This is a genomic window from Cellulosimicrobium funkei, from assembly GCF_001019615.1.
Taxonomy (GTDB): Bacteria; Actinomycetota; Actinomycetes; order Actinomycetales; family Cellulomonadaceae; genus Cellulosimicrobium; species Cellulosimicrobium cellulans_E.
The window spans coordinates 1-55,891 of sequence record NZ_JNBQ01000009.1; the positions used below are offsets into that span (position 1 = coordinate 1).

The 55,891-nt window shown below is 74.9% G+C and carries 54 protein-coding genes and 1 pseudogene (1 of these 55 cut by a window edge); 29 read left to right on the top strand and 26 right to left on the bottom strand.

The features are described 5' to 3' along the window. The first annotated feature begins 56 nt into the window (after positions 1-56). Positions 57-335, top strand: coding sequence for an acylphosphatase (locus FB00_RS09650; RefSeq protein ID WP_047232713.1), 279 nt, complete (start codon positions 57-59; stop codon positions 333-335). A gap of 15 nt (positions 336-350) precedes the next feature. On the opposite strand, the gene FB00_RS21060 is transcribed toward FB00_RS09650, so the two are convergent. Continuing rightward, complete coding sequence (locus FB00_RS21060) at positions 351-1,469, bottom strand: M15 family metallopeptidase (RefSeq protein ID WP_156186357.1); 1,119 nt, start codon at positions 1,467-1,469, stop codon at positions 351-353. A 147-nt stretch (positions 1,470-1,616) separates the two neighbouring features. Between FB00_RS21060 and FB00_RS09660 the strand changes: the two genes are divergently transcribed. Both FB00_RS09660 and FB00_RS09665 read left to right on the top strand, forming a co-directional pair. After that, positions 1,617-2,747 (top strand): DUF2235 domain-containing protein, encoded by a 1,131-nt coding sequence (locus FB00_RS09660; protein WP_047232714.1) that lies wholly within the window; start codon positions 1,617-1,619, stop codon positions 2,745-2,747. A 129-nt stretch (positions 2,748-2,876) separates the two neighbouring features. Further along, positions 2,877-3,425, top strand: coding sequence for a DsbA family protein (locus FB00_RS09665; protein ID WP_231581792.1), 549 nt, complete (start codon positions 2,877-2,879; stop codon positions 3,423-3,425). A 694-nt stretch (positions 3,426-4,119) separates the two neighbouring features. Here FB00_RS09665 and nhaA read toward each other — a convergent pair. Continuing rightward, positions 4,120-5,535: a Na+/H+ antiporter NhaA gene (gene nhaA / locus FB00_RS09670; RefSeq protein WP_082141178.1), complete on the bottom strand. Its 1,416-nt coding sequence runs from the start codon at positions 5,533-5,535 to the stop codon at positions 4,120-4,122. 417 nt (positions 5,536-5,952) lie between these two features. On the opposite strand from nhaA, the gene FB00_RS09675 reads away from it, so the two are divergent. The 4 genes from FB00_RS09675 (at position 5,953) to FB00_RS09690 (ending at position 9,871) form a co-directional block, all read left to right on the top strand. Then, a complete protein-coding gene (locus FB00_RS09675) occupies positions 5,953-6,432 on the top strand; it encodes a nucleoside deaminase (RefSeq protein ID WP_047232715.1) in 480 nt (159 codons plus the stop codon). A 68-nt stretch (positions 6,433-6,500) separates the two neighbouring features. Continuing rightward, entirely contained in the window at positions 6,501-7,976 is a 1,476-nt protein-coding gene (locus FB00_RS09680; RefSeq protein ID WP_047232786.1) for an NCS2 family permease, read from the top strand. 84 nt (positions 7,977-8,060) lie between these two features. Next, positions 8,061-9,407, top strand: a complete 1,347-nt coding sequence (gene glp, locus FB00_RS09685) for a gephyrin-like molybdotransferase Glp (protein ID WP_047232716.1) — start codon at positions 8,061-8,063, stop codon at positions 9,405-9,407. Positions 9,408-9,460: 53 nt separating this feature from the next. Then, positions 9,461-9,871: a molybdenum cofactor biosynthesis protein MoaE gene (locus tag FB00_RS09690; RefSeq protein WP_047232787.1), complete on the top strand. Its 411-nt coding sequence runs from the start codon at positions 9,461-9,463 to the stop codon at positions 9,869-9,871. 187 nt (positions 9,872-10,058) lie between these two features. On the opposite strand, the gene FB00_RS09695 is transcribed toward FB00_RS09690, so the two are convergent. Then, positions 10,059-10,325 (bottom strand): hypothetical protein, encoded by a 267-nt coding sequence (locus tag FB00_RS09695; RefSeq protein ID WP_047232717.1) that lies wholly within the window; start codon positions 10,323-10,325, stop codon positions 10,059-10,061. Between the two features lie 94 nt (positions 10,326-10,419). Next, positions 10,420-11,526 carry a GTP 3',8-cyclase MoaA gene (gene moaA / locus FB00_RS09700; RefSeq protein ID WP_047232718.1) on the bottom strand — a complete coding sequence of 369 codons (1,107 nt, stop codon included), beginning with the start codon at positions 11,524-11,526 and terminating at the stop codon, positions 10,420-10,422. A gap of 260 nt (positions 11,527-11,786) precedes the next feature. Between moaA and FB00_RS09705 the strand changes: the two genes are divergently transcribed. From FB00_RS09705 to FB00_RS09715, 3 genes and pseudogenes are all read left to right on the top strand, one after another. Next, a complete protein-coding gene (locus tag FB00_RS09705; protein WP_047232719.1) occupies positions 11,787-13,055 on the top strand; it encodes an XdhC family protein in 1,269 nt (422 codons plus the stop codon). Then, positions 13,055-13,936 (top strand): FAD binding domain-containing protein, encoded by an 882-nt coding sequence (locus tag FB00_RS09710; RefSeq protein WP_047232720.1) that lies wholly within the window; start codon positions 13,055-13,057, stop codon positions 13,934-13,936. The genes FB00_RS09705 and FB00_RS09710 overlap by 1 nt, the downstream gene beginning before the upstream one ends. Beyond that, positions 13,933-16,900: pseudogene (locus tag FB00_RS09715) on the top strand (molybdopterin-dependent oxidoreductase). The gene FB00_RS09710 and the pseudogene FB00_RS09715 overlap by 4 nt, the downstream one beginning before the upstream one ends. Positions 16,901-16,951: 51 nt before the next feature. Here the strand turns inward: FB00_RS09715 and FB00_RS09720 are convergent. Beyond that, entirely contained in the window at positions 16,952-17,620 is a 669-nt protein-coding gene (locus tag FB00_RS09720; protein WP_047232721.1) for a nucleotidyltransferase family protein, read from the bottom strand. Positions 17,621-17,868: 248 nt separating this feature from the next. Between FB00_RS09720 and FB00_RS09725 the strand changes: the two genes are divergently transcribed. Beyond that, positions 17,869-19,038, top strand: coding sequence for an SPFH domain-containing protein (locus FB00_RS09725; RefSeq protein WP_047232722.1), 1,170 nt, complete (start codon positions 17,869-17,871; stop codon positions 19,036-19,038). 2 nt (positions 19,039-19,040) lie between these two features. Beyond that, positions 19,041-20,117 (top strand): hypothetical protein, encoded by a 1,077-nt coding sequence (locus FB00_RS09730; protein ID WP_047232788.1) that lies wholly within the window; start codon positions 19,041-19,043, stop codon positions 20,115-20,117. A gap of 3 nt (positions 20,118-20,120) precedes the next feature. Here FB00_RS09730 and FB00_RS09735 read toward each other — a convergent pair whose 3' ends face one another. Next, positions 20,121-20,531, bottom strand: a complete 411-nt coding sequence (locus FB00_RS09735; RefSeq protein ID WP_047232723.1) for a winged helix-turn-helix transcriptional regulator — start codon at positions 20,529-20,531, stop codon at positions 20,121-20,123. Between the two features lie 143 nt (positions 20,532-20,674). Between FB00_RS09735 and FB00_RS09740 the strand changes: the two genes are divergently transcribed. Beyond that, complete coding sequence (locus FB00_RS09740) at positions 20,675-21,553, top strand: SDR family oxidoreductase (protein ID WP_047232724.1); 879 nt, start codon at positions 20,675-20,677, stop codon at positions 21,551-21,553. 63 nt (positions 21,554-21,616) lie between these two features. Here FB00_RS09740 and FB00_RS09745 read toward each other — a convergent pair whose 3' ends face one another. Beyond that, positions 21,617-22,000, bottom strand: a complete 384-nt coding sequence (locus tag FB00_RS09745) for a universal stress protein (protein ID WP_047232725.1) — start codon at positions 21,998-22,000, stop codon at positions 21,617-21,619. 45 nt (positions 22,001-22,045) lie between these two features. Beyond that, complete coding sequence (locus tag FB00_RS09750; protein WP_082141179.1) at positions 22,046-22,927, bottom strand: IclR family transcriptional regulator; 882 nt, start codon at positions 22,925-22,927, stop codon at positions 22,046-22,048. A 70-nt stretch (positions 22,928-22,997) separates the two neighbouring features. On the opposite strand from FB00_RS09750, the gene eda reads away from it, so the two are divergent. From eda to FB00_RS09780, 6 genes are all read left to right on the top strand, one after another. Continuing rightward, positions 22,998-23,657 (top strand): bifunctional 4-hydroxy-2-oxoglutarate aldolase/2-dehydro-3-deoxy-phosphogluconate aldolase, encoded by a 660-nt coding sequence (gene eda / locus FB00_RS09755; protein WP_047232727.1) that lies wholly within the window; start codon positions 22,998-23,000, stop codon positions 23,655-23,657. A gap of 3 nt (positions 23,658-23,660) precedes the next feature. Continuing rightward, the gene (locus FB00_RS09760; protein ID WP_047232728.1) at positions 23,661-24,782 is read left to right on the top strand and encodes a sugar kinase; all 1,122 of its coding nucleotides are present in this window, start codon (positions 23,661-23,663) and stop codon (positions 24,780-24,782) included. Positions 24,783-24,869: 87 nt separating this feature from the next. After that, positions 24,870-25,265: a hypothetical protein gene (locus FB00_RS09765; protein ID WP_156186358.1), complete on the top strand. Its 396-nt coding sequence runs from the start codon at positions 24,870-24,872 to the stop codon at positions 25,263-25,265. A 99-nt stretch (positions 25,266-25,364) separates the two neighbouring features. Continuing rightward, a complete protein-coding gene (locus tag FB00_RS09770) occupies positions 25,365-25,820 on the top strand; it encodes a zf-TFIIB domain-containing protein (protein ID WP_047232730.1) in 456 nt (151 codons plus the stop codon). A 25-nt stretch (positions 25,821-25,845) separates the two neighbouring features. Further along, positions 25,846-26,616 carry an SDR family NAD(P)-dependent oxidoreductase gene (locus tag FB00_RS09775; protein WP_047232731.1) on the top strand — a complete coding sequence of 257 codons (771 nt, stop codon included), beginning with the start codon at positions 25,846-25,848 and terminating at the stop codon, positions 26,614-26,616. A 21-nt stretch (positions 26,617-26,637) separates the two neighbouring features. Continuing rightward, positions 26,638-27,615, top strand: a complete 978-nt coding sequence (locus tag FB00_RS09780; RefSeq protein WP_047232732.1) for a bile acid:sodium symporter family protein — start codon at positions 26,638-26,640, stop codon at positions 27,613-27,615. A gap of 25 nt (positions 27,616-27,640) precedes the next feature. Here the strand turns inward: FB00_RS09780 and FB00_RS09785 are convergent, their stop codons facing one another. The 3 genes from FB00_RS09785 to FB00_RS09795 form a co-directional block, all read right to left on the bottom strand. Next, positions 27,641-28,099, bottom strand: a complete 459-nt coding sequence (locus FB00_RS09785) for a SufE family protein (protein WP_047232733.1) — start codon at positions 28,097-28,099, stop codon at positions 27,641-27,643. 151 nt (positions 28,100-28,250) lie between these two features. Beyond that, on the bottom strand, positions 28,251-29,162 hold the full coding sequence (locus FB00_RS09790) for a sulfurtransferase (RefSeq protein WP_047232734.1): 912 nt from the start codon (positions 29,160-29,162) through the stop codon (positions 28,251-28,253). Positions 29,163-29,273: 111 nt separating this feature from the next. Then, complete coding sequence (locus FB00_RS09795; protein WP_047232735.1) at positions 29,274-29,666, bottom strand: hypothetical protein; 393 nt, start codon at positions 29,664-29,666, stop codon at positions 29,274-29,276. A 76-nt stretch (positions 29,667-29,742) separates the two neighbouring features. On the opposite strand from FB00_RS09795, the gene FB00_RS09800 reads away from it, so the two are divergent. Further along, positions 29,743-30,270, top strand: a complete 528-nt coding sequence (locus tag FB00_RS09800) for a methyltransferase (RefSeq protein ID WP_052877571.1) — start codon at positions 29,743-29,745, stop codon at positions 30,268-30,270. An 11-nt stretch (positions 30,271-30,281) separates the two neighbouring features. On the opposite strand, the gene FB00_RS09805 is transcribed toward FB00_RS09800, so the two are convergent. Then, positions 30,282-31,643, bottom strand: a complete 1,362-nt coding sequence (locus tag FB00_RS09805; RefSeq protein WP_047232736.1) for an aspartate aminotransferase family protein — start codon at positions 31,641-31,643, stop codon at positions 30,282-30,284. Positions 31,644-31,749: 106 nt separating this feature from the next. Between FB00_RS09805 and FB00_RS09810 the strand changes: the two genes are divergently transcribed. The 7 genes from FB00_RS09810 (at position 31,750) to FB00_RS09840 (ending at position 38,511) form a co-directional block, all read left to right on the top strand. Then, entirely contained in the window at positions 31,750-32,691 is a 942-nt protein-coding gene (locus tag FB00_RS09810) for a LysR family transcriptional regulator (protein ID WP_047232737.1), read from the top strand. A gap of 60 nt (positions 32,692-32,751) precedes the next feature. Beyond that, a complete protein-coding gene (locus tag FB00_RS09815; protein ID WP_231581793.1) occupies positions 32,752-34,062 on the top strand; it encodes a GAF domain-containing protein in 1,311 nt (436 codons plus the stop codon). Positions 34,063-34,243: 181 nt separating this feature from the next. Next, a complete protein-coding gene (gene adh / locus FB00_RS09820) occupies positions 34,244-35,767 on the top strand; it encodes an aldehyde dehydrogenase (protein WP_047232738.1) in 1,524 nt (507 codons plus the stop codon). 116 nt (positions 35,768-35,883) lie between these two features. Beyond that, positions 35,884-36,345: a DUF779 domain-containing protein gene (locus FB00_RS09825; RefSeq protein ID WP_047232739.1), complete on the top strand. Its 462-nt coding sequence runs from the start codon at positions 35,884-35,886 to the stop codon at positions 36,343-36,345. A 65-nt stretch (positions 36,346-36,410) separates the two neighbouring features. Then, positions 36,411-36,695 (top strand): DUF6412 domain-containing protein, encoded by a 285-nt coding sequence (locus tag FB00_RS09830; RefSeq protein ID WP_047232740.1) that lies wholly within the window; start codon positions 36,411-36,413, stop codon positions 36,693-36,695. Between the two features lie 119 nt (positions 36,696-36,814). Continuing rightward, positions 36,815-37,594 (top strand): YidC/Oxa1 family membrane protein insertase, encoded by a 780-nt coding sequence (locus FB00_RS09835; protein ID WP_047232741.1) that lies wholly within the window; start codon positions 36,815-36,817, stop codon positions 37,592-37,594. A gap of 56 nt (positions 37,595-37,650) precedes the next feature. Next, the gene (locus FB00_RS09840; RefSeq protein ID WP_047232742.1) at positions 37,651-38,511 is read left to right on the top strand and encodes an aminoglycoside phosphotransferase family protein; all 861 of its coding nucleotides are present in this window, start codon (positions 37,651-37,653) and stop codon (positions 38,509-38,511) included. 46 nt (positions 38,512-38,557) lie between these two features. Here FB00_RS09840 and FB00_RS09845 read toward each other — a convergent pair whose 3' ends face one another. After that, positions 38,558-38,923, bottom strand: coding sequence for a DoxX family protein (locus FB00_RS09845; protein WP_047232743.1), 366 nt, complete (start codon positions 38,921-38,923; stop codon positions 38,558-38,560). A gap of 155 nt (positions 38,924-39,078) precedes the next feature. On the opposite strand from FB00_RS09845, the gene FB00_RS09850 reads away from it, so the two are divergent. Next, the gene (locus tag FB00_RS09850; RefSeq protein WP_231581794.1) at positions 39,079-39,519 is read left to right on the top strand and encodes a winged helix-turn-helix transcriptional regulator; all 441 of its coding nucleotides are present in this window, start codon (positions 39,079-39,081) and stop codon (positions 39,517-39,519) included. A 40-nt stretch (positions 39,520-39,559) separates the two neighbouring features. On the opposite strand, the gene FB00_RS09855 is transcribed toward FB00_RS09850, so the two are convergent. From FB00_RS09855 to aceA, 4 genes are all read right to left on the bottom strand, one after another. Beyond that, positions 39,560-41,335: a SulP family inorganic anion transporter gene (locus FB00_RS09855; RefSeq protein WP_082141181.1), complete on the bottom strand. Its 1,776-nt coding sequence runs from the start codon at positions 41,333-41,335 to the stop codon at positions 39,560-39,562. Positions 41,336-41,437: 102 nt separating this feature from the next. Next, on the bottom strand, positions 41,438-42,103 hold the full coding sequence (locus tag FB00_RS09860) for a hypothetical protein (protein WP_047232744.1): 666 nt from the start codon (positions 42,101-42,103) through the stop codon (positions 41,438-41,440). 484 nt (positions 42,104-42,587) lie between these two features. Beyond that, positions 42,588-44,306 (bottom strand): malate synthase A, encoded by a 1,719-nt coding sequence (gene aceB / locus FB00_RS09865; protein ID WP_082141182.1) that lies wholly within the window; start codon positions 44,304-44,306, stop codon positions 42,588-42,590. 110 nt (positions 44,307-44,416) lie between these two features. Then, positions 44,417-45,832, bottom strand: a complete 1,416-nt coding sequence (gene aceA, locus FB00_RS09870) for an isocitrate lyase (protein WP_269430001.1) — start codon at positions 45,830-45,832, stop codon at positions 44,417-44,419. A 180-nt stretch (positions 45,833-46,012) separates the two neighbouring features. On the opposite strand from aceA, the gene FB00_RS09875 reads away from it, so the two are divergent. After that, positions 46,013-47,506 (top strand): helix-turn-helix transcriptional regulator, encoded by a 1,494-nt coding sequence (locus tag FB00_RS09875; protein WP_047232745.1) that lies wholly within the window; start codon positions 46,013-46,015, stop codon positions 47,504-47,506. An 11-nt stretch (positions 47,507-47,517) separates the two neighbouring features. On the opposite strand, the gene FB00_RS09880 is transcribed toward FB00_RS09875, so the two are convergent. The 9 genes from FB00_RS09880 to FB00_RS09920 form a co-directional block, all read right to left on the bottom strand. After that, positions 47,518-49,278, bottom strand: a complete 1,761-nt coding sequence (locus FB00_RS09880; RefSeq protein ID WP_197088789.1) for an alpha/beta hydrolase — start codon at positions 49,276-49,278, stop codon at positions 47,518-47,520. A 67-nt stretch (positions 49,279-49,345) separates the two neighbouring features. Then, the gene (locus tag FB00_RS09885; protein ID WP_047232746.1) at positions 49,346-50,575 is read right to left on the bottom strand and encodes an acetyl-CoA C-acetyltransferase; all 1,230 of its coding nucleotides are present in this window, start codon (positions 50,573-50,575) and stop codon (positions 49,346-49,348) included. Beyond that, complete coding sequence (locus FB00_RS09890) at positions 50,572-51,723, bottom strand: alpha/beta hydrolase (protein WP_082141183.1); 1,152 nt, start codon at positions 51,721-51,723, stop codon at positions 50,572-50,574. The genes FB00_RS09885 and FB00_RS09890 overlap by 4 nt, the downstream gene beginning before the upstream one ends. Beyond that, a complete protein-coding gene (locus FB00_RS09895) occupies positions 51,720-52,424 on the bottom strand; it encodes a CoA transferase subunit B (protein ID WP_269430002.1) in 705 nt (234 codons plus the stop codon). The genes FB00_RS09890 and FB00_RS09895 overlap by 4 nt, the downstream gene beginning before the upstream one ends. Before the next feature lie 3 nt (positions 52,425-52,427). Continuing rightward, positions 52,428-53,312 (bottom strand): CoA transferase subunit A, encoded by an 885-nt coding sequence (locus tag FB00_RS09900; RefSeq protein ID WP_047232747.1) that lies wholly within the window; start codon positions 53,310-53,312, stop codon positions 52,428-52,430. Further along, positions 53,309-54,370 (bottom strand): alpha/beta hydrolase, encoded by a 1,062-nt coding sequence (locus tag FB00_RS09905; RefSeq protein ID WP_047232748.1) that lies wholly within the window; start codon positions 54,368-54,370, stop codon positions 53,309-53,311. The genes FB00_RS09900 and FB00_RS09905 overlap by 4 nt, the downstream gene beginning before the upstream one ends. Beyond that, positions 54,367-55,143 carry a 3-hydroxybutyrate dehydrogenase gene (locus FB00_RS09910; protein ID WP_047232749.1) on the bottom strand — a complete coding sequence of 259 codons (777 nt, stop codon included), beginning with the start codon at positions 55,141-55,143 and terminating at the stop codon, positions 54,367-54,369. Before FB00_RS09910 ends, FB00_RS09905 begins: the two co-directional genes overlap by 4 nt. Then, on the bottom strand, positions 55,140-55,838 hold the full coding sequence (locus FB00_RS09915) for a TetR/AcrR family transcriptional regulator (RefSeq protein WP_047232750.1): 699 nt from the start codon (positions 55,836-55,838) through the stop codon (positions 55,140-55,142). The genes FB00_RS09910 and FB00_RS09915 overlap by 4 nt, the downstream gene beginning before the upstream one ends. Next, positions 55,835-55,891, bottom strand: the 3' end of a protein-coding gene (locus FB00_RS09920) for a class I adenylate-forming enzyme family protein (protein WP_047232751.1). It continues 1,560 nt past the right edge of the window; 57 of the gene's 1,617 nt are visible here — the last part of the coding sequence; the start codon falls outside the window, past its right edge; its stop codon occupies positions 55,835-55,837. The genes FB00_RS09915 and FB00_RS09920 overlap by 4 nt, the downstream gene beginning before the upstream one ends.

Below are 55,891 nucleotides of genomic sequence, written 5' to 3' on the forward strand. Positions count from 1 at the left end.
GACGACGCCGAGTCGGACATCGAGTCGTCCACGGGCGTCCCGGCGCACGTGCACCTGTGACGGGGGCTCCCGACGCTCCGGTCGCCCTGCGAGCCGTCGTGCACGGGCGCGTGCAGGGCGTCGGCTTCCGCTGGGCGACGCGCGAGCGGCTCGTCGCGCTGGGGCTCGACGGAGCCGCGACGAACCGCCCCGACGGCACCGTCGAGGTGGTCGCGACCGGGCCCCGGAGCGCGGTCGACCGGCTCGTGGCGTGGCTGCGCGACGGCCCGACGCCGGGGCACGTCACCCGGGTGGACGTCGACCAGGACGCGGGCCCGGGGGCATGGTCGCCCTGAGTCGCGGCGGGCGGCTCAGTCGTCCGCGCGGGCCAGCACCGACTCCCAGTGCCACGGCTCGGGCACGCGCCCGTCGGGCTCGGCGAAGTCGGGGTGGGTCCAGCCGTAGGTCTCGGCGTTCTGCTTGAGCCACTCGTACTGCGGGGTGCCGAACGCCTGCACGCCGCCGCCGAGGTCGACGGCGAAGCCCAGGCCGTGGTTCGAGCAGCCGGGCGGCGCGGCGATCGGCGACGACGGGTCGTAGAGGTCCGCCTGCTCCTCGTACGTGCGGTACGAGGAGTTGATCGTCAGGTGCACGCCGAACCGCTCGAGGTAGGCCGCGTCGAGGGCGACGAGCCCGTCGAGCACCTCGGCGCGCACCCGGTCCGACGGCGACCACGGGATCGCGGCCAGGGCGGAGTCGGGCACGCGTCCGCCGTCGGGGTCCCACACCTGGTCCGGCGCGGGGCAGGAGACGGCGTCCTGCGCGGTCGACATCTCCTCCGTCGACGTGGCGACGGTCGCCAGGCCCGCCTCCAGGTCGAGCACGGCCTGCTCCAGCGCGGCGAGGTCGTCGGCGGACGCACCGCTCCCGGCCGTCTCCGACGTCGTCGCGGCCGCGTCGAGCGCCTCCCGGAGCCGCGTGCGCACCGCCTCGTCGGCACCCAGGCCCTCCGTCGCGGCGTAGATCTTCTCGCCCCGCTCCTGGACGGGCGCCAGGCTCGTGCGGGCCGCCTCGACCTCGGCGCGCGCGTGCTCCAGCATCGAGGCGTGCACGGCCTGCGACGCCTGCTCCAGCGACGCGGTCGCTCCCGTCGTGCCCGTCGTCATGCGATCGAGGAACGACGCACCCAGCAGGGCGCGCGCGTCGTCGACCTCGAGCGTGAGGTCGTCCCGGACGGCGGGGTCGGCGACCTTCCCGTCGGACGTCGTGAGCAGGGCCTGCGCCGTGGTGGTCTGCGCTGCCAGGTCGTCGTACGTCGACCCCCGGTACCAGACCAGCCCGCCGCCGGCGGCCCCGAGGAGGAGCGCCAGCGTCACGACGACCGCGACCCACACGCCCCGGTGCCGGCGCGTCCCCCGGGCGTGCCGCCGCTCCCGCCCGGTCGGGTAGCCCGAGGGTTCGGTGGAGGAGGGGGCGCTCGTGACGGTCACACCGCCAGAACCTACGCCACCGGCAGCCGCCCCTCGGACCGTTCGGCGGGTGAGCGAGGAGACGCTCACCGAAGTATCACGAACCCTGCCGGGCCCTCCCCAGATGGTGTCCCCGACGACGGTGCCGGGGCGAGCTGGGGAGGGGTCATGAAGCGCCTGGTGCTGTGCTGCGACGGCACGTGGAACTCGCCGGTGAACGCGAGCGTGTCGAACATCGAGAAGATCGCGCGCTCGGTCCGCACCGGCATCGGACCGGACGGCGTGCAGCAGATGGTGTTCTCCGTCGAGGGCGTCGGGGCGCAGGGCTATCTCGTCGACCGCCTGCTCGGCGGGGCGTTCGGGTACGGGCTGACGCGCAACGTCGTCGCCGGGTACCGCCACCTCGCGCTCAACTACGAGCCCGGCGACGAGATCTACGTGTTCGGGTTCAGTCGCGGCGCGTACACGGCCCGGAGCGTCGTCGGCATGGTCGCGACCGTCGGGCTGCTCACCCAGGACTCCCTCGCGCGCGACCACCTGTGCGACGCCGAGCGGATCTACCGCGTGCGCGACGCCGCCCAGCGGGCAGAGCAGGCGGCCGCCTTCCGCGCCGAGCACTGCCACGACCACGTCCCCGTCGCGTTCCTCGGCGTGTTCGACACCGTCGGCGCGCTCGGGGTCCCCGGGCTGTCCCGGCGTCGCAGCCGGTTCCACGACCTGCGCCTGTCGACCGACGTCGAGTGCGCCCGCCAGGCGCTCGCGATCGACGACCGCCGCATCACGTTCGAGCCGTGCCTCTGGGACGTGCCCGTCTCCATGGCGGCGCGGGTCAAGCAGGTCTGGTTCCCCGGCGGGCACAGCGACGTCGGCGGCGGGGCGCGCGCACGGGCGCTCTCCGACACCGCGCTCCTGTGGATGGTCGGCGAGGCCGTCTCCCGCGGGCTGTCGTTCGACGAGGACCGGCTGTTCGCGCAGCTCCACCACGAGGACGAGCTCGTGTGCCGGTTCCGCCCCGGACTGCTGTTCGGCGCGCTCAACCTCCTCAAGCGCATGCACCCGCGCCCGCGCTTCCGCGGCGACCGACGCGTCCTCGCCGGGGTGCCCACCCCGCCCGACACCGTCGACGCCGTGTACCTCGCCCAGACCGCGGCGTACCTCACCGCGGACCCCGCCTCCGAGTACGCGCGCCACGCCCGGAACGTCACGTGGTGGCGCGAGAGCGCCGGGCCGGGCCTGGAGCACCTCGTCGAGCCGATCCCCGGCGGGATCCGGGAGGACCGGCCGCTGGTCCTCGCGTGAGGGAACGGCCGGTCGCGCACGTCGACGACGGCCCGCACGCGGACACCCCGCGAGGTCTGCACGGGTGCGGGGGACGCCGTCGTCCGCTCGCCGGGTGCGACGCGCCGACCCCGTGCCATGCTGGGCGACGTGAGCGAGCAGACCGCAGCCCCGATCCCGGCCGACCAGCTCGTCCCCGCCGACGCGCACGTGCTCGGCAACCCGGACGCGCCCGTGACGATCGTCGAGTTCGGTGACCTCGAGTGCCCGTACTGCGCCGCCGCCGCGCCCGTGCTGCGGCAGGTCGTCGAGGCGTCGGCCGGCCAGGTGCGCCTCGTGTTCCGGCACTTCCCGCTGTTCGAGATCCACCCGCACGCGCTCTCCGCGGCGCTCGCGGTCGAGGCCGCCGCGGCGCAGGGGAGGTTCTGGGAGATGCAGGCTGCGCTGTTCGAGCACCAGGACCAGCTCGGCGAGGCCGGCCTGGCCGACCGCGCCGAGGAGCTCGGCCTCGACGGCGCGTCCGTCGTGGGGGACGCCGCGCAGCAGCACGCCGCACCGGTGCAGCGCGACTACGCCGACGCCCTCGCCGCGGGAGTCCAGGGCACCCCGACGCTGTTCGTCAACGGCGCCCGCTACCGCGGCCGCGTCACGGCCGACGGCCTCCGCGCCGCGATCGAGTCCGTGACCGCGCCGAGGTAGAACCCCGGTCGCGCGAGGTGGAGCCGTGGTTCTTGTGCTCGACGGCGCGTGGTTGGGTTGGGTGGTCGGGGTGGGTGGTGGTGCCGCGTCTACCATCCGCCGCTCGTTCCTCGCGGCTCCCGCCAGGCCCGCCACGACGCGGCACCACCACCCACCCCGCCCTGCTCCGTCTCACCCTGGTCGTTGCTCACCTTGGGCGACCGCCCGCGGGGTGGGGCTCGGCCCGCGCCGCGCGGCCGGCCAGGCCGCGCGACCGGCCGGGTCGCCGCACCGCCGCGCCGGGACAGTCGCCGGTCGCGGGACCGTCACGCGGGCAGGTGGTTCGGGCGCGTCCGGCGCGCGGGACGCGTCCTTGTCGCCTGCTCGACCGCCGGGCCGGCCTGGTCGGGCTCGTGCCGAGTCGCCACAGGCGTACTGGCTCCGGCGGGCCGCTCGATGGTCGCGAGCGGCGAGCGACGTCCCGGGCGAGACGATCGCCGAGCGGTGGGGGTGGGCTCGGATGCGAAGGGGCGTCAGAGCGGCGCTCCTCAAACCCACGGCCGACAGACCAGAGTGACGGCGCCGCAGCCCCGAGCACCGAGGCCACCCGCGCCGCGGACCCGACCCCGCGGGCCTGAGACCCGACCACAGCCGCCCCGCTACAACCACGGTTCTACCTCGGCGGCCCGGGGCTCTCTCAGCGGGGGTGGGGTGCTCAGGAGGTCGCGGGTGGGCGCCAGGGGAGGGGTGGGAGCTCGGGCGGGGGGCCGTCGGCGCCGGGGGAGCACAGGGGCCAGCGCTCGCCGACGAACCGGAGCGCGAGGGAGCCGAGCACGGCGGCGACGAGCGAGCCGGCGAGGATGCCGATCTTGGCCTGCTCGATGAGGGCCTCGTCGTCGAACGCGAGCTCGGCGATGAAGAGCGAGATGGTGAAGCCGATGCCGGCCAGGATCGCGCCGCCGAGCAGGTGGGAGTAGCGCACGCGACCGGGGAGGTCGCCGAGCCCGAGGCGCAGGGCGAGCGTCGCGGCGCCGAAGATGCCGACGGCGTTGCCCACGACGAGCGCGACGGCGACGCCGATCGTCACGGGCGACGTCGCCGCGGTCCGGAGCGACTCGGCGTCGAGCTGCACGCCCGCGTTGGCGAGGCCGAACACGGGCACGACGACGTACGCGCTCCACGGGTGCAGGACGCGCTGGAGGCGCTCGCTCGTCGGCACGGCCGCGCGCGCGGCGAGCTCGGTGAGGTGCTCGCGCTCCGCCGTCGTCTCCTGGGCGAGGCGTTTGGCGTACTTGGGCACGACGGCGACGTCCACGGGCCGCGACGAGCGCGACGGCACGAGCAGGCCCACGAGGACGCCCGCGAGCGTCGCGTGGACGCCGGACGCGTAGACCGCGCCCCACAGCGCGATCCCGGCGAGCGCGTACGGGGTGAGCCGCCAGACGCCGAGCCAGCGCAGCGCGAGGATGACGACGACGAGCACGGCGGCGACGAGGAGCCCCGGGAGCCAGAGGTCGTCGGTGTAGAAGAGCGCCATGACCGTGATGGCGCCGATGTCGTCCACGACGGCGAGCGTGAGGAGGAAGAGCCGGAGCTGGTCCGGGCAGCGCGGTCCGAACAGGGCGAGGATCCCCACGAGGAACGCCGTGTCGGTCGACATGACGATGCCCCACCCGTGCTGCGCGGGCGAGCCGGCGTTGAACGCGACGTAGATGAGGGCGGGGACGGCGAGCCCGCCGAGCGCGCCGAGGGCGGGCACCGCGACGGTCCGCCGGTTGCGGAGCTCGCCGCTCGTCACCTCGCGGTTGATCTCGAGCCCGATGACGAGGAAGAAGACGGCCATCGCGGCGTCGTTGACCCAGTGGTGCAGGTCCATCTCGAACGACCACGGCCCGACGTGCCAGCCCGCCGTCGCGGACCACAGGTCGTCGTACGCGCCGGACCAGGCGGAGTTCGCCCAGACGAGCGCGACGACGGTCGCGACGAGCAGCAGCACCGCGCCGCCCGCCTCGGTCGCGAGGAACGACCGCAGGGAGGGCGCGACGGGACGCAGCTGGAAGCGCAGCGGCGGGCCCGGCCGGGCGGGGACGCGGACGATCGGGAACGACGACGGCGGAGCGGGTTCGGTCACGGGGCCTCCGGGTGGTCGGGGACGGGCGACGCCCCCGGCGTCGGACCTTCGGTCGGTACCTGCGGTCCGACCGTGGGTCGGACCTGCGCTGGGACAACTCTTCCGGGCGGCAGTTCCTTCCGCAACGGGCCCGCGGGATCCGGTCTCTCCACCGGTTGTCCACACTGTGGAAAAGTTCTTCCGAAAGCCTTGTGTCGTCGGTCACGCGCTGCTAGCGTCGTGAATGCCAACGGCGGGCCCGGGCCGAGCGACACGCTCGGTGGTCGACGCGATCGATCCGACACCGGCAGCTACCTACCAGGCGGAAGTGACAACTCGCCTGCAGCGGCCCGCCGGCCGCCTCCTCCCGGGTCACCGACGAGCCGGAAGCCGGAGGCGGAGCACCCGGCGTCGCTGCCCGAACCGTGGAGACTCACCATGGACACTCTTGTCGTGGACGCAGCACACCTGGACCGAGCCGTCGCCCTCGCGGTCGACAGCGTCGCGAACGCCGGAGGACCCTTCGGCGCCGTGATCGTCACCGCCGACGGGCAGGTGTTCGAGGGCAACAACCGGGTCACGCAGGACAACGACCCCACCGCGCACGCCGAGGTCACCGCGATCCGTCGCGCGTGCGCCGCGCTCGGCACGTTCGACCTCACCGGCGCGACGCTCTACTCGAGCTGCGAGCCGTGCCCCATGTGCCTCGCGTCGGCACTCTGGGCGCGTGTGCAGACCGTGTACTTCGCCGCCGACCGCCACGACGCCGCGAACGCCGGGTTCGACGACGCGGAGTTCTACGACTTCTTCGCCGCCGACCCCGCCGACCGGAGCATGCAGGTCGTGCACGAGCGCACGGCCACCGCCACCGCGCCGTTCGACGCCTGGCGCGTCCTCGAGTCCCGGATCGAGTACTGACCGGCCGCCGCGCCGTTCAGCACCGCGATCTCGCACCGAAAGGACACAAGGACGTGACCCTCCTCGGCATGCGGCGGGAGACCGCCGAGAACGACGACGCACGCGGTACCGGCCCGGCCACCGGCCGGCTCGACCGCTTCTTCAAGATCACCGAGCGCGGCTCGACCACGGGGCGCGAGCTCCGCGGCGGCCTGGTGACCTTCTTCGCGATGGCGTACATCGTCATCCTCAACCCCCTCATCCTCGGCGGGACGAGCGCCGAGAACGCGCCCGTCGACGTCGCGGGCGGGTGGCTCCAGACGGCGCAGGTCGGCGCGATGACCGGCCTCGCCGCCGGCGGGCTGACCATCCTGTTCGGCCTCGTCGCGAACCTCCCGTTCGCGCTCGCTGCCGGGCTGGGCATCAACTCGTTCCTCGCCGTCGCCGTCATCGGCGACGTCACGTGGCCCGAGGCGATGGGGCTCGTGCTCGTCAACGGCCTGCTCATCGTCCTGCTCGCCGTGACGGGCGCGCGGTCGGCGATCTTCAACGCCGTCCCGCGCCAGCTCAAGGCCGCGATCACGGTCGGCATCGGCCTGTTCATCGCGTTCATCGGGTTCGTCGACGCGGGGTTCGTCACGCGCACCCCGGGTGGACCGCCTGTCCAGCTCGGCGACGGCGGGTCGATCACCTCGGTCCCGACGCTCGTGTTCGTCGTCGGTCTGCTGACCATGGGCATCCTCGTGGCGCGCAAGGTCAAGGGCGGGCTGCTCATCGGGCTCGTCGCGACGACCGTCGTCGCGATCGTCGCCGAGGCCGTGCTGCAGCTCGGTCCCGCGTCCGACGACAACCCCGGCGGCTGGCACCTCACCGTCCCGACGCTGCCGAGCTCCCTCGTCTCCGTGCCGGACCTCAGCCTGTTCGGGCAGTTCTCGTTCGGTGCGTTCGACCGGATCGGGGCGCTCGCGGCGACGATGCTCGTGTTCACGCTGTTCTTCACGAACTTCTTCGACGCCATGGGCACGATGACGGGGCTCGCCAAGCAAGGCGGCCTCGCCGACGCGGACGGCAACTTCCCGCGCATCAAGTCGGCGCTCGTCGTCGAGGGCGTGGGCGCGGTCGTGGGCGGCGCGACGTCGTCGTCGTCGAACACGGTGTTCGTCGACTCGGCCGCGGGCGTGGGCGAGGGCGCGCGCACGGGCCTCGCCTCGGTCGTCACGGGCGGGCTGTTCCTCGTCGCGATGTTCCTCACGCCGCTCACGGCGGTCGTGCCGATCGAGGTCGCGAGCGCGGTCCTCGTCGTCGTGGGCGCGATGATGATGGGCCAGATCAAGGAGATCGACCTCACCGACTTCACGGTGACGCTGCCGGTGTTCCTGACGATCGTGACGATGCCGCTCACGTACTCGATCGCGAACGGCATCGGCATCGGGTTCGTCACGTGGGTCCTGCTGCGGTTCGCGTGCGGCAAGGCGCGCGACGTCCACCCGCTCCTGTGGGTGGTCGCGGCCGGGTTCGTCGTGTACTTCGTGCGCGGTCCCCTGACCGCGGTCGTGGGAGGCTGACCTCGACATCGACCGCACGGCCGACGGGTCGCCCGCTCCTCCGGGTGGCCCGTCGGCGTGCACGGCACCGAGGGAGGACGTGGCATGGCCGGCAATTCGCGCGTGAGCGTCGACGAGCACCGCGCGGACGTGGCGGCGCTCCTCGCCCCCCTCGTCGAGGCGGCCCGACGGCGCACGCGCACCGAGGACGTCCTCCTCGCCGCCGCGCTCGGCCGGGTCCTCGCGGGCGACCTCGTCGCGCCCGTCGCCGTCCCGCTGTTCCGCAACTCCCAGATGGACGGGTACGCCGTCCGAGCCGCGGACGTCGCCGGGGCGAGCGCGGACGCGCCCGTCCGGCTCGCCGTCGCGGCGGAGATCCCCGCTGCGCCGGGCGTCCCGCCGCGGCTCGCGCCGGGCACCGCGGCCCGCATCATGACCGGCGCGCCGGTGCCCGAGGGCGCGGACGCCGTCGTGCCCGTCGAGGACACCGTGGCGGGGACGTTCTCGGGCACGCCACGACCCGACACCGCGGCTCCCACCGGGGACGTGTCCGGTCCCGGCGCGAGCCACGCCGTCGAGGTCCGGGTGCCGCGGTCGGTGGGCGATTTCGTCCGCGAGGCGGGCTCCGACGTCCGGCCCGGGGACGTGCTCCTGCCGGACGGCACCGTCCTCGCGCCGCACCATCTGGCCGCCGTCGCGGCGTGCGGGGTGGGGAGCGTGCGCGTGGTCGCCCGGCCGCGCGTCGCCGTCCTGTCGACGGGGTCCGAGCTCGTCGCGCCGGGGGAGACGCCGGGGCCGGGGCAGGTCTTCGACGCCAACGCCGACGCGCTCGGGGCCGCCGTCCGGCGCGCGGGCGGCGACGTGGTGCTCACGGCCCGGTGCGGCGACGACGCCGCACGGTTCGGCGCCGTGCTCGCCGAGGCCGCCGCGGTCGCGGACCTCGTCGTGACGTCGGGCGGCGTGTCGCAGGGGGCGTACGAGGTGGTCAAGGACGTGCTCGCGGGCTCCGGCGCTGTCGGTGGTCCGGACGCCGACCAGGAGGTCGGCCGGGCGATGTCGCCGAGCGTCACGTTCCGGTCGGTCGCGATGCAGCCCGGCGGGCCGCAGGGGTTCGGCACCGTGCACGGGACGCCCGTGCTCACGTTCCCGGGCAACCCGGTGAGCGCCCAGGTGTCGTTCGCGATGTTCCTGCGCGAGCCGCTCGAGCGCGCGGCGGGGCTGCCCGCCGTCGACCGGGTCCGCACGGCGGTCCTCGCCGACGCGCTCTCGTCGCCCGCGGGCAAGCGCCAGCTCCTGCGCGGCGCGACCGGCCCCGGCGGCACGGTGCGCGTCGTCGGGGGAGCGGGGTCGCACCTCGTCGCGTCGATGGCGCGGGCGGACGTGCTCGTGGACGTCCCCGCCGACGTGGAAGAGTGGGACGCCGGGACCGAGGTGGAGGTACGAGAGCTGTGAGCGAGACGCAGGGCGAGTCCGCAGTCGCTGCCCAGGGGGCGGCGGCCGCGGGCGTGAGCCGCGTGACGACCGACGTGCTGGACGACGTGGTGTCGCGCGCCGTCGAGGAGGCGGTCGCGAGCCCGGAGTGCGGCGCCGTCGTGACGTTCCGCGGGGTCGTGCGCGACGTCGACGGCGGCCGCGGCGTGAGCCGGCTCGACTACGAGGCGCACCCCGACGCGACCGCGGTGATCCGGCGGTGCGTGGCCGGCGTGGCGGCCGAGACCGGGCTGCGGGTCGCCGCCGTCCACCGGTACGGGACCTTGGGGATCGGCGACGTGGCGCTCGTCGCGTCGGCGGCCGCGGGCCACCGCCGCGAGGCGTTCGAGGCGTGCTCGCTGCTCGTCGAGCGCATCAAGGCCGAGGTGCCGATCTGGAAGCGCCAGCACTTCGAGGACGGCGTCTCGGAGTGGGTCGGGCTGTAGCGGCACGCTCCACGGGACTGCGCCGACGAACGCCGAGAGGCGAGAAGCGGCCCCCGGTCACGGCCGGGGAGGGGCTGCTTCTCGCCTCTCGTGCGTCGGTCTGCGGGATCCGCCGAGCGACGACGATGTCGGGCGGGACGCTCCCGGTCGCGCGCTCGTCGCGCGGGCCGGGGTTGGGACGGGTCGGTCAGCGCGCGGCGGGGCGGTTGTCCAGCAGCATGCCGATGCCGAGCCCGACGGCGGTGCCGAGGACGAGGCCGAACCAGCTCAGCACGACGACCCCGACGACGGCGCCGATCGCCGCGCCCAGGACGCTCTTGGTCCCGGCCTTCCAGCTGTCGGAGCGCTCGTCGGTGCGGTAGATCGGCAGCGCGGAGGTGGTGTTGTCCGGCGTCGTCGTGGGCACGTCGGAGGTCGCGGGGCGGTTCGTGGGTGCAGGGGAGATCGTCGTCACGGCATCCATGGTAGGAAGGTCCGTCGCGCGTGACCTGGACAGACGCGTCGTGGTGACCGGCTTCACCCTATGATCTGCGCCACCGTCGCGACGCTCAGCCGCCGATCGCGCCCATGCTGCGCGACGTCGGCGCGAACGCGTCGGCGGCGAGCGTCGGCGCGTCGCTGCCGTGCGCGAGGGGCTTGCGCCACATCGCGCCCTGCCACGCGCGGGCGAGCGCGTCGTCGCGCTCGTCCTCGGCGAGGTCGGCGGAGCGCAGGATCGCGCGCAGGTCGGTCTCGTCGTCGCCGAACAGGCACGAGCGGACCGTGCCCTCGGCCGTGAGGCGCGTGCGGTCGCACGCGCCGCAGAACGAGCGCGTGACGGACGCGATGATCCCGACGGTCTGGGGTCCGCCGTCGACGAGCCACTCCTCGGCGGGTGCGGACGGGTCGTCACGGCCGACCTCGAGCAGGTCGAAGCGGGTGCCGAGCACGGCGAGGAGGTCCGTCGCGGAGACGAGGTCGTCCCGCGTCCAGTGCCCGTCGGCGTCGAGCGGCATCTGCTCGATGAAGCGCAGGTGGCACCCGTGGTCCACCGCCCAGGCGAGCAGGTCGGCCGCGCCCGCCAGCGTCTCGGGCATGAGCACCGCGTTGAGCTTGACCGGCGCGAGCCCGGCGGCGAGCGCGGCGCGGATCCCGGCGAGCACGTCGGGCAGGCGGTCGCGGCGCGTGAGGCGCGCGAAGTCCGCACGGTCGACGGAGTCGAGCGAGATGTTCACGCGGTCGAGGCCGGCGGCGACGAGCTCGTGGACGCGCTTGTCGAGCCCGATCGCGTTGGTCGTCAGCGAGAGCGACACGTCGGGCGCGGACGCGCGCGCGGCGCGCAGGATGTCCACGAGGTCGCGGCGCATGAGCGGCTCGCCGCCCGTGAACCGGACGTCGGTGATGCCGAGGCGGTCGACGGCGACGCGCACGACGCGGCCGATCTCGTCGGGGGTGAGGAGGTCCTCGCGGGGGATCGCGGGCAGCCCTTCCGCGGGCATGCAGTAGGTGCAGCGCAGCGAGCACTTCTCGGTGATCGAGATGCGCAGGTCGCGCGCCACACGCCCGTAGCGGTCGACGAGCGCGTCGGTCGCAGGACGACCCGGGTCGAGGTCCGGCGGGCCGGCCGCGGGCGCGATCGACCGGAGCCTGGGCATCCCGAGCGAGACCGCGGTCATGGCCCGATCGTAGACGTTCCTGACGCCGGACCCGTGACCAGCGGTTCCGGCCCGTGCTAGCGTGGAGTCCGTCGAATGGAAGTTGACTTCCATTCAGCGGAACACTCGCGGACCATGTGGCGAGGGTTCCAGGGCGGATTCAAGCCCTGTGTTTCCGGCGCGTCACAGCGGACGCGACCTCGGACACGCAGGGGACTCACCGCAAGGGTTCACTGGAAGGACGCCGGTTCGCCGGCACCCTGGCGGAAGCGAGGCCCACGATGCTCCAGATCGTCGACCAGCTCGCCCCGTGGCTCGGCCCGGGGCAGCCCCCGTTCGCCGTCGCGACGGTGGTCGCGGCGTCCGGCTCCGTGCCGCGACCGGTCGGCACCGCGATGGCCGTGCGCGCCGACGGCGCCGTCCTCGGCAGCCTGTCCGGCGGGTGCGTCGAGGGCGCGGTGCACGCCGCCGCGCTCGACGCGATCGCCTCGGGCGCGAGCCACCGCGAGACGTTCGGCTACAGCGACGAGGACGCGTTCGCCGTCGGGCTGAGCTGCGGCGGCACGCTCGACGTCCACGTCCAGCCCGTCCTCCCCGGCGACGACGCGGCGCGCGCGCTCGCCGCGGTCGTGGCACGGCCCGACGGCGGTGGGGAGCCTGTGGCGCTCGTGCGCCGGATCGACGGATCGCGCCGCACGGCGGCGCTCGTCGACGATCCCGCGACCGCGAGCGAGCACGCCGTCGCCGCGGCGATCCGCGACCTCGTCGGACCCGACGCCCTCGATGCCGCGACCGCGCAGGTGGTCGCCGTCCTGCGCGCCGGTGGCACGGCGACCGTCCACGCGGCGCACGGTGCGCCCGGCGCTGCCGCGAGCCCGTCGTCGCACCCAGGCCCGGACCGTGCACCCGCGGACGCGTGCGACGAGGTCGAGCCCGTCACGCTGCTCGTCGAGACCCGCCAGCCCGCGCCGCGATTCCTCGTGTGCGGGGCGAACGACTTCGCCGGCGCGCTCGTGCGGCACGTGCGCCTGCTCGGGTACCGCGTGACCCTCGTCGACGCGCGCGAGGTGTTCGCCGAGCCGCGCCGCTTCCCCGAGGCGGAGGTCGTCGTCGAGTGGCCGGACCGGTACCTCGCTACGGAGGCCGGGGCGGGGCGCATCGACGCCCGGACGGCCGTCGCGGTCCTCACGCACGACGCGAAGTTCGACGTCCCGCTCCTGCGGCTCGCGCTCGACCTGCCGCTCGCGTACGTCGGGGCGATGGGCTCGCGCCGCTCGCACGCGCAGCGCGTCGCCGCCCTGCGCGCGGAAGGAGTGACCGAGGCGGCGCTCGCGCGCCTCCGCTCGCCCATCGGCCTGGACCTCGGGGCCGTCACACCGGAAGAGGTCGCCGTCTCGATCACCGCGGAGCTCGTCGCGACCCGGCACGGCCGGGCCGCCGTCGTCCCGCTGAGCGGCACGGACGGGCCGATCCACGCCGACCCGCCGTCCGGGTCGCCTGCCCACCACCCCGCGACCGCGGCCGCGCCGCTCCCCGAGGAGGCCTCCTGATGGACCTGAGCACCGTCACCGACCTCGTCCCGACCGCCGACCCCGCCGACTGGCGCGCGGGCGACGCGTGGCTCGCGGGCGGCACCGTCCTGTTCTCCTACGGCAGCCAGACGCTGCGGCGTCTGCTCGACCTGACGAGCGCCGGGTGGCCCGCGCTCACCGTCACCGACGACGGCCTCGAGATCGCGGCGACCTGCACGGTCGCCGAGCTGTGGGCGTTCGAGGAGAGCCGCCAGGCCGTGCCCGTGCGCGAGCGCTGGTCAGCGCTGGACCTCGTGCGCCCGTGCTGCGACAGCTTCGTCGCGTCCTTCAAGATCTGGAACACCTCGACCGTCGGCGGCAACGTCTGCACGTCCCTGCCCGCGGGCCCGATGATCTCGCTCACCGCCGCGCTCGACGGCGTCGCGGAGGTCTGGGGACCGGGCGGCACCCGGCGGACCCAACCGGTCGCCGAGCTCGTCACGGGCGAGCTGCGCAACACGCTCGCGCCGGGCGAGCTCCTGCGCGCGATCCGCGTGCCCGACCACGCGCTGCGCTCGCGCACCGCGTTCCGGCGCCTGTCCCTCTCGAACCTCGGGCGCTCGGGGGTGCTGCTGATCGGTCGGGTCGACCCGCCGGACGCCGGGGGAGGGTTCGTCCTGACCGTCACCGCCTCGACCCGACGGCCCGTGCAGCTCCGCTTCCCCGCGGACGCGCCGCCCACGGCCGCCGACCTCGCCGCCGCGCTCGACGCCGCGATCCCGCCCGACCTCTACCACGACGACATCCACGGGCTGCCCGAGTGGCGCCGGGACATGACCTACCGCCTCGGCGAGGAGATCCGCTCCGAGCTCCTCACCGGGCTCCTCGACGGCACGACCTCGGACGGAGGCCTCCGATGACCACGCTCGACCCCCGCCCGGCTCCGCCCGTGACGATCGACGGCCGCGCGGCACAGGGCGAGCCTCGCGCCGGGCAGTGCCTGCGCACGTACCTGCGCGAGCAGGGCGCGCTCGGCGTCAAGAAGGGCTGCGACGGTGGCGACTGCGGTGCGTGCACGGTGCACGTCGACGGCGTGCCGGTGCACTCGTGCGTCTACCCCGCGCGGCGGGCGGCGGGCCACGAGGTGACGACCATCCAGGGGCTCGCGGCGACGTCGTGCGCCGGCGGTGGGGTCGATGGGGACGAGCGCGGCGTGTGCGACCACGACCCCCACGGCCCGCAGGACGCGCTGCACCCCGTGCAGCAGCAGTTCCTCGACGCGCAGGGGTTCCAGTGCGGGTTCTGCACCGCCGGGATGATCATGACCGCCGCGACGTTCGACGACGCGCAGCGCGCGAACCTGCCGCGCAACCTCAAGGGGAACCTGTGCCGCTGCACCGGCTACCGCGCGATCGAGGACGCCGTCCTCGGTCGCGGCGACACGACGGGGACCGCCCCGGGCACGGGGGAGCGCGCCCCGTCGGGCGCTGACCATGCCTCTCCCTCGAGGGACCACGCCTCTACCTCGGCGGACCACGCCTCTACCTCGGCGTTCGGGCGGGACGTCCCCGCGCCGGCCGGGCGCGGGGTCGTCACCGGGACGGCGCGCTACACGCTCGACGTCGACCCCGCCGATTACCCGGGCCTGCTCCACATGAAGCTCGTGCGGTCGCCGCACGCGCACGCGCGGGTCGTCGCGATCGACACCTCCGCGGCGCTCGCGGTGCCGGGGGTGCACGCCGTCCTCACGCACGAGGACGCGCCCGCGACCCGGTTCTCGACCGCGCAGCACGAGCTGTTCACCGACGACCCCGACGACACGCGGGTCCTCGACGACGTCGTGCGGCACGTCGGGCAGCGCGTCGCCGCCGTCGTCGCCGAGACCGTCGCGGCGGCCGAGGAGGGCGTGCGCCGGGTCCGCGTCGAGTACGAGGTGCTGGCCGCCGTCGTCGACCCCGAGGAGGCCATGGCGCCCGGCGCCCCGCTCGTGCACCCCGAGCTCGACGCCGCCGACGCGCGCGTCTCTCGCCCCGAGGCCAACGTCGTCGCCGAGGTGCACTCCGAGCTCGGCGACGTCGAGCGCGGTCTCGTGGAGGCCGACGTCGTGCACGAGGCCACGTACCGCACCCACCGCGTGCAGCACGCCGCGCTCGAGACGCACTGCGCCGTCGCGTCGCTCGACGACGACGGCCGCCTCGTCGTGCGCTCGTCGACGCAGGTCCCGTTCCTCGCGCGGCGCCACCTCGCGCGCGTGCTCGACCTCGACCCGGAGCGCGTGCGCGTGCTGTGCGAGCGCGTGGGCGGCGGGTTCGGCGGCAAGCAGGAGGTGCTCACCGAGGACGTCGCGGCGCTCGCGACGCTGCGGCTCGGGCGGCCCGTGCAGCTCGAGCTGACCCGCACCGAGCAGTTCGTGGGCACGACGACGCGCCACCCCTTCCGCATCCGGGTGCGCGCGGGCGCGCGCCGCGACGGGACGCTCACCGCGCTGCACCTCGACGTGCTCAGCAACACGGGCGCGTACGGCAACCACGGGCCCGGCGTCATGTTCCACGGGTGCGGCGAGTCGCTCGGGGTGTACCGGTGCGAGAACAAGAAGGTCGACGCCCACTGCGTCTACACGAACACCGTGCCGGCGGGCGCGTTCCGCGGGTACGGGCTGTCGCAGATGATCTTCGCCGTCGAGTCCGCCGTCGACGAGCTCGCGCAGCAGCTCGGCATGGACCCGCTCGAGCTGCGGCGGCGCAACGTCGTGCTCGACGGCGACCCCATGCTCTCCACGCACCCGACGCCCGAGGAGGACGTGCTCTACGGCAGCTACGGGCTCGACCAGTGCCTGGACCTCGCCGCGGACGCCCTCGCGCGGGGCCGGGCCCGCGACGTCGCCACGTACGGGGCGGGCGTGGGGTCCGGGCCGGACGCGCTCCCGGACCTCGGCCCCGAGTGGGGTGTGGGCGAGGGCACCGCGCTCTCCATGATCGACACGGTGCCCCCTCGCGGGCACTACTCCCACGCGCGCGTGCGGCTGCGGGCCGACGGCGTGGTCGAGGCCGAGGTCGGGACCGCCGAGTTCGGCAACGGCACCACGACCGTCCATGCCCAGCTCGTCGCGAGCGCGCTCGGGCAGGACGCCGGGGACGTCGTCGTGCGCCAGTCCGACACCGACCTCGTCGAGCACGACACCGGCGCGTTCGGGTCTACCGGCACCGTGGTGGCGGGAAAGGCGTCGCTCGCCGCCGCGCAGGACCTCGCCGAGGCGGTGCTCAAGGTCGCCGCCGGCGTCGCGGGCGCCGCGCCCGGCGACTGCCGGCTCGTGCCCGGCGGCGTCGACTGCGCCGGGACGGTCCTGCCGCTGGCCGACGTCGCGCGCGCGGCCGCCGACGCCGGGATCGCGCTCGTCGCTGAGGGGCGCTGGGGCGGGCACCCCGCGCTCCGTCGCGTTCAACGTCCACGGCTTCCGGGTCGCGGTGCACCGCGGGACGGGGGAGATCCGCATCCTCCAGTCCGTCCAGGCCGCCGACGCCGGCGAGGTCGTCAACCCGCGCCAGTGCCGCGGCCAGGTCGAGGGCGGCATCGCGCAGGCCCTCGGCGCGGCGCTCTACGAGAACGTGATCGTCGACGAGACGGGCCGCGTGACGACGGACATCTTCCGCCAGTACCACCTGCCGACCTTCGCGGACACCCCCCGCAGCGAGGTCTACTTCGCGCGGACGGCCGACACCGTGGGCCCGATGGGCGCGAAGTCGATGAGCGAGAGCCCGTTCAACCCGGTGGCCCCCGCGCTCGCCAACGCGATCCGCGCCGCGACGGGCGTGCGATTCACGGAGCTCCCGCTAGCCCGAGACCGGGTCTACCTAGGTCTGAAGGCTGCCGCCACCGCCCGCTGAGTGCATGAAATGGTCGCGTCGAACGGCCTCGGGCGCGACTATTTCATGCACTCAGCGGGGGGCGGGTGGGGGGTCGAGGAGGTCGAGGTCGGCCTCGGTGTCGAGGTCGCGGCCGTCGCCCGGGTGGTCGACGACGTCGATCAGGTCGGCGTGGGCGCGCAGGAGGTCGCGCGCGCCGTGGTCGCCGTGGGCGCTCGCGGCCGCGGGCGCGGCGAGCGCGGCGTCGAGCACGAGCGGGTGGGACCAGCGCGGGCGGTCCGTTCTCGCCGGAGCTTCCGGGCCGACGGCGGCGGCCCAGCGGGACGCGGCCACGCGGCCGGGGCGGTGGGCGGCCAGGAGGCGCGCGACGTCGTCGGGCACGACGCCGGGCTGGTCCACGTGCGCGACGACGACCCGGGCGGGAGCGAGGTCGAGGGCGGCGGCGACGCCGACGCGCAGGGACGACGCCATGCCGGACGACCAGCCCGGGTTGTCGACGACGCGGACCCGGGGGTCGTCGAGCCGCGACCCGGAGCGGACGCGCTCGGCCTCGGCGCCGAGGACCACGACGACGGCGTCGCACCCGCCGACGAGCAGGACCCGGGTCGTGTGCTCGACGAGCGTGCCGCCGCGGTGGGGGAGCAGCGCCTTGGGCCCGCGCCCGAGCCGCGTCCCCGCCCCGGCCGCGAGCAGCACGGCGACGGTGGGCGTCGCAGGCGCGGTCGTCGGCGGGTTCGGCACCCGGCCAGGATAGGCCGCCGCCGAACCCGGGATCCCTCCTCGGACGGCCGCCTCCGTGGGGAGCGACCCCGGGTTCGGCGGCCCGAGAGCGACCCCGCGGCGACCAGTCGGTTTTACCAACCCTTGGGGGTTTCATCGGCGGGCTGGGATGCCGCTATGCTCGGCGCGCCGGGGCGACCGCGGCGGGCCGGCGTGCCCGCACGCCAGGTCGCGCACGGCCGTCCCGCACGACGAGCGAAGGAGTCCGGATGAGCTTCATGGAGAAGCTGCGCGGCCAGCTGATCGACATCATCGAGTTCCTCGACGAGAGCCGGGACACGATCGTCTGGCGCTTCCCGCGCCAGGGCAACGAGATCAAGAACCAGGCGAAGCTCGTCGTGCGCGAGGGGCAGAGCGCCGTCTTCGTCAGCGAGGGCCGGCTCGCCGACGTGTTCGGGCCGGGCACGTACACGCTCGAGACCAAGAACCTGCCGATCCTGTCGACGATCCAGGGCTGGAAGTACGGGTTCAGCTCGCCGTTCAAGGCGGAGGTGTACTTCGTCGCGACGCGCCAGTTCACCGACCTCACGTGGGGCACGCAGAACCCGGTGATCCTGCGCGACCCGGAGCTCGGCGCGGTCCGCATCCGGGCGTTCGGCACGTACGCGCTCCAGGTCGTCGACCCGTCGGCGCTGTTGCGTCAGCTCGTGGGGACCGACCCGCAGTTCCGCACCGACGAGATCGGCGACTACTTCCGCCGCCTCGTGGTCGGCCAGCTCGGCCCGGCGCTCGCGGAGGCCGGCGTCGCGGCGATCGACCTCGCCGCGAACCAGCGCGAGATCGCGACGCGGCTCGCGGGCCAGCTCTCGGAGGACCTGTCGGAGTACGGCATCGCCGTGCCGCGCTTCGTCCTCGAGAACGTCTCCTTCCCGCCCGAGGTCGAGGCGGCGCTCGACAAGCGGACGCAGATGGCCGTCGTCGGGAACCTCGACCAGTACACGAAGTTCCAGGCGGCGAACGCGATCGAGACCGCGGCCGCCAACCCCGGGGGCGCGGGCGACGGGCTGGGGCTCGGCGCCGGCATGGGTCTCGGGGCGGCCATGGGCCAGCAGCTCGCGCAGTCGCTGGGGACGACGGCAGCCCACCCGACCCCGGCCCCGGCGCCGCCCGCCGGGCCGCCGCCCCTGCCGGCTGCGGAGTCGCCCTGGTACTGGGCGGTCGGCGGCGCGCAGTCCGGTCCGGGCACGACGGCGGACCTCGCGGGCCGTGTCCGGTCCGGCGAGGTGACGCGCGAGTCGCTCGTGTGGCAGCAGGGGATGGCCGCATGGACCGCCGCGGGCGAGGTCCCCGCGCTCGCGCCGCTGTTCGCGGCGACGCCCCCGCCGCTGCCCCCGACCGGCGCCCCGGCCGGAGCCCCGACCGGTCCGGCGGCGGGCTGACGGTGAGCGACACCCAGGGAGAGCTCGTCCGCACGCGCTGCGACGCGTGCGGGTCGCAGCTCGCGTACGCGCCGGGGACGCAGCACCTGCGCTGCGTCGCGTGCGGCGGGACGGTCGCGATCGTGCACGCGCCGGGCGACGCCGTCGACGAGCACTCGTTCGACGCGTGGGCCGCGGCGCAGGGCGGGGTGCGCGCCGGGATCCTCGACGCGCGGCTGCTCACGTGCGACGGCTGCGGCGCGACGACGCAGGGCACGGACCTGTCGGTCGCCTGCCGGTTCTGCGGCGGGCACCTCGTCGCGGCGGCCGAGACGGACGGTCTGGTGCAGCCGGAGGCGGTCGTGCCGTTCGGCGTGGAGCAGGCGCAGGCGCGCGACGCGTTCCGGCGCTGGGTGCGCTCGCGCTGGTTCGCGCCGGGCGAGCTGAAGAAGGTCGGGGACACGGAGTCCCTGCACGGCTCGTACGTGCCCCACTGGACGTTCGACGCGCGCACGTCGTCGGCGTACTCGGGGCAGCGCGGGGACGCCTACTACGTGACCGTCAAGAACGGGGACGAGGAGCGCCAGGAGCGGCGCGTGAGCTGGACGCCCGTCTCCGGGCACGTCGCGCGTGACTTCGACGACGTGCTCGTCCCCGCGACGTCGCAGGTGGCCGAGCGTGACCTGTCGAAGCTCGGCCCGTGGCCGCTGTCGCACGCGGTGCCGTTCCGCGCCGAGTACCTGGCGGGGTTCGCGGCGGCCCGGTACGACGTCGAGCCCCCGGCAGGTCTGGACCGCGCGAAGCAGAAGATGGCGCCCGTGATCAAGGACGACGTCGAGCGCGACATCGGGGGCGACGAGCAGCGGGTCGGCTCGATCCGCACCGCCTACGCGGACGTCATGTTCAAGCTCGTGCTGCTCCCGCTGTGGATCGCGACGTACGTGTACGCGGGCAAGCAGTGGCAGGTCATGGTCAACGCCAACACGGGCCAGGTGATCGGGCGGCGCCCCTACAGCGTCGGCAAGATCGTCCTGGCCGTGCTGGCCGGGCTGCTCGTCGTCGCCGCGCTCGTGCTCTGGTACCTGCGCTCGCAGACGTGAGCCTCAGGCGTCCCGGCGCTCGTCGTACGCGCGCTGGGACGCCGCGACCTCCGCGACCGAGCCCTCGAGGACGTCGAGCAGCCCCGTCAGGCTGTCGGCGACGCGGCGCCCGAGGTCGGTGAGGGAGTACTCGACGTGCGGCGGGATGGTCGCGCGCACCTCGCGCACGACGATGCCGTCGCGCTCGAGGGACTGGAGCGTCTGGGCGAGCATCTTCTCGCTGACCCCGTCGATGCGGCGCCGCAGCGCGTTGAACCGCACCGCGCCGTCGCGCAGGCCCGCGACCGTGAGCACGCCCCACCGTCCGGTGACGGCCTCGAGGACGTGCCGCGACGTGCAGCCGCGCTGGAAGACGTCGGCCACCATCGCGTCGGTGGGTCCGGGGTCCTCCACGAGGCGTGCGTCGGTCGTCATCGCCCCAGGATACGGCGCCGGCGAGGATCGCAGCACTGTGAGATAGGTCGCACGCTCTTTTGGTTTGCACTTTCGAAAAGTAAGCGCATGCTGGGACGGCACGGCCGTCCGGTCGTGCCCTCGCGCACCGAAGGAGCCCTCGTATGTCCATCGCCGTCACCGGAGCCAGCGGCCACCTCGGCCGCCTCGTCGTCGAGTCCCTCCTCGCGCACGGGGCGGACCCGTCCCAGGTCGTCGCCGCCGCGCGCACGACGGCGAAGGTCGCCGACCTCGCCGACCGTGGCGTCCAGGTCCGCGAGGCCGACTACGCGCGACCCGAGACCCTGGCGGTGGCGCTCGCGGGCGTCGACGTGCTCGTGCTCGTCTCGGGCTCCGAGGTCGGGCAGCGCGTCGAGCAGCACCGCAACGTGGTCGACGCGGCGCGGGCGGCGGGCGTCTCGCGCGTCGTCTACACGAGCGCGCCGCACGCCACGACCTCGGCGCTGGTCCTCGCGCCCGAGCACAAGGCCACGGAGGAGCTCCTCGCCGCGTCGGGCCTCGCGACCACGATCCTGCGGAACAACTGGTACACCGAGAACTACGTCGGCGACGTGCTGGGCGCCCGGGAGTCCGGCGAGCTCGTGTCGAGCGTGGGCGACGGCCGCGTCGCGAGCGCGAGCCGCGCCGACTACGCCGAGGCCGCCGCGGTCGTGGCGCTCGCCGCGCAGGCGGACGCCGCCGCGCACGCGGGGGCCGTGTACGAGCTGAGCGGCGACGTCGCGTGGACGTTCGACGACCTCGCCGCCGCGGCCGCCGAGGTGCTCGGGCGCCCCGTCACCTACCGGCGCGTGAGCCCCGACGAGCACCGGGCGTTCCTGCTCGGGGCGGGGCTGGACGAGGGCACGGCCGGGTTCGTCGTCGCGCTGGACGCCAACATCCGCGACGGGCTGCTCGCCGAGACGTCGGGGGAGCTCGCGCGACTGCTGGGCCGCCCGACGACGCCGCTGGTCGACGGGCTGCGCGCCGCCGTCGCGCAGGGCTGAGACGTCGCGACGCGGCCGTCCGGGGGACCGGGCGGCCGCGTCGCGACACCCGTCAGGAGGGCGTCAGTGGGACGCCTTCACCACGAGCACCGGGACGGGCGAGTCGAGGAGCACGCGCTGCGTCGTGCTGCCGAGCAGGAACTTGCCCACCGGCGAGCGCTTGCGCGCCCCCACGACGACGACGTCGGGCGCCGTGCGCTCGGCCTCTTCGATGATCGCCTCGGCCGGGTCGAGGTGCTCCGACCGGTAGGTGATCTCGGGGCGCGCGACCCCGGCGGGGAGCGTGTCGAGCAGGTGCGCGAGGGTCGCGGGGACGCCCGCGTCGGCGTCCTGCGGGGTGAGGACGAGGACCGCGAGGGCGGTCGAACGGTGGACCGCCTCGGCGACCGCCGCCCGGAACGCGGTCTCGCCCTGCGGGGAGTCGTTGTACGCCACGAGGACGGTCATCGCGCGGGCCCTTCCGTCATTCCGTCGTGCTGCGGTTGAACTCTCTCACAGGGCGCGCCCCGTCGCCGGTCGACGCGCGCCCGGCAGCGGGGCGCCCGCGAGCACCGCCTCCGGCACGGCGAGCGTCGGCGGCAGCAGCGGCGGGACGACGTCGCGCAGGACCGACTCGATCTCACGACGCCGTCGTGCGCCGAGGCGCTCGGCCGGCGCGGTGACGCTCACGGCGGCCACGGACTGCCCGCCCCGCAGGATGGGGAGGGCGACGCAGCTGATGCCCGGCTCGTTCTCCTCGGTCTCCGTCGCGAACCCGCTCGCCCGCGTCTCGTCGCACGTCGCGCGGAGGGCGGCGGGCGTGACGGGGTGCTCGTCGGGGGCCGCCGCGGCGTACCAGGCGAGCGCGCCGTCGTCGAGCGGCCGGTGGGCGAGCAGCGCGCGCCCGAGCGCCGTGGTGGCCGCGGGGCGGCGACGGCCCACGGCCGACCAGACCCGGACGGCGCGCGCAGGCTCGACCTTGTCGAGGTAGACGATCTCGGTCCCGGCGAGGGCGCCGAGGTGGACGAGCTCGTCGGTCGCCCGGCACACCGCGACGAGCACGGGGTGCAGGAGTGCGGGCAGGTTCTCCTCGCCGAGATAGACCGTCGCGAGGGCGGTCGCCCCCGGCCCGAGCCGGTAGTCGCCCGTCGTGGCGTCCTGCTCGGCGTAGCCGCGGTAGCGCAGCGCGGCGAGCGTGCGGTGCAGCGAGGCCTTGTGCAGCCCGAGCGAGCGCGAGAGGTCGCCGAGCGCGACCCCGGCCGGACCGGCCCCGGCGAGCGCCTCGAGCACGGTCAGCGCCTTGTCCACGCTCCCGAGCGGGCTGCTGCCCGGGCCGGTCGTCGCGTGCTCGTCGCGCTGGGGGGTTCCCGACGGCGTGGTCCCGGCTTCCGCCAACGTCGCTCCTTCGCCTAGAGTGCGTTCCGTAGTGAACAACGGGCGTTCACCATAACGAAACGGAGCGAAGATGTCATCCCACGGACCCCTGGAGGCGATCGCACGCGCGCGCGTCGTGCCGGTCGTCGTCGTCGACGACGCGGAGCAGGGCGTGCTCGTCGCGAGCGCGCTGCGCGAGGGCGGCCTTCCCGTCGCGGAGGTGACCTTCCGCACCGCGGGCGCGCGCGCCGCGATCGCGGCGATCGCGCGCGAGGTGCCGGACGTGCTCGTCGGTGCGGGGACCGTCGTCAACGCGGCCCAGGTCGACGAGGCCGTCGAGGCCGGCGCCCGCTTCCTCGTCTCGCCCGGGCTCTCGGCCGCCGTCGTGCGCCGCGCGCAGGAGGTCGGGGTGCCGGTCCTGCCCGGGGTCGCGACGCCGTCGGACGTCATCGCCGCGCTCGACCTCGGCCTCGACGCCGTGAAGCTCTTCCCCGCGAACGTCGTCGGCGGTCCGGCGGCGGTCAAGGCGTTCTCCGCGCCGTTCCCCGGCCTGCGCTTCGTGCCGACCGGCGGCGTGAGCGCCGCCAACCTCCTGGACTACCTCGCGCTGCCGTCCGTCCTGGCCGCCGGCGGCTCGTGGATGGTCGACGCCGCGCTCGTGCGCGCGGGCGACACCGCCGAGATCACCCGCCGGACGCGCGAGGCCGTCGAGCTCGCCGCGACCGCCCCGCACCCCGCCGAAGGAGCCTGACCCGTGCCCGACACGACCCAGAACCAGCCCCCGCTCGCCGTCCGCCCCGCGGCCGAGTGCGCCTACGACGTCGTCGCCCTCGGCGAGGTCATGCTCCGCCTCGACCCGGGCGAGCGTCGCATCAAGACGGCCCGCAGCTTCGACGCCTGGGAGGGCGGCGGCGAGTACAACGTCGCGCGCGGGCTGCGCCGGGCGTTCGGGCTGCGCGGCGCGGTCGTCACCGCGCTCGCGGACAACGAGGTCGGCCGGCTCGTCGAGGACCTCATGCTCACCGGCGGCCTCGACACGCGCTGGGTGCAGTGGCGCGAGTACGACGGCATCGGGCGCACCGTGCGCAACGGGCTCAACTTCACCGAGCGCGGGTTCGGCGTGCGCGGCGCGGTCGGCGTCTCCGACCGCGGCAACACCGCGATCGCCCAGCTCCGGCCCGAGGACGTCGACTGGGACGACGTGTTCGGCCGCGGCGTGCGCTGGTTCCACACCGGCGGCATCTTCGCTGCGCTGTCCGAGTCGTCCGCCGACGTCGCGGAGGCGGCCATGGCCGCCGCCCGCCGCCACGGCACCGTCGTGTCCTACGACCTCAACTACCGACCGTCGCTGTGGAAGGGCATCGGCGGCGTCGAGCGCGCGCAGGAGGTCAACCGCCGTCTGGCCCGGTACGTCGACGTGATGATCGGCAACGAGGAGGACTTCACGGCCTCGCTCGGCTTCGAGGTGGAGGGCGTCGACGAGAACCTCACCGACCTCGACACCGGGGCCTTCCGCGCGATGATCGCGCGGGCCGCCGAGGAGTACCCCAACTTCCAGGTCATCGCGACGACGCTGCGCGGCGTGAAGACGGCGACCGTCAACGACTGGGGCGCGATCGCGTGGTCGCGCGTGCAGGGCTTCGCCGAGGCGACGCACCGCCCCGGGCTGGAGATCCTCGACCGCGTGGGCGGCGGGGACTCGTTCGCGTCGGGCCTCGCGTACGGGCTCATGGAGCTCGGCTCGATCCACGAGGCGGTCGAGTACGGGGCCGCGCACGGCGCGCTGGCGATGACGACGCCGGGCGACACCTCGACGGCGTCCCTCGCCGAGGTCCGCAAGCTCGCGTCGGGCGGCAGCGCGCGCGTGCAGCGCTGACCGGGCCGCCTCCCGTCTCCCGCCGTGCCGGGCCGCAGGACCAGGGTTAGTGTGGTCGGGCTGTCGGCGGGAGGCGGGAGGTGCGGCGTGGCTGGTGGGGCCTTCGTGCCCGGGCTGCCACGCCGCGGCGCCGAGGAACCTCCCGACCTGGTCCGCGCCCTCGAGCACGCCCGCATCCTCCGCGCGGCGGGGGACCCCGGTGGGGCCGCCCAGGTCCTCGACCGGGCCTTCGCCGCCGAGGGGGTGCGCACGCGGAGCGTCGCCGAGCGCGTGCGGTTCCGGGCCCTGGTGCTGCGCGCCGACCTCGCGCTCGCGCTGCACGACGAGGCCGCGGCAGAGCGGTTCCTCGAAGGGGTCGAGTGGTTCCGGGCCGGGGCCGACTTCCTCCCGCGGGTCGCCGAGGCGCTCGCCGCCCTCGACGACGAGGTCCACCGCGCCGACGAGCTGCGCGACCGGCTCGCGAGCGAGCGCCGTACGGGCTGACGCGGCCGGCCGGGAACCGCGCGTGCGGGAGCCGCGTTGGACTCCGCAGTACCCGTGCGGGCGCCGACCGTGCCCGGGCCATCTCGCGAGGAGGCAGACATGCTGTGCCCCACCGACCAGACCGTGCTCGTCATGACCGAGCGCAAGGGCGTGGAGATCGACTACTGCCCGACGTGCCGCGGGGTGTGGCTCGACCGCGGTGAGCTCGACAAGATCATCGACCGCTCGCTGGAGAGCGAGATCGCCGCCGAGGCCGCGGGCCCGGCCGCTGCCGCACCCACCGCCCCCGCGGCCCCGCCCGCCCCCGCGCCGACGTCGTACCCGCCGGCGCCCGCCGCGGACTACGGCACGCCCGGCTACGGCGAGCGGCGCGACGACCGCCGGTATGACGACCGTGACCGCTACCGGGGCGACCAGTACGGCGACGACCGGTACCGGGACGACCGCTACCGCGACGACCGCGACCGCCGCTACGACGGGCGCGACGGCTACGACCCCCGCTACCGCAAGCGGAAGAAGAAGGAGTCGTGGCTCGAGGACCTCTTCGACTTCTGACGCACCCCGTGGTCGACTGTCCCGCGTGACCGTCCTCGACTCGTTCTCGCTCGCCGGCCGCACGGCCCTGCTCACCGGCGGGAGCCGCGGGATCGGGCGCGCCGTCGCCCGCGCGCTCGGCGAGGCGGGGGCGCGGGTCGCGCTCACCGCGACCACCGCTCCGGCCGCCGAGGACGCGGCGGCCGCGCTGCGCGAGGCCGGGATCGACGCGCGCGGGTACGCGCTCGACGTGACGGACCGCGCCCAGGTGGACGACGTCGTCGGGCGCGCCGCCGCCGACCTCGGGACGGTCGACCTGCTCGTCAACAACGCGGGGATCTCGATCGGCGGGGCAGCGCTCGAGATCGACGACGACGTGTGGCACCGCACGCTCGCGACCAACCTCGACGGCGTCTGGTACTGCTCGCGCGCGGTCGCCCGGGCCCTGGTCGACGACGGGCGACCGGGGGCGATCGTCAACGTCGGGTCGATGTCGGCGTCGATCGTCAACCGGCCGCGCTGGCAGCCCGCGTACCTCGCCTCCAAGGCGGCGGTGCACCAGCTCACCAAGGGGCTCGCCGCCGAATGGGCGCCGCACGGCATCCGCGTCAACGCCGTCGCGCCCGGGTACGTGCGCACCGAGGCGTCGCCCGTCGACCAGCCCGAGTACTACGACGACTGCGTCGCGCCCGCGGCGATGCAGCGCTGGGCCGAGCCCGAGGAGATCGGCCCTCCGGTCGTGTTCCTCGCGAGCGCGGCGTCGAGCTTCATGACGGGCGCGGTCGTGACGGTCGACGGCGGCTACACCCTCTTCTGAGCCGGACTAGGCTCGGTCCCCGTGCGCGCAGTCCTCAGCCGGTGGGTCGACCCGTTCGTCGTCACGCTGCTCGTCGTGCTCGTGCTGGGGCTCGTCGTGCCGGTGGGGCCGGGCGCGCAGCGCGTGGTCGACGCCGTGGCGGACGTCGCGGTCACGCTCCTCTTCCTCGTCTACGGCATGCGCCTGTCGACGCGCGAGGTGTGGGCGGGCCTGCGGAACTGGCGCCTCCAGGGCGGCATCCTCGCGGCGACGTACGTCGTGTTCCCGGTGCTCGGGCTCGTCACGGCGTGGGCGATCGAGCCGCTCGTCGGGGCGCCCCTCGCCGCGGGCGTGCTCTACCTGTCCTTGCTCCCGTCGACCGTGCAGTCGTCCGTCGCGTTCACGTCGGTCGCGCGCGGCAACGTCGCCGGGGCGATCTGCGGGGCGACGGTGTCCAACGTCGCGGGCATGGTGATCACCCCGCTGCTCGTGCTGTGGCTCATGACCGGAGCGGACGGGGGCGCCGACGGGCCCACGGGCGGGCTCGGCGGACTCCGGACCGTGCTGCTCCAGCTCCTGCTGCCGTTCGTCGTCGGGCAGCTCCTCCAGCCGTGGGTCGGCGACTGGGTCCGCGCGCGGCGCTGGCTCACGCTCGGCGTCGACCGCGGCACCATCCTCGTCGTCGTGTTCGGCGCCGTCGCCGCCGCGTCCTCGGCGGGCGTGTGGTCGAGCGTGTCCGGCTGGTCGATCGTCGCGCTGCTCGTCGTGAGCGCGCTCGTCCTCGCCGCGATGCTCGCGCTCACCTGGTGGGGCGGGGCGGCCCTGCGGCTGTCGACGGAGGACCGGATCGCCCTCCTCATGTGCGGGTCCAAGAAGTCGCTCGCCACGGGTCTGCCCATGGCGAGCGTGCTGTTCCCCGTCGCCGTCGCGGGCGTCGTCGCCGTGCCGGTGATCGTGTTCCACCAGCTCCAGCTCGTCGTGTGCGCGGTCCTCGCGCGCCGCCTCGCGCTTCGCGACTGACGCCCGGCACCCGTGTGGGCCCGGGTCAGGGGCGCGCGGCGACCTGCTCGCGCACCTGGCGCTTGGCGCGCGTGAGCATGCCGTTCATGCCGCCGATGCGCAGCGGGCTCACGGCCCGCGTGAGGCCGATCGACATGGGGAAGTCGTCCGGCACGTCGAGCACCTCCTGCACCGTCAGGCCCGACAGGCCCTGCGCGAGGATCGACGCGAAGCCGCGCGTCGTCGGCGCCTCGGCGGGCGCGGTCGCGAAGAAGTGCACGACACCGTCGTCGTCGACCTCCGCGAACGCCCGCACGGGCGACTGGCACTCCTCGATGCGCTCGAGCAGGCCGGGCGCGCTCGCATAGCGCTCCGGGAGGTCGGGCAGCTCGTTCGCGAACTCGAGTAGGAGCTGGAGGCGCTCGCGCTCCGGCAGCGCGAGGAAGTCCTCGCGGATCTCCGCGAGGGCCGCGGGCAGGGACGAGGCGTCGGACGGGGAGCTCATGGTGTCGATCCTTGCATCGGGGGCGTGCGGCCGGGACCTGGTCCCACCGTGCGGAACGCCGGCCACGCGCGACGTATGCCCGCGGCAGACGGCGACGGCGCGCGGCGGGCCCACGAGGGGCCGGCCGCGCGCCGTCGTGCGAGGGGTGCGGTCAGTTGAGCGACGCGGGGGCCTCGCCGGCCTCCTCGCCCTTGACGATCGGGACGCGCACCGCGTTGCCCCACTCGGTCCACGAGCCGTCGTAGTTGCGGACCTTGTCGAAGCCGAGGAGGTAGGTCAGCGCGAACCAGGTGTGGCTCGAGCGCTCGCCGATGCGGCAGTACGTGACGACCTCGTCGTCCGTCGCGAGGCCGAGGCCGCCCTCCTGGTAGATCGCCTCGAGCTGCTCGCGCGACTTGTAGGTGCCGTCCTCGGCGACCGCCGTCGCCCACGGGACGTTGCGCGCCGTCGGGATGTGGCCGCCGCGCAGCACGCCCTCCTCCGGGTAGTCCGGGATGTGCAGGCGCTCGCCCGTGTACTCCTGCGGGGAGCGGATGTCGACGAGCGGCCCGTTGCCGATGTGCGCGAGGACGTCCTCCTTGAACGCGCGGATCGTCACGTCGTCGCGCTCGACGACCGGGTACTCGACGGCCTCCGGCGCGGGGACGTCGGTCGTGACCTCGCGACCCTCCGCGATCCACTTGCCGCGGCCGCCGTCGAGCAGGCGCACGTCCTCGTGGCCGAACAGCGTGAAGACCCACGCGGCGTACGCGGCCCACCAGTTGTTCTTGTCGCCGTAGACGACGATCGTCGTGTCGCGGCCGATGCCCTTGTCGCCGAGGAGCTGGGCGAAGCCCTTGCCGTCGATGTAGTCGCGCGTGTCGGGGTCGTTGAGGTCGGTGTGCCAGTCGATCTTCACCGCGCCGGGGATGTGACCGGTCTCGTAGAGCAGCACGTCCTCGTCGGACTCGACGACGACGATGCCCGGCTGCCCGAGGTGCTCGGCGAGCCAGTCCGTGCTCACGAGGCGGTCGGGGTGGGCGTACTGGGTGATCTTCTCGCTGGTGTCGAGCGGTGCGGGCATGGTGTCCTCCGTGCGGCGGGAGCTGGGTGTCCGAGGTGGTGGTCCGTCCGAGCGTCAGGCTAGGTCGGCTGTCCGCATCACGGAAGGCCCGTCGCGCATGCTGAGACGGTGTTACGCCAGGTGCCGCAGCCCGTGCCGCAGCAGGAGCGCGGACGCCCCGAGGTTGAGCGCGGTGGCCGCCCGGACGTCCGCCCCGGGTGCCCGACGGCCCCACGCGGCGGGCTCGACGAGCGTGCCCGCGAGGGAGGTCGAGCCGAGCGCGACGCACGTGCGCGCCCAGCCGCGCGCGCGGCCCGCGCGGGGTGCCGCCAGGGCGACGAGCGCGGTCACGGCCACGGGGATCGCGGTGCCGCCGCCCAGCCCGAGCGCGACGGTGCGGGCGGCGGGCATCGGGAGGGGGTCACGTCCGAACGGCTCGGAGTGCAGGTCGTGGCGGACCGCCGTCCACGACCCGAGCGCGGTGGCGGCGGCGTAGGCGAGGACCACGGCCCCGGCACCGGCCATGCCTCCGACGGTACGCCCGGGTCGCCTGCCGTGCTCGCCGTTCGCCGCTGCTCGCCCGTCGGTCCAGACTGGCGGCGTGGTCGGTGTCGTCCCGGAGCGGGTCCAGCGTGCCGTCGCGCTGCTCGGCCTGCGCGGCGACGAGGCCGTGCTCGAGATCGGGCCCGGCCCCGGCGCGGCCGTGGAGCTGGTGCTCGCGCGGCACCCCGGCGTGCGCTACGTCGCGGTCGACCGCTCCGCGACCGCCGTCGCGCGCACGGCGGCCCGCAACCGCTCGGCCGTCGACGACGGCCGGCTGGTCGTGCGGCAGGGGGACGTCACGGACCCCGACCTCGCCGACACGCTCGGTGGCCCGTTCGACGTCGTGTTCGCCGTGAACGTCAACGTCTTCTGGACCCGCGCGGCGCGCGCGGAGGCGAGCGCGCTCGCGGCCCGGCTCGTGCCGGGCGGCGCGCTCTGGCTGGCCTACGAGACACCGGGAGGGGACGACGGCCGCGTCGTCGACGGCGTCCGCGCGTCGCTCGCCGTCCCCGGGCTGGGCGCGCCGGTCGTCATCCGCGACGGCGTGGTGGCGCTCGGCGCACGCCGCACGCCCGCCGGGGAGTGACCGGGCGCGGCTCAGCCGAGCAGCTCGCGCTCCGCCTCGCCGAGCGCGCGGTCGAGCAGGTCGAGCCCGAGGTCGAGCTCCTCCTCGCTCACGGTGAGCGGCGGCGCGATACGGAACACGCCGCCCATGCCCCGGAGCTGCACGACGTTCATGTGGAGCCCGAGGTCCAGCGCCCGCCGGGTGACCAGGGCGCCGAGGGCGTCGGCGCCCTCCTTCGTCTCGCGGTCGAGCACGAGCTCGATGCCCTGGAGCAGACCCCGTCCGCGCACGTCGCCGATCGTGGCGTGGCGGTCCTGGAGGTCGAGCAGCCCGGCGCGGAGCCGGTCGCCGAGCACGCGCACCCGGGCGTCCATCCGCTCGGCCTCGAGCACGTCGAGCACGGTGTTGCCGACCGCCGCGACGAGCGGGTCCGAGACGTGCGTCGTGAAGAACAGGAAGCCGCGCTCGTGGGCGCGCTCCTCGATCTCGGCGCTCGTGACGACGGCGGCGAGGGGCAGGCCGGCGCCGAGCGTCTTGGAGATGGTGAGGATGTCGGGGACCACCGGCTCCTCGCCGCCGCGGCCCTCGAACGCGTACCAGGAGCCCGTCCGGCACAGCGCCGTCTGCGCCTCGTCGAGGATGAGGAGCATCCCGCGCTCGTGGCACTTGTCGCGCAGCGCCGCGAGGTAGCCGGGCGGCAGCTCGACGATCCCGCCCGAGCTGAGGATCGGCTCCACGATGCACGCCGCGAGGCTCCCCGTGGACTGCACGTCGACGAGGTCGAACGCGAGGTCGAGCTGGCGGTGCCAGTCGTGCGCGCCGTCGGGCGTGAGGTGGTCGGGGCGGTACGCGTTCGGCACGGGGATGACGAGGTTGCCGGGCGCCGTGGGGCCGTAGCCGCGGCGCCCCGCGCTGTACGTCGCAGCGGCCGCCGCGTGCGTCATGCCGTGCCACGACCCGGCGAGCGAGACGACCTCGTGCCGACCCGTGACGAGCTTCGCCATCCGGATCGCGGCCTCGTTGGACTCGGCTCCCGTCGTGAGGAGCAGGACCTTCTCGAGCGGGTCGGGCAGCGTGCCCGCGATCCGGCGTGCGAGGTCGACGACCGGGCGCGAGAGCATCCCGGAGAAGAGGTGGTCGAGCGTGCCGACCTGGCTGCGGACCGTCTCGACGATCGCCGGGTGGCTGTGCCCGAGGATCGCGCTCATCTGCCCCGACGTGAAGTCGAGGACACGCCGTCCGTCGGCCGTCGTGACGAAGCTGCCCGACGCGCTCTCGACGATCTCCGGCGTGAACGGCCCGCCGTACCGCACGAGGTGCCGGTCGGCGTCGGCCCAGAACGTCGCGGCGTCCGGGGTCGTCGGGGCGAGGGCGGGGGACTGGAGGACGGCCATCCTCCGAGCGTAAGGACGGAGCCCTGTGCGCGTACAGCACGAGTTCTCGTACAGTCTGTGCGGAGAACCCGCACAAGCAGGGCGACCGCACGGAACGGAGGACCGCGTGCTCAACGCCGCCCGGCTCCAGATCCTCGCCCGGCTCGAGAGCCTCGGGACCGTGCGCGCCGTGGGCGCGTCCCTGCACCTGAGCCCGTCCGCGGTGTCCGCGCAGCTCGCAGCGCTCGAGGCCGAGACCGGGTCACGCCTCGTCGAACGGACGGGACGGAGGGTGCGTCTCACGCCCGCGGGGCGCACCCTCGCGCGGCACGCCCGCGTCATCCTCGACCAGATGGCGCTGGCGGAGGCGGAGCTCGCCCACCCCGACGGTCAGCCCGCCGGGGTCGTGCGCGTCGCGGCGTTCTCGAGCGGCGTCCGGGCCCTCGTGATCCCCCTCGCGCGGCGGCTGGCCGTCGAGCACCCGCGGGTGCAGGTCGAGGTCGTCGAGCTCGACCCCCGCGAGAGCGGGCCCGCGCTCCGCCGCGCGGACGTCGACCTCGCCGTGACCGCCGACCTGCTCGACGGCGCACGGCTCGCCGGACCCGACGTCGCGACCGTCCCGCTGCTCGAGGACCCGGTCGTCCTCGTCGCGCCGACGGGTGCGTCGGCGGGAGAGGCGGCGGGGGAGGGGCCGGTCGACCTCGCCGGTCTCGCCGACGCGCGGTGGGCGGCGGACCTGCCCGGCCGGTACCTGTCGACCCTCGTCGAGAGCGCGTGCCGCGACGCCGGGTTCGAGCCGCGCGTCGTCGCGCGGCTGCCCAGCTACGAGCTGCTGCTCGCGCACGTCGAGGCGGGACTGTCGGTCGCGCTGCTGCCGGGCCTCGCCGTCGACCCGCGCTACGACGTCGTCGCACGCCCGTTGCGGACGCCCCGGACGCGCCCGGTGTACGCCGCGGTCCGCCGCGGCGCCCCGCCCACCGCGGCGACGAGCGTCGTCCTCGCCGGGCTGCGTCGCGTCGCGGATGCGACGGCCGCGGCCGGGGCGGCGACCGGCCCGCCGCCGCGGTAGCGGGCCGACGGACGCGCCCTACACTGGGGCCCAGCACCGCACGACGACGTGGGAGGTCCCGTGTCGCGCACCCTCGCACCGCCGCTGCGCTCGGACGCGCACCCGCGTCGCCCCGACGCGCGCCGCGACGCCCGCTCGGTCCGCGCGGCCTACCGGTCGTTCCTCGTCGACGGCGTCCTCCCGCACGGCGTCCACCCGGTCGTCGCCGACTCGTGGCGCCGGTCCGTCCACAGCGGCGTCGACCCCGAGGGCCCGCGCACGGAGTCCGCGCTCGCCCACGACGACCTCGTCGCCTACCGCGACGCCCACCCGCTCGCGGGGGTCATGCCCGTGGTCCGCGAGCTCGTCGTCGACGCCGCGGCGGACGACGGCCTCGCCGTCGCCGTCTCCGACGACGCGGGCCGGCTCCTGTGGGTCGAGGGCAGCCGCGCGCTGCGGGACGCGGTCGAGCGCGTCGGCTTCGTCGAGGGGTCGGTGTGGCGCGAGGAGCGCGTCGGGACCAACGCCCCCGGGACCGCGCTCGCCGCGCGCCGGGCCGTGCAGGTCCTCGGCGCGGAGCACTTCTCCCGGCCCGTCCAGGCGTTCAGCTGCACGGCCGTCCCGATCCACGAGCCCGGGACCGGCCGCGTCCTCGGTGTCCTCGACGTCACCGGCCGCCAGTCGGCGGCCTCGAGCGTCGTCCTCTCGCTCGTGCGGGCCACGGTCCTGAGCCTCGAGCGGGAGCTCGCGCAGCGCGCGGCCGCCCCGGCGGCCGACGGCGCCGGGACCGTCCCCGCGCCGCCGCGCGACGGCGCACCCGAGCTGTTCGTGCTCGGCACCACGCCCGTGCTCCGCGCCCCGGACGGCCTCGAGCACCGGTTGTCGCTGCGGCATGCCGAGATCCTCGCTCTCCTCGCCGCCCACCCGCGCGGCCTCTCCGCCGACGAGCTCGCCGTGCTGCTGCACCCCGGCGCGCTCTCGGACGTCACCGTGCGCGCGGAGGTCTCGCGACTGCGGCGCGTCGCCGGGACGCTCCTCGCCGGGTCCCGGCCGTACCGGCTCGCGCGCCCGCTGCGGACGGACGCCGACGTCGTGCGCGACCGGCTCGCGCTCGGCGATGTCCGGGGGGCGATCGCGGCGTACCGCGCGCCGCTCCTCCCGCGCTCGGGCGCGCCCGCCGTCGAGCACCTGCGCGCCGAGCTCGCGGCGGAGCTCCGCGCGGCCGTCGTGTCGGCGGGCGACACCGACGCCCTCGACGCGTGGACCCGCACCGAGGACGGCGCCGAGGACCACGCCGCGTGGACGCGCCTCCAGCGCGTCGCCGACCACGGCAGCCCGCTGTGGGTCCGCGCCCGCGCGCACCTCGACCTGCTCGACGACGAGCTCGGCTGACCGCGACCCCTCGGGCGCGCGCTGCAACGGTCCTGCAACCCTCGCGTGCCTAGCGTCGTGCCACGGCGCGACGAGGCGCCGTGCCGCGCACCGCCGTCGGGCACTCCCCGCCCGGAGGTGACCTCCCCCAGGGGCGCGGCGAGATCGAGCGCTGCGAGTCAGCGCGACGAGGAGGCAGACGATGACGGTCTACGCAGCCCCCGGCACGGACGGGGCCATCGCCGAGTACAAGGCCCGGTACGACCACTGGATCGGCGGCGAGTACGTCGCGCCGGCGAGCGGGCAGTACTTCGAGAACCCCAGCCCGGTCACGGGCCGGACCTTCACCGAGGTCGCGCGCGGGAACGCCGACGACGTCGAGCGCGCGCTCGACGCCGCGCACGGCGCCGCCCGGTCGTGGGGGCGCACGAGCGCGACCGAGCGCGCGAACATCCTCAACAAGATCGCCGACCGCATGGAGGAGAACCTCGAGCGGATCGCCGTCGCCGAGACGTGGGAGAACGGCAAGCCGGTCCGCGAGACGCTCGCGGCCGACATCCCGCTCGCGATCGACCACTTCCGCTACTTCGCGGGCGCGATCCGCGCGCAGGAGGGGTCGATCTCCGAGATCGACGAGGACACCATCGCGTACCACTTCCACGAGCCTCTCGGCGTCGTCGGGCAGATCATCCCGTGGAACTTCCCCATCCTCATGGCCGTGTGGAAGCTCGCCCCGGCGCTCGCGGCGGGCAACTGCGTCGTGCTCAAGCCCGCCGAGCAGACGCCCGCGTCGATCCTCTTCCTCATGGACATCGTCGGGGACCTGCTGCCGCCCGGGGTGGTGAACGTGGTCAACGGGTTCGGCGTCGAGGCCGGCAAGCCGCTCGCCTCCAGCCCGCGCATCCGCAAGATCGCGTTCACGGGCGAGACGACGACGGGCCGCCTGATCATGCAGTACGCGAGCCAGAACATCATCCCGGTCACTCTGGAGCTCGGCGGCAAGTCGCCGAACATCTTCTTCTCCGACGTGGCCGACGCGCGCGACGACTTCTACGACAAGGCCCTCGAGGGGTTCACGATGTTCGCCCTCAACCAGGGCGAGGTGTGCACGTGCCCGTCGCGCGCCCTCATCCAGTCGTCGATCTACGACACGTTCCTCGGCGACGCGCTGGAGCGGACGAAGGCGGTGCAGCAGGGCAACCCGCTCGACACCGCGACGATGATCGGCGCGCAGGCGTCGAACGACCAGCTCGAGAAGATCCTGTCGTACATCGAGATCGGCAAGGCCGAGGGCGCGACGGTGCTCACGGGCGGGACGCGCGCCGAGCTGGGCGGAGACCTCGCGGGCGGGTACTACGTGACGCCCACGATCTTCGAGGGCAAGAACTCGATGCGGATCTTCCAGGAGGAGATCTTCGGTCCCGTCGTCGCGGTCACCGACTTCTCCGACTTCGACGACGCCATGACCATCGCCAACGACACCCTCTACGGTCTCGGCGCCGGCGTCTGGTCGCGGTCGGGGAACACCGCCTACCGCGCGGGCCGCACCATCGAGGCCGGCCGCGTGTGGACGAACTGCTACCACGCCTACCCCGCGGCCGCCGCGTTCGGCGGGTACAAGGGCTCCGGCGTCGGGCGCGAGAACCACAAGATGATGCTCGACCACTACCAGCAGACGAAGAACCTCCTCGTCTCCTACTCGGCCCAGAAGCTCGGCTTCTTCTAAAGCCCGGCCCCCGTCCGCCGAACACGGGGTTGGTGTCGTTCTCGCCGTCAGAACGACAACAACCCCGTGTTCGGCGGTGAGCAATCCCGTTCTCGCTCTCTGCCGCAGGAGGTTCCGTGCCCGACGACGTTCCCTCGCCCCGCGCGACCAGCTCGGTCCCGGGGCGGGTCGCGCTCACCGACGACGCCGCCGCGCTGCTCGCGCGGCTGCGCGCGGTCCACGGCGAGCTCATGTTCCACCAGTCCGGCGGGTGCTGCGACGGGTCGTCGCCCATGTGCTACCCGCAGGGCGACTTCCTCCTCGGTGGCGCCGACGTGCACCTCGGCGACCTCATCGTCGGCGCGCCCGGTCCCGGCGCGGACGATCTCGACGGGGCCGACGGCGCGGCGGGCCGGTTCGTCGTGCCCGTCTGGATGAGCCGCGCCCAGTTCGAGTACTGGAAGCACACGCACCTGACGATCGACGTCGTGCCCGGCCGCGGCGCCGGGTTCAGCGTCGAGGCGCCCGAAGGCGTGCGGTTCATCATCAGGTCGCGCCTGCTCACCGACGACGAGTGGGCAGCGCTCGACGTGGCCTAGGCTGACCCCACCGACGGGCTCCACGACGGGCCCCGAAGGCCCGGGGCCGGAGAGGAGGCGACGCGATGGACGACCTGCTCGTCGTCGCGCGCGACCTCGCCTCCGCGCTCATGCTCCTGCTCGGCACGTCGACCCTCACGGCCACGCTCTTCCTCCTCGGTGCCACGGCCCTCGTCGCGGCCGTGGCCGCCGTGACCGCGCGCTGGGGTGCACCCCTCGCGCTCGGTGTGGCGGCTCGCCCGGCGGGCCGGCTGCGCGACACGGTCGACGTCGGCCCTGCCGTGACGCAGAGCGACCCGGACGCCCCCGGCCGAGCCCGGCCCCGGGCACCCGGCCGACCCCTCGGCTGATCACCCGGCCGAGGCCTCTCCCCGCATCCCGCGCGCACCGTGCCGCGGTGTGCCCCGGCCTGCCCGGCGCAGGGTGATCGGCGAACGCGTACCCCGCACGTTCGACCGAGGACACCACCATGAACCCGCTCGACCTCCCGCTCGTCTCCACCGTGCTCGACGCCGCCTACCGCGCCCTGATGGCCTTGTCCGACCTGCTCGAACCCGTCGCCGGGGGTGCTGCGGCCGCGACGGCCGTCGTCCTGCTGACGCTCGCCGTCCGCGTGCTGCTCGTCCCTGTCGGCGTCTCGCAGGCCAAGGCGGAGCGCGACCGCGCGCGCCTCGCGCCCCGGCTCGCCGAGCTCCAGCGCCGCCACCGGGACGACCCGCAGAAGCTGCAGCGCGCGACCCTCGACCTCTACGCCGAGGAGGGCACGACGCCGTTCGCCGGCTGCCTGCCGATGCTCGCCCAGGCACCCGTGGTCGCCGTCGTCTACGCGCTGTTCCTGCATGCCCAGATCGCCGGTCACGCGAACGCGCTGCTGGGCCACACGCTCTGGGGAGCGCCCCTCGGCTCGAGCCTCGTCGGCTCGTTCGGTGGGGGTGCGGCGGACGTCCCGACCCTGGTGGTCGCGGGTGGGGTCGTGCTCCTCGTCGCGCTCGTCGGGGAGCTCACGCGCCGGGCGTCCCTGCCTGGCGGTCGTCTCGCCGTGCCGCGGACGGCGACCGGCCCGGCCACCTCCGGCCCCCTGGCCGCGCCGGGCCTGCAGAACGCGCTCGGCGCTCTCCAGTTCATGACGGCGGTGATCGCGTGCTTCGTCCCGCTCGCCGCGGGCGTGTACCTGCTCGTGACGGTGACGTGGACGCTCGGGCAACGACTCGTCCTGCGCCGGCGGTACCCGTTCGAGGCGGTCGCGTAGCGCGACGGCGCGGCGGGCCTGGTCACGGGCCCGCCGCGCGTGCGAGGGTGTCGGGTATGACCGATCTGCTCCCGTACCGCGACGACGCGGACGACGTCGAGGTCCCCCTGCTGGGTGGTGACGTGTCGGACGGGATCGTCCGTCGCGGCGACACCGTCCGCCGTCCGCGCGGCCCGCACAGCCCCGCCGTCGAGGCGTACCTGCTCCACCTCGAGCGCGCGGGGTTCGAGGGCGCGCCCCGGTTCCTGGGGATCGACGACGACGGCCGGGAGGTCGTGACGTTCCTGCCGGGCGAGATGGGCGGGCGCCCGCCGCACGCTTGGGCGACCGACGAGGACGTGCTCGTCCAGCTCGGGGAGTGGCTGCGTGACCTGCACGCGGTGTCGCGCGACGTCGTTCTGCCCGACGGCGTCGCGTGGACCGAGCGGGCGCAGTTCGCGGAGGTGCCGGACGTGTTCGACGTGCCGGACGTCGTCGGGCACAACGACCTCACGGTCGAGAACGCGCTGTTCGTCCCGGCCGGCGACGACCCGGAGGGTCCGCACCGGCTGGTCGGCGTGGTCGACTTCGACCTCGCCGCGCCGACCACGCGCCTGCTCGACGTCGCGACGACGCTGCTCTACTGGGCGCCGGTCGCGCCGCCGGATGCGCGGCCGGACGCGCTGCGGGAGCTCGACGCGCCGCGTCGCGCGCGGATCCTCACGGAGGCGTACGGCCTGGACCGGTCCGAGCGGCTCGCGCTGCTCGACGTGCTCGCGCAGCGGTTCGCGCGGAGCTGGTACGCGATGCGGCACGCGGCGCACACCCGCGGCGGGGGCTGGCAGCGCATGTGGGACGACGGGGTCGGGGACCGGATCCGCGAGAACGAGGCCTGGTTCGCCGCGCAGCGCGTGGACTTCGTGCACGCGCTGGGCTGAGCACCCGTCGGGGGCGGGGCCCGCGTCCCGACGGGTGCCGAAGCACTCAGAGCGCGGCGAACCTGCCGACGGCGACGAACACCGCGAGTGCGAGCAGCACGACGTTCGCCGGTACGGCCTTGGCCTCGCCGAGCCGGACGTGCAGCGGGATCGCCCCGACCTGCGTGAGCGCGAGCCCGACGGCCGCGATCGGCGTGAGGACCGGGGCGACGCCGAGCGCCCAGGGGAGGATCACGCCCACGGCCCCGGCGACCTCGAGCCAGCCGATCGCGCGCACGCCCGCGGTGCGCTCCGGCGTCACCCACCGCATCCGCTCCTGGAGCACGGGGATCGGGCGCAGGGCCTTCATGAGCCCGGCGCCGAGGAAGGCGAGGGCGAGCAGACCGGAGGCGATCCACAGGGCGACGTTCATGCGTGAGTCCTTCGAGGAGAGGGGCGGCGACGGCGCAGGGTGGCCGGTCACTCTTTGTGCCTGGGCACATGATGGGTAACCATGAGGGCGGCTACAAAAGGCACACCCGTGTGCGAGAGGCACACGGAGCCGCATGCCACGGAGACGGAGACCCCATGACCACGATGCCGACCACCGACGTGCCCGTGGTGCGCGAGCTCGCGGAGCGCCACGGCCTCCCGGCGGAGGGCGGCTGCGCCGCCGCCGAGGCCACGAGCGAGGTGCGCTCGGTGCTCGACCGGGTGGGGGACAAGTGGAGCGTCCTCATCCTGGGCATGCTCTCGGGCGGGCCGCAGCGGTTCACCGAGCTCCTGCACGGCATCGACGGGATCTCGCAGCGCATGCTCACGCTCAACCTGCGTCAGCTGGAGCGGGACGGGCTCGTGAGCCGCACGGTGCACGCCGTCGTGCCGCCGCGGGTCGACTACGCGCTGACCGACCTCGGCGCGACCCTGCTGCCGCCCGTGCTCGCGCTCGTCGACTGGGCGCTCGAGAACACGACCACCATCCGCGACCACCGGGACCAGTTCGACGCCCGGGCCACCTCCGCGGGCTGACGCTGCTCCAGGTCGCCGGGGACCGGCGACGCCGCGACCGTCAGCGGCGGTGCAGCGTCGTCCGGAGATGTGACCACAGCCGCTTCGCGAGGCCGTCCGGGCGCACGACGGGGATCTGGGCCGTCTCGACGCCGCGCACGAGCCACGCCTCCGCGTGCCGCATGGCGTCGGCGGTCGACTCCCCGATCACGGGTCGTGCCGGGTACACCGCGATCCGCTCGTGCAGGCGCAGGTCGATGACCTGTTCGAACTTCTCCGCCAGCGCGGGGTCCACCCCGCTCACGTAGAGGCGGCCCCCGCCCTCGCCCAGCCGGTCCGCGTAGTGCGCGAGCACCGTGAAGGCGGTCGCGCCGAGGCTCGCGCGGCCGCGCAGGCGCAGCACCACGACGGCGTCGTGCGCGTGCGCGGGCTCCGGCAGCGCGGCCTCGAGCGAGCGGGCACCGGCGTAGAACAGGCTCCCGTAGACGTCGAGGACCGTCACCGTCGCGTCGTCGAGCCGCCGTGGCGCGGGTTCCTCGCGGTAGTGCCCGCCCTCCTGGGGGACGAGGCGGACGATCCGCAGGTCCTGGGACTCCCGGTTCGCCTGGAGCAGGATCGACAGCGCGGCCCCGATGCCGACCGCGGCCGCGACGGGCAGGAGCAGGGTCGCGAGGAACGTGGTCGCCATCGCGACCTGGGACTGGCTGCCCGTGCGCCACGCCGTCGCCATGGCCGACAGCCGGATGGACCCGACCGACGCGACGGCGAGCAGTGCCGCGAGCGTCGCCGACGGGACCGCCCCGACCGGCCCGGACAACGCGACGAGGACGACGAGCACCCACACGCCCGACATGATGCCTGCCCAGCGGTCGCGCGCTCCCGCGGCGGTGCTGATCGCCGTCTGACCGACCGACCCGCCGACCGGGATGCCGCGGAAGAACCCCACCGCGAGGTTCGCGACGCCCTGCCCGACGAAGTTGCGGTTGGGGTCGGCGCGGCGCCCGCCGGGGTTCGGGACGGACTCGGCGACCCCCGCGCCCTGCACGAGCACGATGGCTGCCACGGCGAGCGCGCCCACGGCCACGTCGACCGACACGAGCCCCAGGTCGGGCAGCGCGAGGGAGGGCAGGCCGGCGGGGATCTCGCCCGCGTCGCCGACGAGCCGCACCGACGTCGCGCCGAGGGCCCACACGCCGACTGCGGACACCACGAGCACGACGACGGCCGCGTACGGGGCGACGCGCGTGCGACCGAGGACGAGGAGCACGGCGACCGACCCCAGGCCCACGACGAGGGTCGGCACGTCCCACGTGCCGGGCGAGCGGAGCACCTGGAAGGCCTGCCCGACGGCGAGCGACGCGGACGGGTCGGCGCCCGTGAGGTCGTCGAGCTGGCCGAGCAGGATGTTGACGGAGACACCGGTGAGGAACCCCGTCATCACGGAGTGCGACACGAAGCCGGTGAGTCGACCGAGCCCCACGAGCCCGGCGACGACCATGACCGCCCCGGCGAGCGTCGTGAGGAGGATGAGCGCCGCGAGCCGGTCCTCGCCGGGGACCCCCGCGAGGGCCGAGCCGGCGGCGAGCGCCGCCGCGCTCGTCGTCGTGACGATCATGAGGCGCGAGTCGACCGTCAGGCCGCCCGCGATGCGGCCGACCGCCGTCGCGTACAGGCCGTGGATCGGGTTGACGCCGACGAGGGTCGCGGTCGCCATCCCGTCGGGGACACCGCCGACGGCGCCCGGGACGCCGGCGCCCGCGGAGCGCCAGAACGTCCCCGGGGCGGGCCGGACGCCGTCCCACCAGCCTCGGACGGCGCGCACCGGCCGCGGGCTCATCGCGTCTCCCGCGGGTGCGCCATGGGGAGACTCTGGCACGGTGCGCGTCGGCCGACCACAGCAACGGACGGCGCCGTCGCCGCGCAGGGGGACGTGTGCGGGTCAGCTCGCGAGGGGGTCGTCCGCGGTGAGATACCAGGGCTCGTACCCCTCGAGCGAGAGCGTCCACAGCCCCGGCGCACCCGCGGGGACCGCGACGCACACGTTGCCCGACACGGTGTCGTCGGTCCCGACGAGGCCCGTCCCGACGAGGGCGTCCGGCACGGCGCCGCACTGCCCGTCGACGTGGACGCCGTCGTCGCCGACGAAGCCGACGTCGATCGCCCCCCACGCGCTCACCTGCGAGCTGGGGCCGTAGTACGTGGCGGTCACGGGGACGATCCAGTACTCCGTGCCCTCCGGCGGTGCGACGTTGACGTCGCTGTGCGCGAGGATCTCCGCGGTCGCCTCGTACGGCGGGTCCAGGAGGACCTCCCACTCCTCGCCGGCGACGGTGTAGCCGTCGAAGAACCACGGGTCGGCCCGTGTCCCGGAGCCCTCCCACTCGCCCTCGGACCAGTCCTCGTCCGACCAGTCCTCGGACCACTCGTCCTCGACCGGCTCGGTGTACCAGTCGGCGATACGCCCGCCCGCGTCGCTCGCGACACCGGCGGCGAAGCCGACGCCACCGCCCACCGCGAGGCACGCCGCACCGACGATCAGCCCGACGGCGGTGCGCGACAGACCGCGGCGCGTGGTGGGCGGGGGCGGGCCGGGGAGTCCGGCCACGGGATACGTCGGCCCCGGCGCGAGCGGCCCCGGCGGGACGGGACCGTAGCCGACCGGGGCCGGACCGGGCCCGATCGGGGGCGGTGGGGAAGCGGCCTGCGGGGGACCGGGGTATCCGGGCGTCGGGACCGGAGCCGACGTCGCCGGGGGCGCCGTCGGGGCTGGGGCCGTCGGCGCGGCGGGAACTGCGGACGCTGCGGGGGGCGTGGCCGGCGTCGACTGGCTCGGTGGCGCGAAGGGGTTGCTCATGGCTGCTCCGGGGTCGTGCGGGCGAGCGCCCGGACGACCGTGTCGCCGTGCGTGGCCGGATGCTCCCACATCTCGGCCTGCCAGCACCAGGAGCGGGGACGACGGACGGCCGGGGACGCGGACCGCCGTCGGGCACGCCACGACCCGCCCGAGCACGACACCACCCGCCCGCGAGCACGACATGGGGGTCGTTATCCAGCGGGTATCGACCCCATGTCGTGCTCGGCAGGCCCCGTTACGGCTGGTCGGGCTCCGAGCCCACCAGGAACTGCGAGTACGCCCCGATGGTGAGGAACGTCGGGAAGTCCTCGGCGAGCGCGACCGCGCGGAACACGTGCGCGGCGTCGTCGATCCGGTTGCCCGGGGTGCGCGGCAGGTCGTCGACGATCTCGGCGAGCAGCGCCTCGACGCGGTCGCGCGTGATGGGCACGCCGTTCTCGGTGCGCGTGCCCGACGCGATCCACTGCCAGACCTGCGAGCGCGAGATCTCGGCGGTCGCGGCGTCCTCCATGAGGTGGTCGATCGCCGCGGCGCCGACGCCGCGCAGCCACGACTCGAGGTACCGCACCCCGACGGAGACGTTGGAGCGCAGGCCCGCCGCGGTCACGGTCGCCCCGGCGCGGCGGGCCGAGCCGATGTCGAGCAGCTCGTGCTGGCCCACCTCGACGTCGTCGCGCAGGCGGGACACCTGGTGCGGCCGGTCACCCAGGACCGCGTCGAACTCGCCGCGCGCGACCTCGATGAGGTCGGGGTGCGCGACCCACGTCCCGTCGAACCCGTCCGTCGCCTCGCGGCGCTTGTCGGCCCGCACCTGCTCGAACGCGCGCTCGGTGACGTCCGGCCGGCGCCGGTCGGGGATGAACGCGCTCATCCCGCCGATCGCGTGCGCGCCGCGCTTGTGGCACGTCGCGACGAGCAGCTCGGTGTACGCCCGCATGAACGGGGCGGTCATGGTGACCTGCGCGCGGTCGGGCAGCACGTAGGAGTCGCCGCGCGTGCGGAACGCCTTGATGACGGAGAACAGGTAGTCCCACCGCCCGGCGTTGAGCCCGGCGCAGTGGTCGCGCAGCTCGTGAAGGATCTCCTCCATCTCGAACGCCGCGGGCAGGGTCTCGATGAGCACCGTGGCGCGGATCGTGCCCTGCGGCAGCCCCAGGTACTCCTGGGCGAGGACGAACACGTCGTTCCACAGCCGCGCCTCGCGGTAGCCCTCGAGCTTGGGCAGGTAGAAGTACGGCCCGCGACCACGCGCGACGAGCTCGTGCGCGTTGTGGAAGAAGTACAGTCCGAAGTCGACGAGCGACGCGGACGCGGACACGCTCACCCCGGCCCGGTCGACGTACCGCATGTGCTTCTCGATGAGGTGCCACCCGCGCGGGCGGAACACGATCGTCGGGAGGTCGGTGAGCGTCGTCGAGCGCAGGCGGTAGTCCTTGCGGTGGTCACCCGAACCGGTCGTGTGGGTCAGCGTCCCGCGGATCGCGTCGTGCAGCGCGAGCTGGCCCTCGATCACGTTGCGCCACGTCGGGCTGGAGGCGTCCTCGGCGTCCGCGAGCCAGACCTTGGCGCCGGAGTTGAGGGCGTTGATCGTCATCTTCGGGTCGGTCGGCCCGGTGATCTCGACGCGGCGGTCCTCGAGGCCCGGCGCGCCGGCCGAGCCGGCGACGCGCCACGACGGGTCGTCGCGCACGGGCCGCGTCGCGGCGCGGAAGTCGGGGTCGATGCCGTCCGCGACGTCCTGTCGGCGCTGCTGGCGGTCCATGAGCAGCTCGTGGCGGCGGGCCAGGAACCGGTCGTGCAGCAGCGTGAGGAAGTCGAGCGCCTCGGGCGTGAGGATCTCGCGGTAGCGCTCGCCCAGCGTCCCGGTGACGCGCAGCGTGCCGGTGACGCGCGGGCTGCTCGGCGCAGAGGGGGACGTCGGAGGGCGAGAGGTGGTCGTGGTCAGCGTGGTCATGGCGTGCTCCGAAGGTCGTGCTCCCGCGAGATAGAACCCCGAGCTTCGAGGTAGAGCGCTGCGAGCTCTATCTCGGGCGCGCGGGTTCTATCTCGCGGGAGGAGGGAGGGTTAGTGGAACTGGGCGGTCTCGGTGGACCCGGCGAGCGCGAGGGTGGCGGCGTCGGGGTTGAGAGCCGTGGCGACCCGGTCGAAGTAGCCGGTGCCGACCTCCCGCTGGTGGCGGGTGGCGGTGTAGCCGTCGGCCTCGGAGGCGAACTCGGCCTCCTGGAGCTCGACGTAGGCGGACATCGCGCGCTCGTCGTAGCCGCGCGCGAGCTCGAACATGGAGTGCGAGACGGCGTGGAAGCCGGCCAGCGTGATGAACTGGAACGCGTAGCCCATCGCGGCGAGCTCCTTCTGGAAGCTCGCGATCTGGGCGTCGTCGAGGTGCTTCTTCCAGTTGAACGACGGCGAGCAGTTGTAGGCGAGCTTCTTGTCCGGGTACTGCGCGTGGATCGTCTCGGCGAACGTGCGCGCGAGCTCGAGGTCGGGCTCGCCCGTCTCGACCCAGATGAGGTCGGAGTACGGCGCGTACGCGAGGCCGCGCGCGACGACCGCGTCGAGGCCCGGGCGCACGCGGTAGAAGCCCTCCGAGGTGCGCTCGCCCGTGAGGAACGGGCGGTCGCGCTCGTCGACGTCGGACGTCAGCAGGTCCGCGGCGAGCGAGTCCGTGCGGGCGATGATCACGGACGGCACGCCCGCGACGTCGGCCGCGAGGCGCGCGGCGTTGAGCGTGCGGATGTGCTGGCTCGTGGGCACGAGCACCTTGCCGCCGAGGTGGCCGCACTTCTTCTCCGACGCGAGCTGGTCCTCCCAGTGCACGCCCGCCGCGCCGGCGGCGATCATCGAGTGCATGAGCTCGTACGCGTTGAGCGGGCCGCCGAACCCGGCCTCGGCGTCGGCGACGACCGGGGCGAGCCAGTCACGTGTCGGCGCACCGGACTCCGCCGTCTCGATCTGGTCCGCGCGCAGGAGCGCGTTGTTGATGCGGCGCACGACGGCGGGCACGGAGTTGGCGGGGTAGAGCGACTGGTCGGGGTACGTCTGGCCGGACAGGTTGGCGTCGGCCGCGACCTGCCACCCGGACAGGTAGATGGCCTTGAGGCCCGCGCGCACCTGCTGCACGGCCTGGTTGCCGGTGAACGCGCCGAGCGCGGCGACCCACTCCTCGGTGTGGATCTGCTCCCAGAGCTTCTCGGCCCCGCGACGCGCGAGCGTGTGCTCCTCGCGCACCGAGCCGCGCAGCGCGACGACGTCCTCCGCGGTGTAGTCGCGCTGGAGGCCGGCCCAGCGCGGGTCGGTCGCCCACTGCTCGGCGATCTCCGCCGCGGTCTGGGTCTGGTCGCCGGGGCGCGGGCTGTCGCTCGCGGCGCGATCCGGGGTGCGGCCCGCGACGTCCGCCGTCGTCGCGACGGCGCCGAGCGGACGGGCGCCGCCCGCGTACTCGGACGGGGAGCGGCGGCTGACGATGGTGGGCCTGTTCACGGGTGCCTCCTGGTGGTGCGCCGGTCCGCGCTGCGCGGACCGGACGGGCCGGTCGGTGGACCTCGGCGAGGTCCGTGCTTCGACCTTCCTCCCGCTGACAACCCCGTCTCAAGCCAGATCGAGCGAAAGAACTGCACTTCTTCTCTTGTGCGGAAGGAGCGGCGCGTGTCACTCTCAGTCATGGCTATCCCGACGACGCGACCGGCCGGAATCGCGGAACATGCGGAAATCCCGCTCGAGAGCGAGCCCGACGCCCTGACGATCGGTCGCAGGATCCGGCACCTACGCACGGCGCGGGGCCTGACGCTCGACGAGCTCGGCGCCGCCATCGGCCGCGCGCCGTCCCAGGTGTCGCTCCTGGAGAACGGCAAGCGCGAGCCCAAGTTCGCCCAGCTCCAGGCCGTCGCGCGGGCGCTCGGCGCGAGCCTCGACGACCTGCTGTCGCCCGAGGCGCCGTCACGCCGGGACGCGCTCGAGATCGAGCTGGAGCGCGCGCAGCGCGGCCCGCTCTTCGACGCGCTCGGGCTGCGCCCGGTCAGGGTCGGCAAGTCGCTGCCCACGGACGCGCTCGAGACCATCGTCGCGCTGGAGCGCGAGCTCCAGCGGCTGCACACCGAGCGCGCAGCGACGCCCGAGGAGGCGCGCCGCGCGAACGCGGAGCTGCGCGCGACCATGCGTGCGCAGGACAACTACTTCCCCGAGCTCGAGGACGCGGCGGCCGAGCTGCTCGACGGCGTCGGGCACGCGGGCGGCCCGCTGCCCCAGCGCGTCGCGGCGGACATCGCCGCCCACCTGGGCTTCACGCTGCACTACGTGGGCGACCTGCCGCACTCGACCCGCTCGGTGCTCGACCTGCGGCACCGGCGCGTCTACCTGCCCAGCAACGGGATGCGCGGGCGGTCCAACGCGACGTCGGCGCTGCTCCAGGCGCTCGCGCCGCACGTGCTCGGGCACGCGGAACCGCGCGACTACCGCGAGTTCCTGCGCCAGCGCGTCGAGGCCAACTACCTCGCGGCGGCGCTCCTGCTGCCGGAGCGCCACGCGGTCAAGGCGCTGCGGGCCGCGAAGGACGCGCGCGAGATCTCGATCGAGGACCTCCGCGACGCCTTCGCGGTGTCGTACGAGACGGCCGCGCACCGGTTCACGAACCTCGCGACGAAGCACCTCGGCATCCCGGTGCACTTCATGAAGGTCCACGAGTCGGGCGTCATCCACAAGGCGTACGAGAACGACGGCGTGCGCTTCCCGGCGGACCCGCTCGGCGCCGTCGAGGGCCAGTACGTGTGCCGGAGCTGGACCGCCCGCACGGTGTTCGCGGTCGAGGACCGGCTCAGCCCGTTCAGCCAGTACACGGACACCCCCAGCGGCACCTACTGGTGCACGTCGCGGGTCCAGGCCTCGGCGGACGGCGAGTTCTCGGTGAGCGTCGGCGTGCCGTTCGCGCACGTGAAGTGGTTCCTCGGCCGCGACACGACCGAGCGCCTGGTCTCCCGCTGCCCCGACGGCGCGTGCTGCCGTCGCCCGCCGGACGCGCTCTCCGACCGCTGGGCCGGGCAGTCGTGGCCGAGCGCCCGCCCGCACGCGTCGATGCTCGCCGCGATGCCGACCGGTGCGTTCCCGGGCGTCGACACCACCGAGGTCTACGCGTTCCTGGACCGGCACGCGCCCCGGTGAGACCGGGCGGATCAGCCGATCGAGCCGCCCTGCGTCGGAGCGTCCATCGCGGCCTTGAGGCGCGCGGTGTCGGCGTCCGACCAGCCCTCGGGAGCGTGCAGGGCGGCGAAGCCGTCGGCGTACTCGAGCTTGTAGACATGGCCGTGGCCCGCCGGGATGTCCGACGCCGCCGCGACGAACAGGTCGCCCGTGAGCTGCCAGAACGTGACGAACGGGTACCACCGCACGTCGCCCAGCACGTCCGGGCCGCGCGGCTCGCGGAGCCAGTCCGGCTCGGACCACAGCGTCTCCGGTCCCCACCAGGTCACACCGTCGGACGCGTGCTGGAGGTACACGACGCGCGGCTCGTCCCAGCGCGGGCCAGGACCCCAGAGGTCTGCGACGCCGGTCGCGACGGGATCGCCCCACCGGACCTGCCGGCCGTCGTCGAGCACGGGGGCGTACTCGAGCGACCCGGGGTCCCGCGCGTCGGTGAGCTCGCGCCACATCGGCGTGAACCCGGGCGTCCCGGTGAACATCGCGCCGTCGGAACGCGCCTCGACGTCCTGCACGCCGCTGAACGCGCCCTGCATCCCGAACGACCCGAGCGAGATGCCGAACGCGAGCAGCCGCGGGCGGTCGTCCTCGGGGAGCTCCGACCAGCGGTCGTACACCGCCTCGAACAGCGCCTTGCCGGCCGCGGGCGGGGTCGACCGGTCGCCGACGAAGCTGATCCAGCTCGGCAGGTAGGAGTACTGCATGCTCGCGATCGCGGTGTCGCCGCCGTGCATGAGCTCGAGCGCCTCCACCATGCCCGGGTCGACCCAACCCGTCCCGGTCGTGGTCGCGACGACGAGGACCGACCGGTCCCACGCGTCGGTGCGGTCGAGCTCGTCGACGACGCGTGCCGCCGTGGCGTCGAGGTCGCCGTCGGGATCGAGGCCGGCGTAGGCATGGATCGGCTCGCGCACGTCCGCGGGGTCGACGACGTCGCCCGCCTCGGCGAACGCGCTCAGCTCGTCGACGGTCGGGCCGGACACGACGAACTTGCGACCCTCCGCGCCGAGCGAGCCCCACGTCTCGGGGGACGCGTCCGACCCGGACCGCTCGGGCTGGACGGGGGGCGACAAGCGCGGGTCGACGTCGGCGTTCGCGGTCGCGTAGATCGAGTTCAGCGCGCTGAGCGCACCCGACCAGATGACGCCGTTGAACACCAGGACGACGACCACGGCGACGACGACGCCGCTGACGAACCGGGCCACGGGCGCGGGCACGACGTTGTCGACGACGAGGCTGAGCCAGCGCGCGAGGCGCCGTAGACCACGGCCGACCTGGAGCACGAGCAGCGCGACGGCGAGCGCCACGAGCATCGTGACGACCTCGCGCCCGGGCACGTCCTCGGACATGCCGAACAGGTGCCGCAGCTCGATCTGGCGGCGCGCGCCGAGGACGAGCGAGAGGGGCACGAGCATGACGGTCGCCCCGGCCAGCACCCACCACGCGACCCGGCTCGCGCGCGCCGTCCACCGGATGCGCAGCCCGACCTTGACCGCGAACCACTCGACGAACGCCCCGACGCCGTACCCGCCGACCGCGCTCACGCCCGAGATCACGGCCTGGTAGTACCAGGCGCGCGGGATGAGCGACGGGGTGAACGACAGGCAGAACCACAGCAGCGCGAGCACCAGACCGGTCGCCGAGAACCGCCGCAGCCACCGCCCCCACACGCCGTGCCGGGGCCGCTCCTCGTCGACGGGCTCAGGGGCGCGGGTCTCCGTCACGGTGGGCTGCACATCGCGAGCGTAGGCGAGGCGCCTCGAACCGTCCCCTCGAACTGGCCGCGGCCTCGCCGAGGGGCGGTCAGGCCTCCAGGAGCAGCGCCTCGCCCTGGCCCCCGCCGCCGCACAGCCCGACGGCGACGCGCCCGCCACCACGGCGCGCGAGCTCGTGCGCCGCGTGGACCGCGAGGCGGGCACCGGACGCACCGATGGGGTGGCCGAGCGAGATGCCGCCACCGTGCACGTTGACGACGTCCGGCGAGACGCCGAGCACGCGCGTGGACACCGCGACGACGGTCGCGAACGCCTCGTTGATCTCGACGAGGTCGAGGTCCTCGACCGTCCACCCGGCCCGGTCGAGGGCCTGGCGGATCGCGCGCGCGGGCTGGGAGTGCAGCGACGTGTCCGGGCCGGCGACCTGGCCCCAGGCCCGCACGGTCGCGAGCACGGGCGCGCCCGCGGACTCGGCCCGGGCGCGGGTCGTCAGCACGAGCGCGGCGGCGCCGTCGGAGATCTGCGACGCGTTGCCCGCGGTGATGGTGCCCTCGGGGTCGAACGCGGGTCGCAGGCGCGCGAGGCCCTCGACGCTCGTGTCGGGGCGCACGCCCTCGTCGTCGCGCACCTCGACCGGCTCGCCTCGGCGCTGCGGGACGCTCACGGGCGCGAGCTCGGCGTCGAACAGGCCGTCCTTCGCCGCGGCCGCGGCGCGCTGGTGCGAGGCCGCCGCGACGGCGTCCTGCTCCTCGCGCGACACGAACACGTCGCCGCTGTTGGTGCGCTCGGTCGAGACGCCCATGGAGGCGCGGTCGAACGCGTCGGTGAGCCCGTCGCGCACGACGGCGTCGACGAGCGTCGCGTCGCCGAACGCGAACCCGGCGCGCGAGCCGGGCAGCAGGTGCGGCGCGTTGGTCATGGACTCCTGGCCGCCGACGAGCACGACCTCGGCCTCGCCGGAGCGGATCATCCGCGTCCCGTCGATGACGGCGGTCAGGCCGGACAGGCACACCTTGTTCACCGTCACGGCGGGCACGTCCCAGCCGATGCCGGCGCCTGCGGCCGTCTGGCGCGCGGGGTTCTGCCCCGCCCCGGCCTGGAGCACCTGGCCGAACACCACGGCGTCGACGGCGTCCGCGCCGAGGCCCGAGCGCTCGATCGCGGCGCGTGCGGCGACGGCGCCGAGCTCGACCGCGGTCAGCGCGGCGAGCGAGCCCTTGAGCCGCCCCTGCGGGGTGCGGGCTGCGGCGACGATCACGACGTCGTCCGGGCGGGCGGCGGGAGAGACATCGGGGGAGACGGGGGTGGTGGTGCTCACGGCTGGACCTCCAGGGGTGCGGACGGCGGTGTCTGCGCGGGCGCCGGGGGTGTGGTGCCCGCTCGTACGGTGGTCGTGCCGGCGACGGCGTCGTCCACGAGCCCGAGCAGGAGCCCGAGGAACACGTCCGGCTCCTCGAGGTGGGGGCTGTGCCCGACGCCGGGCCGCACCTCTTCACGGTACCGCCCGCCCGCGGCGGCGTAGGCGTCGAGGACGGCCCGGGTCTGGGCGACCATCGGCTGCGGCGGGTGCGTCTCGGCGCCCGGCCAGCCGGGGACGGCGCCGAGCGCGCCGAGCTGCGCGAGATCGAACAGCGACGCGTCCGAGACGATCGCGTCGGCGTCGCCGCGCACCCACAGCACGGGCGCCGTGGCGCCCGAGGCGGCGAAGCCCGAGAGGTCGCAGTAGCGCGCGCTGATCGCGTTGTTCATGCCGCGCGTCCCGGGGGCCACGCCGGGCCAGGTGTCGGAGGTCGTCCGGTCGCCCGGGTAGTTGCCGTCGCCCGTGCGCGTCGAGAGCACGGAGTCGAGCAGCAGCTCCTCCAGGGCGCCGAGCGGCTCGCCGAGCGAGGCCGGGTCGGCGACGTAGAACCGGCGCAGCACGTCGCGGGGCGACCCGGCGTCCTCGCTGCGGTCGCCCGCGGCGAGCGCCGCGACGAACGTGGGGTTGGCCGTCCCGCCGCCGGAGCCCGCGAAGTCGGCCGAGAGCGGCGTGCCGTCCACGTCGCGCGTGCCGCCGAACCCGTACGGCGACATGGGCGCCTCGAGGAGGACCGCGTCGAACAGGTCGGGCCGGTCGATCGCGAGCTGGAGCACGACCCCCGCCCCGGCGGAGTGCGCGACCGCGACGAGCGGGTGCGCGAGGTCGAGCGCGTCGACGACCGCCGCGACGTCCTCCGCGTAGTCGCGCACGCCGCGCGTCGCGTCGACGGGCCGGACCTCGGCGTCGCCGTACCCGCGCAGGTCGACGGCGACGCCGCGCACGTCGGCGGGGAGCGCGCGCAGCAGCGGGTCGAAGAACGCCGACGACGAGCAGTTGCCGTGCACGAGCAGGACCGTGGCCCGCACGTCGCCGTCGGCCACGACCTCGCGCACGTGCTCGCGCCCGCGCGGGATTGGGACGTCGCGGCGCAGCACGTCGCGCGTCACGACGGCGTCCCGGCGGCCTGCGTGGACGGCCCCGGACCGGCGTCGGCGACGTCGAGCGGGGCGTCGTCGAGCGCGACGACGAGGTCGGGCTCGGTCGCGGCGCGCACGTCGTCGACGCTCACGCCGGGCGCGGTCTCGCGCAGCACGAGGCCGTCGGGCGTCACGTCGATCACCGCGAGATCGGTGATGATCCGATGCACGACGCCCCGCCCGGTGAGGGGCAGCGAGCACGAGCACAGGAGCTTGGGCGACCCGTCGCGCGCGACGTGCTCCATGAGGACGATCACGCGGCCCGCCCCGTGCACGAGGTCCATCGCGCCGCCGGGACCCTTGACCATCTTGCCGGGGATCATCCAGTTGGCGAGGTCGCCCGTCTCGGAGACCTGCATGCCGCCGAGGATCGCGGCGTCGATCTTGCCCCCGCGGATCATGCCGAAGCTCAGCGCGGAGTCGAAGAACGCGGCGCCCGGCAGGACGGTGACAGTCTCCTTGCCCGCGTTGATGAGGTCGGGGTCGACGGCGTCCTCGGTCGGGTACGGCCCGACGCCGAGGATCCCGTTCTCCGACTGGAGCACGAGGTGCTTGTCCTCCGGCACGTAGTTGGGCACGAGCGTCGGCAGGCCGATGCCGAGGTTGACGTACCAGCCGTCCTGGAGCTCGCGCGCGGCGCGCGCGGCCATCTCGTCACGGGTGAGCGGCACGGCTCAGCCCTCCTTCGTGCTGGTCGCGGTGCCCGACGACGCGGGCGTGTGCTGGTCGGTCGCGGCGGCCGGGCGCACGGTGCGGCGCTCGATGCGCTTGGGCGCGTCCGGGCCGACCTCGACGACGCGGTGCACGAACACGCCGGGCAGGTGCACCTCGTCGGGGTCGATGTCGCCGGGTTCGACGAGCTCCTCGACCTGGGCGACGCACACGCGGCCCGCCATCGCGGCGAGCGGCGAGAAGTTGCGCGCCGAGCGGTGGAACACGAGGTTGCCGTGCCGGTCGCCGCGCAGGGCGTGCACGAGCGCGAAGTCCGTGGCGATCGCGTCCTCGAGCACGAACTCGGCCTCGTCGGCGTACGACCCGTCGCGGCCGCGCGGGCCCACGCCGAACGTGCGCACCTCCTTGGGCGCGCTGGCCTGCGCCACGCCGCCCGCGCCGTCGTACCGCTGGGGCAGGCCGCCCTCGGCGACCTGCGTGCCGACGCCCGTGCGCGTCCAGAAGCCGGCGATCCCGGAGCCGCCGGCGCGCAGCTTCTCGGCGAGCGTCCCCTGCGGCGTGAGCTCGAGCTCGAGCTCGCCCGAGAGGAACTGCCGCTCGAACTCCTTGTTCTCCCCGACGTACGAGCTCGTCATCTTGCGGATGCGGCCCGCCCCGAGCAGGACGCCCAGACCCCAGTCGTCGACGCCGCAGTTGTTGCTCACGACCCACAGGTCGCGCGTGCCCTGCGCGAGCAGCGCCTCGATGAGCGCGATGGGGTTGCCGCACAGGCCGAACCCGCCGACGGCGAGCGACGCGCCGTCGGGCACGTCCGCGACGGCCTCGGCCGCGGACGCGACCACCTTGTCCAGCCCGGTCCCTCGTGGGGACGCGATCGTGGGGCTCATGCCGTGACCTCCTCGTCACTCGCCGGTCCGGGTCCGCCGCTCGTGACGGCGGCCAGGGCTCGCAGGGTCTCGCCCGCGACGGCCTCGACGCCGGGCGGGCTCATGATGATCGTGTAGTGATTGATACCCGCTACGTCGCGGGTGCGCAGCCCCGGCAGCCGCTCGCGCCACGCGGCGAGGTGCTCGGGGGAGTAGAGCGCGTCGGGCTCGTCGAGCAGGCCGCGCGGCGCGCGCAGCAGCACGAGCGGCACGTCGAGCGGGCGGTCGCCGGTGAGCGCGTCCGCGAGCGGGCCGCCCTCGTAGAGCTCGAGCGAGTCGGCCGAGACCGCAGTCCCGGACGACGCCGGGCGCAGCGCGGGCGCCTCGCCGACGAGGTCGTAGTCGACGTACCCGGCGACGACGTCGCCCCAGGGCTCGTCCCACGCACTCGCGAACGCGGGGTGCGCGCGCCAGAAGCCGCGGTACTCCTCGCGGTCCGCGAACGTGCGCTCGAGTCGCTCGACGGCGGGGCCGAGCAGGGCGCGCAGGACCTCGTCGTGCGTCGCGTCGGGCGCGAGCCCGGTGGGCGGCGGGAGCGGGATGCCGCCGTCGACGAGCACGAGCCGGGAGACGCGGCCGGGGTGGCGGTGCGCGAGCACGACCGACACGAACGCGCCCATCGAGTGCCCGAGCGCGACGACGCTCCCGATCCCCAGCGCGTCGAGCACCGCGGCGAGGTCGTCGGCGTGCGCGCCCATGCCGTACGGGCCGGGCAGGGCGTTGCTCCGGCCGCGCCCCCGCAGGTCGGGCGCGACGACGCGCACGCCCGGGAGGGCCGCGACGACCGCCGGCCACGCGCGGTGCGACGCCGTGATGCCGTGCACGGCGAGGACGGTCGGGACGGCGTCGGGCGCGGGGGGCGCGCCGCCGTCGGGCCGGGCGCCGGGCTCGGGTGCGTGCGGACCGACCGGGTCCCACACGCCGACGCGCAGCCGCCCGCCCGCGACGGGGACGTCGAGCGTCGCGTAGGTGTGGGTCGCGGCGGTGACGTCGTCCGGCGCGGTCGTCGCCGCGGTCACCGGGCGCTCCAGCCGCCGTCGATCGTCCAGGACGCCCCCGAGACCATCGACGCGTCCGGGCCGGTCAGCCAGCCGACGAGCGACGCGACCTCCTCCGGCTCGACGAGCCGCTTCACCGCGGACTCGGCGAGGAGCACGGTCGCGAGCACCTCGGACTCGGGTATGCCGTGCACGCGCGCCTGGTCGGCGATCTGCTTCTCCACGAGCGGCGTGCGCACGTACCCGGGGTTGACGCACACGCTCGTCACGCCGTGCGGGCCGCCCTCGAGCGCCGTCACCTTGGACAGACCCTCCAGGCCGTGCTTCGCGGACACGTACGCCGACTTGAACGGCGACGCGACGAGGCCGTGCACGGACGAGACGTTGACGACGCGACCGAACCCGCGCGCGTACATCCCCGGCAACGCGGCGCGGACCAGCAGGAACGGCGCCTCGAGCATGATCGCGTGGAGCAGGCGGAAGTCGTCGGGGCGGAAGTCCTCGATGGGGCTCACGCGCTGCACGCCCGCGTTGTTGACGAGCACGTCGACGTCGAGCGTGAGGGCGTCGAGCGCGCGCGTGTCGGCGAGGTCGACGACCCACGCCTCGCCGCCGAGCTCGTCCGCGAGGCGCTTCGCGCCGTCGGGGTCGACGTCGGCGACGGTCACGTGCGCGCCGCGAGCGGCGAGTTCGCGCGCGCACGCGGCGCCGATGCCGCTCGCGCCGCCCGTGACGAGCGCGCGGCGCCCGGCGAGGGTCGGAGCGGTGCCGGGGACGGTGGCGGGGACGGTCATCGCGCGTCTCCTTCGGTGTCGGTCGAGGTGGCGGGCCCGGTCCCGGTCGGTGGAGCGGTCCGCGGCGCGGCGAGCGCGCGCTCGATGAACTGCATGGTCTGCTCGAACACGTGCGGGGGGACCTCGGCGGCCGCGGTGTCGTACGACGGCGGCTCCGCGCCCTCGTCCCAGCGCCCGCCCCACAGCACCCAGCGCATCCCGACGATCTCGCCGATGCCCATGAGCGCCCAGGCGGCGACCTCCGGGTCGACGTCGGGGCCGACCTCGCCGTTCGCGCGCGCCTTGTCGAGCCCGGTCATGTAGCCCTCGACGATGCGCGCGTAGTGGCGGCGCAGCGCCCCGGGCGAGACGAACTCGGCCTGCCGCACGATCCGGTAGAGCGCAGGGTGCTCGGCAGTGAAGCGGAAGAACGCCTCGAAGCCCGCGCGCTCGGCGGCCAGGCGCGTCGTCGTCTGCGAGCTCGCCTCGATCATCGCGTGCCGCACGCGGCGGTTGAGGTCGTCGACGAGCTCGTCGAACACGTCGATCTTCGACTCGAAGTACAGGTAGAACGTGCCCTGCCCGACGCCCGCGGACTCGGTGATCTTCACGATCGACGCGTCGTGGTACCCGACCTCGGCGAACACCTGCTCGGCCGCGGCAAGGATCTTCGCCCGCGTGCGGTTGCCGCGGGCGGTGCGGGGCTGGGTGCTCATGAGTCCTCCGGGACGGTCACGCGCTCGACGAGCGAGCGGCGCGACACCTTGTG

What these genes read in the sequence shown, in the direction of transcription:
- FB00_RS09875 (WP_047232745.1), top strand. Translation starts at nt 46,013, where the DNA reads ATGGCTATCCCGACGACGCGACCGGCCGGAATCGCGGAACATGCGGAA.
- aceB (WP_082141182.1), bottom strand. Translation starts at nt 44,306, where the DNA reads ATGACCACGCTGACCACGACCACCTCTCGCCCTCCGACGTCCCCCTCT.
- FB00_RS09805 (WP_047232736.1), bottom strand. Translation starts at nt 31,643, where the DNA reads ATGGCCGTCCTCCAGTCCCCCGCCCTCGCCCCGACGACCCCGGACGCC.
- FB00_RS09745 (WP_047232725.1), bottom strand. Translation starts at nt 22,000, where the DNA reads ATGACCGTCCTCGTGGCGTACAACGACTCCCCGCAGGGCGAGACCGCG.
- adh (WP_047232738.1), top strand. Translation starts at nt 34,244, where the DNA reads ATGACGGTCTACGCAGCCCCCGGCACGGACGGGGCCATCGCCGAGTAC.
- FB00_RS09795 (WP_047232735.1), bottom strand. Translation starts at nt 29,666, where the DNA reads ATGGCCGGTGCCGGGGCCGTGGTCCTCGCCTACGCCGCCGCCACCGCG.
- FB00_RS09705 (WP_047232719.1), top strand. Translation starts at nt 11,787, where the DNA reads ATGCTCCAGATCGTCGACCAGCTCGCCCCGTGGCTCGGCCCGGGGCAG.
- FB00_RS09785 (WP_047232733.1), bottom strand. Translation starts at nt 28,099, where the DNA reads ATGAGCTCCCCGTCCGACGCCTCGTCCCTGCCCGCGGCCCTCGCGGAG.
- FB00_RS09835 (WP_047232741.1), top strand. Translation starts at nt 36,815, where the DNA reads ATGAACCCGCTCGACCTCCCGCTCGTCTCCACCGTGCTCGACGCCGCC.
- FB00_RS09840 (WP_047232742.1), top strand. Translation starts at nt 37,651, where the DNA reads ATGACCGATCTGCTCCCGTACCGCGACGACGCGGACGACGTCGAGGTC.
- FB00_RS09845 (WP_047232743.1), bottom strand. Translation starts at nt 38,923, where the DNA reads ATGAACGTCGCCCTGTGGATCGCCTCCGGTCTGCTCGCCCTCGCCTTC.
- FB00_RS09830 (WP_047232740.1), top strand. Translation starts at nt 36,411, where the DNA reads ATGGACGACCTGCTCGTCGTCGCGCGCGACCTCGCCTCCGCGCTCATG.
- FB00_RS09915 (WP_047232750.1), bottom strand. Translation starts at nt 55,838, where the DNA reads ATGAGCACCCAGCCCCGCACCGCCCGCGGCAACCGCACGCGGGCGAAG.
- FB00_RS09855 (WP_082141181.1), bottom strand. Translation starts at nt 41,335, where the DNA reads ATGAGCCCGCGGCCGGTGCGCGCCGTCCGAGGCTGGTGGGACGGCGTC.
- FB00_RS09735 (WP_047232723.1), bottom strand. Translation starts at nt 20,531, where the DNA reads ATGACGACCGACGCACGCCTCGTGGAGGACCCCGGACCCACCGACGCG.
- FB00_RS09740 (WP_047232724.1), top strand. Translation starts at nt 20,675, where the DNA reads ATGTCCATCGCCGTCACCGGAGCCAGCGGCCACCTCGGCCGCCTCGTC.
- moaA (WP_047232718.1), bottom strand. Translation starts at nt 11,526, where the DNA reads ATGACCGCGGTCTCGCTCGGGATGCCCAGGCTCCGGTCGATCGCGCCC.
- FB00_RS09850 (WP_231581794.1), top strand. Translation starts at nt 39,079, where the DNA reads ATGACCACGATGCCGACCACCGACGTGCCCGTGGTGCGCGAGCTCGCG.
- FB00_RS09725 (WP_047232722.1), top strand. Translation starts at nt 17,869, where the DNA reads ATGAGCTTCATGGAGAAGCTGCGCGGCCAGCTGATCGACATCATCGAG.
- FB00_RS09910 (WP_047232749.1), bottom strand. Translation starts at nt 55,143, where the DNA reads ATGACCGTCCCCGCCACCGTCCCCGGCACCGCTCCGACCCTCGCCGGG.
- FB00_RS09660 (WP_047232714.1), top strand. Translation starts at nt 1,617, where the DNA reads ATGAAGCGCCTGGTGCTGTGCTGCGACGGCACGTGGAACTCGCCGGTG.
- eda (WP_047232727.1), top strand. Translation starts at nt 22,998, where the DNA reads ATGTCATCCCACGGACCCCTGGAGGCGATCGCACGCGCGCGCGTCGTG.
- FB00_RS09710 (WP_047232720.1), top strand. Translation starts at nt 13,055, where the DNA reads ATGGACCTGAGCACCGTCACCGACCTCGTCCCGACCGCCGACCCCGCC.
- FB00_RS09675 (WP_047232715.1), top strand. Translation starts at nt 5,953, where the DNA reads ATGGACACTCTTGTCGTGGACGCAGCACACCTGGACCGAGCCGTCGCC.
- FB00_RS09770 (WP_047232730.1), top strand. Translation starts at nt 25,365, where the DNA reads ATGCTGTGCCCCACCGACCAGACCGTGCTCGTCATGACCGAGCGCAAG.
- glp (WP_047232716.1), top strand. Translation starts at nt 8,061, where the DNA reads ATGGCCGGCAATTCGCGCGTGAGCGTCGACGAGCACCGCGCGGACGTG.
- FB00_RS09680 (WP_047232786.1), top strand. Translation starts at nt 6,501, where the DNA reads ATGCGGCGGGAGACCGCCGAGAACGACGACGCACGCGGTACCGGCCCG.
- FB00_RS09900 (WP_047232747.1), bottom strand. Translation starts at nt 53,312, where the DNA reads ATGAGCCCCACGATCGCGTCCCCACGAGGGACCGGGCTGGACAAGGTG.
- FB00_RS09790 (WP_047232734.1), bottom strand. Translation starts at nt 29,162, where the DNA reads ATGCCCGCACCGCTCGACACCAGCGAGAAGATCACCCAGTACGCCCAC.